Genomic DNA, 55,038 nt, shown 5'->3' with positions numbered 1-55,038 from the left:
GGCTCGATTCCCGGCGCGAAAGACGAATGACACCTCGCGAAGACCATGCCGCCGTAAGCGACGGCGGCCGGCACGAAGAAGCGATCCGCTCTTCCTGTCGCTCGATGAAGTAATGCGCGGAGTCTAGCGCCGAGCTTGCCGAGCCGAGTTTCGCCGGCGGTTACACGTGTTACTTCGCGTGACCGCCGAAACAGGCGACGACGGCGCGGCAGCCGGCCGGTTCTCGGCCGCCGTGCCGCGCCGCGTGCCGTTGATCCGTTACACAAAACGCGCGCGAATGCGCTGCGCGATCGATTCGAGCGTTGCCGCGTCGGCGATGTCGCGCGCATGCATCCGTAGCTCGGCGCCTTCCCAGCGCGGGATCACGTGGAAGTGCACGTGCGGGACCGTCTGGCCCGCCGCCGCGCCATTGAACTGGCCGATGAACACGCCGTCCGGCTCGAGCGCCGCGCGCACGGCTGCCGCGACGCGCTGCGTCATGCGGATGCCGGCCGCGGCCGCGTCGCCGGACAGCTCGAAGATCTGCGCGGCCGGCTCCTTCGGGATCACGAGCACGTGACCGTCGGCCTGCGGCATCAGATCCATGATCGCGAGGGTCGCGTCGTCTTCCGCGACCTTCACGCACGGCAGTTCGCCACGCAGGATTTTTGCGAACGGGTTGTTGTTGTCGTAGGACATGGCGGTTTCCGATAACGGTTGAACAGGGTGAGCATTCGATGCCGGACGATTATCGGCCTTCGGCGCTCGATATTTCAACTTGTCAGGTCGTGTCGCCATTGCAGCGAACAATCGATGCCGGCGCGCATGCAACGTGCACAGCCGGATGGAATAAGCAGCCGTCGCCATCCGTTTATTTCGAGCGCGGGTTCGCGCGGCAAGATCGCGACCCCGCGCCGGACACCCGTCGGCTGCGCTGGCCGGCAGCCGGGATGACTGCTCGCGTTCATCAACCGGAGTCATGCCATGGACCCTCTCCCCACTTGTCGTTCCCCCGCCCCGCCCGTCTTCGCCGCGCACCCGCCGGCATACGCGCGCGCCTCGCACGCGCTGGCGCGCACGTTATGCCGCGCGGCTTGCGCCGCCGGGCTGGCCGCCTTGTCGTCGACGTTCGCGTGGGCCGGCAGCAACGACATCATCCTGCCGCCTTCGTCGGTCACCGCATCGACCGTGCCGGCCAACGGCGATCTCAATCCGTACGGCATCGCGTTCGTGCCGCGCGGCGTGCCGACCTGGAGCCCGCTGAAACCGGGCGACGTCGTCGTGTCCAACTTCAACGCGGCGTCGAACCTGCAAGGCACCGGCACGACGATCGTGAAGCTGTCGCCCGGCAATACGCCGGCAACGTTCTTCCAGGGCCGCAATCTCGGCCTGACGACCGCGCTCGCGGTGCTGCGCAGCGGCTTCGTGCTGGCCGGCAACGTGCCGGCGCCGGACGGCAAGACCGTGGTCGCGCCGGGCTCGCTGCTCGTCATCAATCCGCAAGGCAATCTCGTCACGCAACTGGTCAGCGCCACACTGCTCGACGGGCCGTGGGACATGACCGTGATCGATCGCGGCCAGCGCGTGACCGCGTTCGTGTCGAACGTGCTGAACGGCACGGTCGCGCGGATCGAACTGGCGATCGGCAACGACGGCGTCACGATGCTGCCGAGCTCGCGCATCATCGCATCGGGCTACGTGAACCGGACCGATCCCAATGCACTCGTCGTCGGCCCGACCGGCCTCGCGTACGCCCCGAACGTCGACGTCCTGTATGTCGCGTCCACCGGCGACAACGCGGTGTTCGCGATCCAGAACGCCGCGTCGACGAACCGCAACGGCGGCGTCGGCCGGATGATCTACTTCGACACGAAGCACCTGCACGGCCCGCTCGCGCTGGCGCTCGCGCCGAACGGCCATCTCGTGACCGCGAACGGCGACGCGGTCAACGCCGACCCGCTGCATCCGAGCGAGATCGTCGAATTCACGGTGGACGGGCGCTTCGTCGCGCAGATGCAGGTCGATATCGTGCCGGGCGCGGCATTCGGCCTTGCATTCGGGCGAGGCAGCAAAGGCCAGCCGCAATTCGCGGCCGTCGACGACAACACGAATACCGCGACGGTCTGGACACTGCGTTCGGACAACGACAACACGCAATGACGCGCCGCGTGAACGGGCCGCGTGCGGCCCGTTCACGTAACCGATCGACACATACGATTCGCACACGCCGGGCAACATGCGCCCGATCGACGCCACCCGGCGTCGCCAGCACCCGCGATTGCCACCGCTTGCCCGAACCTGCGACACTGCCGGTTCATGGCCCGCCTGCAGACAACCAAGGACGCTCGCGCATGACGACACCCATCAAGACGTTGATCCGACGGGGCGCCGCCCTCGTGCTGCTGGCCGCGATCGGCTATGCCGGATACATGCTGTCGCGGCTTGCGCCGATCGCGACCGGCTATGCCGCGAAGGCGCTGTGCTCCGGCGTGTTCGTGTCGGGCCGCCCGGCCGCGTCCGTGATCGACGTCGACATCATGGCCGGCGTGCATCCGCTGCTGAAGCTGGTGCGTCCGTCGCTCGATCCCGACCATCATCGTGCGGTGGCGACCTTCGCCGGCTTCGCCGGGCGCGAAGCCGACTTCCGGCCCGGGCTCGGCTGCACGCTCGCACTCGGGCCGTCGTCTGCCACATTGCCGGCCGCGTTGCCCGTTCTCCCCGACCCGCCGCCCGCGCAACCCGCACCCGCCGCGCCGCCCGCCGGCATCGACACACACAAGCTGCAGACCGCGCTCGACCGCGCATTCGACGAACCCGATCCGGCGCGGCCGCGGCGCACGCGCGCGGTCGTCGTGATGTGGAGCGGCCAGGTGATCGCCGAACGTTATGCGCCCGGCTTCACGGCCGACACGCCGCTGCCCGGCTGGTCGATGACGAAGACCGTGACGGCCGCGCTGGTCGGCATGCTCGTCGCGCAGCACAAGCTGTCGCCCGACGCGTCGGCGCTGCTGCCCGAATGGCGCGGCAGCGGCGACCCGCGCGCGGCCGTCACGCTCGACGAGCTGCTGCGGATGACGAGCGGCCTGCAATTCAACGAGGACTACGACGACCCGCTGTCCGACGTCGCCGTGATGCTGTTCACGCAGCCCGATACCGCGCGGTTCGCGTCGGCGAAACCGCTCGCCGCGACACCCGGCACGCAGTGGTACTACTCGAGCGGCACGAGCGCGATCATCGCGCGCGTGATGCGCGAAGCGATGGGCGGCAGCGACGATGACTACCTCGCGTTTCCGCGCCGCGCGCTGTTCGCGCCGCTCGGGATGCGCAGCGCGGTGTTCGAGCCCGATGCGTCCGGCACGCTCGGCAGCTCGTCGTACATGTATGCGAGCGCGCGCGACTGGGCGCGCTTCGGGCAGCTTCTGCTGCAGGACGGCGAGTGGAACGGGCAGCGGCTGCTGCCGGCGGGCTGGGTGCGCTACCTGACGCGCGCGACGCCGCAGTCGCCGCGCCAGGAATTCGGCGCGCATCTGTGGGTCAAGGTGCCGGAGCCGTTCAACGATCGCGATCCGCATGCGAGCGCGATGCCGGCCGACGCGTTTCATGCGGTCGGCCATGAAGGCCAGTTCGTGAGCGTGGTGCCGAGCCGTCAGCTGGTGGTCGTGCGGCTCGGGCTGTCGCGGCCGGAATCCGCGTGGAATCACGACGCGTTTCTCGCGCGCGTGCTCGACGCGGTGCCGGCGCCCGGCGCTTGACGACAGGCCGGCGAGCCCGCTGGCCCATGCATGCCGCCGCGCCGCGCGCTACCTGCGATGCGTCACGGATTCGCGCTGCCGGCGTAGGTCTTGAAGCCTTCGCGCGTCGCAAGACGCTCGATATAGCGCGACACCGCCGGGAAATCCGGATGCTCGAACGGCGTGCCGAACCAGCGGTTCACCGACAGGCCGATCGGAATGTCCGCGAGCGTGAAGGTGCCGCCGGCCACGAACGCGCCGGTCGATTCGAGCTGCGCGTTCAGCACGCGCATGTGCTTCGTCCAGCCCGCGATCGACTGCGCGATGGCGTCCGGATCCTGATGATCGGGCGATTTCCGCACGAGGCCGAGGAACGCGCCGATCCACGAACGGTTCAGGTCCGCGCCCTGCCAGTCGATCCATTGATCGACCCGCGCACGCGCCCGCGGCTCGGCCGGATAGAGCGCATCGCCGCCATAGCGGTTCGCGAGGTAGCGGATGATCGTGTTCGATTCCCAGAGCACGAAATCATCGTCCTTGATGACGGGCACGAGCGCGTTCGGATTCAGCGCGAGATAGTCCGGATCGTTGGTCGTGCGAAAACCCGCGCCCCAGTCTTCCTGTTCGAACGGCAGGTTCAACTCGGTGCACAGCCACAGTACCTTGCGGACGTTGATGGACGGGATCTTGCCGAGGATGTGCAGCATGCAGTCTCCTTGTGAGGTCGGATGCGAGCGCTCGGGACGCACGACACGCCCCGAGCGCGTTCACGCCGATTTAAACACGACGGCGCGGGAAACGGCATGCCGTGCAGGCAAAATCGGCGTGCGGCCGATTCGTCAGGTCACGCAGCGCGTGCTCGGCGGTCGGGCACCGGAACACCGTCGCGGCGATCAGCGACATCCGCCATATCTGCCGCGCGCGCCGGTACCGGTGTCGCGCCGGCCCGGAAATGCAGCGCGATGCCGCGGCGATACGCATCGTCGAACGGTGCACCGGCAAGCCACGGAACGGCCACGCCGACGAACAAGTGCGCGATCGCCGCGGCGTGCAACCCGCTCGCTACGATGCGGCGCATGGTGTCGCACGAACGCCGGGGCGCAACGTTTTCGGCAGCGTTGCCGATGGCCGGCACCACTTCACCGGCGTTCATGCTCTGCACTCTTTTCTTTACCGAAAGCATCACGCATCGATCGGTCGACTTCTTTCAGGCACGACGCGCCTACATCGGCTTGAGCACCATCAGGAAGTAGACGGACAGCATCGCGAAGAACGCCGGATAACCGAGCAGTTCCCAGCGCTTCGCATAGCGCCAGTAGCGTTCCGGCAATGCGGCGTCGCCGTTCACGTGAGCGAGCTTCGCCATCGCGGCGAGTTCGACCTGCAGCCACACGACCGGCAGCCAGCACGCGCCCGCGACCGCGTACAGCACGATCGACGCGACGAGCCACGGCGTATGCCACGGCCAGCCGGCCGTATGCGCAAGCCACAGCCCGGATGCCGGCTGGAAGATCACGGCCGGCGTCGTGAACCACCAGTCCGCGCGCACCACGAGTCGCGACACGGCCGCGATCGCGGGCACCGACCGCGTGCGGTTCGCGAAGAACAGGTAGAACGCAGTGCCGAACCCCGTGCCGACCAGCAGCACCGAGGACAGGATATGCAGCGCCTTGACGACGAGATAGGTATTCATGCTTGTTCTTCTTCTGAAAACAGGATCAACAGGATCGCGAGAATCGGTACGTTCTTGAGCACCGGGCCGAACGGTTCGGCCAGCAGACCCGGCATCGTGACCGCGATGACGGCCGAATACGCGACGATCAGCGCGGCTTGCGCCGCCCACAGGCGGCGCGACGGTGCGGCAACGGTCGCGATGCCGAACGCGAAGTCCAGCGCGCTTGCCGAATAGAGCGCGACCAACGCAGGCAGCCCCGTCAGGTGCGCATGCGCGAGCAATGCGAGGCTCGCGTGCAGCGGATGGATGAACGCGCTTGCGATCGCCGTCCAGATCCATACGATCGCGAGCGCGCCCAGCAACAGCGGGCGCCGCCACATCGCGAGCGCGTCGCGACGCAGCGCGGCCGCGTCCGCGCCGATGAAGCGGTCGATGCCGCGCGGCGGCCGGCCGAGTACGGCCGTGGCGGCCGCCGGATCGCCGGTGTTGCCGCCGCGCAGCATCGTCCACGTGTCGCGGGTGAGCAGCGCACCCGGCAGCATGCCGAGCAGCGCGGCCGCCGCGCCGACCAGCGGGGCCGGCAGCGTCACACCGGCGGCCGGCGGAAACCCGAGCGCGGCGCGGTAGCGGGCCAGCATCTCGCGGTATTCGACTTCGTCGTTGCCGACCACGTCGATCACTTGGTTGCCGGCCGCCGGCGAATCAGACGACTGCGCGACCAGCCGCGCGACGAGTTCGGCGAGATCGTCTACATGCACGGGGCGCAGCCGCTGATGGCCGCCCGCCGGCAATGCATGCACGGGCAGGCTCGCGAGCATCCGGAAAAAACGCGCCGACGTGCCGGCCGCGCCGTAGACCAGCGCGGGACGCACGATCCGGGAGTCGATCGGCAGCGTCTGCAGGAAGCGGTCGGCTGCGTGCTTGCTCGCGAAGTACCGCGTATCGCCGCGCTCGACACCGAGCGCCGAGATCTGGATCACGCGCCGCACGCGCGCACGGCAGCACGCGGTGAAGAGCGCGCACGGCGCGGTGCGATGCACGGCATCGAGCGTCGCGCCGCGTCGATCGCCGAGGATGCCGACCGCATTGATCACGACGTCGACGCCTTCCAGCCGCGCCAGCCACGCTGCGGGATCGACGTCCTTCGCGAAGTCGATCGCGACGTCGCGCGGGCCGGCCGCATCGCGCACGCCGCGCAGCACGCGATGGCCGCCGGCTTCAAGCTGCGCGCACAGTGCCCGCCCGATGAAGCCGTTCGCGCCGCAGACGAGGACGGTCATGCTGCGTTCCCCGGTGCGGCCGCTCTGGCCGGCCGACGGCAAGACTACGTTCATTTCCATCCTCTATTTACAGTTATTTCTGTACAGACAGAAATAACAATTCCGAAAAAAGCGGGCTGCCTGCCCGCACTTCCGTTACCGCTTACTTCGACGGCTTGCGCCTGACCGTCTGGCTGATCTTCGCGCCGATGCCGAGCGCCTTCATCAGCGTGTCGGGCTTGAGCCGCAGCATCTCGTCCGACCAGGTCGTGAGCGTCTCGACGAACTGCAGCGTGTCGCGGATGCGCTGTTCGGTCTCGCGGCTCTCGTTGGCGATCTCCGGGCTCGTCAGGCAATCGCGCAGCACCGTGAGCGTCGGCTCGATCTCGCGCTGCCGCCGCCCTTCGACGATCAGCTTGAACAGTTCCCAGATGTCGGTCGACGTCTCGAAATGGTCGCGGCGGTCGCCCAGCACATGCACGACCTTCGCGAGTCGCCACGCCTGCAGCTCCTTCAGGCTCGTGCTGACGTTGGAGCGCGCGACGTTGAGCGTCTCGGCGATCTCGTCGGCCGCGACCGGCCGGCCGGCCAGGTAGAGCAGCGCGTGGATCTGCGAGACGGTTCGGTTGACGCCCCACCGCGAGCCCATTTCGCCCCAGTGGAGAATGAATCGTTCGGCAATCGGTGTGAGTTCCATGTCGGGAAATTTATTCATTTCAGTCATTTCTGTCAAGAGAGAAATAACCGGACGATCCGGCACCTTCCGGCCGCGCCCGCCCGCGATCGGCCGCTTCCTTTACAATGCGCGGGATTTTTCCGATTTCAGGCCGTTTCTGCCTTTCTGACAAGAGGTTCCCATGATCATCAAACCGCGCGTGCGTGGCTTCATCTGCGTGACGACTCATCCCGTCGGCTGCGAAGCCAACGTCAAGGAACAGATCGACTACGTGACTTCGCACGGCCCGATCGCCAACGGCCCGAAGAAGGTGCTCGTGATCGGCGCGTCGACCGGCTACGGCCTCGCCGCCCGGATCTCGGCCGCATTCGGCTCGGGCGCGGACACGCTCGGCGTGTTCTTCGAGCGCGCCGGCAGCGAATCGAAGCCCGGCACGGCCGGCTGGTACAACAGCGCCGCGTTCGAGAAATTCGCCGCCGAAAAGGGGCTCTATGCGCGCAGCATCAACGGCGACGCATTCTCCGACAAGGTCAAGCAGGTCACGATCGACACCATCAAGCAGGATCTCGGCAAGGTCGATCTCGTCGTCTACAGCCTCGCGGCACCGCGCCGCACGCACCCGAAGACGGGCGAAACGATCAGCTCGACGCTCAAGCCGATCGGCAAGCCGGTCACGTTCCGCGGCCTCGACACCGACAAGGAAGTGATCCGCGACGTCGCGCTCGAACCGGCGACGCAGGAAGAGATCGACGGCACCGTCGCCGTGATGGGCGGCGAGGACTGGCAGATGTGGATCGACGCGCTGGATGAAGCCGGCGTACTGGCCGACGGCGCGAAGACGACCGCGTTCACGTATCTCGGCGAGCAGATCACGCACGACATCTACTGGAACGGCTCGATCGGCGAAGCGAAGAAGGATCTCGACAAGAAGGTGCTGTCGATCCGCGAAAAGCTGGCCGCGCACGGCGGCGATGCACGCGTGTCGGTGCTGAAGGCCGTCGTCACGCAGGCCAGCTCGGCGATCCCGATGATGCCGCTGTACCTGTCGCTGCTGTTCAAGGTGATGAAGGAAACCGGCACGCACGAAGGCTGCATCGAGCAGGTGTACGGGCTCCTCAAGGACAGCCTGTACGGCACGACGCCGCACGTCGACGAGGAAGGCCGGCTGCGCGCGGACTACAAGGAACTCGATCCGCAGGTGCAGGCGAAGGTCGTCGCGCTGTGGGACCACGTGACGAACGAGAACCTGTACGAGCTGACCGACTTCGCCGGCTACAAGACCGACTTCCTGCGGCTGTTCGGCTTCGAGATCGCCGGCGTCGACTACGACGCGGACGTGAACCCGGACGTGAAGATCCCGGGCATCATCGACACCACGGCCTGACGGCCTAAGGGCCGAGCCCGCCGCGCGCGAACGCGGGCGGCGGGCAGTGCCTCCCGGCAGCGTCAACGCGGCGCCGGTTCCTCCAGATAGACGCCCGACGACAGCGTGGCTTTCACGTGCCGCGTGAATTCGTCGGTCGACACTTCCTCCGCACCCGCTTCGATCGCGTCGTAGGCTTGGCGCACGACGTCGTCCGGCGTGGCCTTCGGCACGTCGAGGCCGCGTGTCAGGTCGGTGTCGATGAAACCGGCATGCAGCCCGACGACCTGCGTGCGCTGCTCGCGCAGCGAATGGCGCAGCCCGTTGGTCAGCGCCCACGCGGCCGATTTCGACACGCCGTAGCCCGACAGGATCGGCCGGTTCACCCAGCTCGCGACCGACAGGATGTTCAGGATCGCGCCGCCGCCATGCCCGGCGAGGGTTCCCGCAAACGCCCGCGACATCGCCAGCATCCCGAACACGTTGGTTTCGAAGTGATCGCGCAGCGCGTCGGGCGCGCCTTCGTCCGTCAGGCTGCCAAGCCGCGCGATGCCTGCGTTGTTGATCAGCAGCGTGACGTCGCGCGCCGCGTCGGCCGCCGCGGCGACGGCCGCCGGATCGGTCACGTCGAGCTTCACGGGCACGACGCCCGGCAGCGTCACGGTGGCCGGATCGCGCGCCGCCGCATAGACCTTGCGCGCCCCTCTCGCGAGCGCCTGCTTCGCAAACTCGAGCCCGAGCCCGCGGTTTGCGCCCGTCACGAAAACGACTGCACCTTCGATCTTCATGATCGTTCCTTTCCTTTCGCATGATGAATCGCATGCGCGCCGGCTCGTCGCGCGCGTGAGATCCGGTGGAAAACGAGGCTGCCATTGCGTACCGAATCGCTGCGCCGCCGGAGGCAGACGGCGAGCCGTCCGCTGCCCGTCACCCTGCGGCGCCAAAGACCTTGACCGATTGCCATCCGTGTTCCGGCCGTGGCTTCGCACTGCCCGCCAAGTCGGCTACACTTGATATCAATGTCGATCACCATTGTCTTTGCGGTGCATTGTGTTCGCGCCGTCCGGGCATGTCAATTGTGATCGCCATTGTGTTTTTCAATCGATGCGATCGGCAGAATCGGGGAGGGATCGATGGGCGTGTCAAGACAGCAGGCTGCCGAGAACCGGAGCGCGATCGTCGCGGCCGCCGAGCGGCTGTTCCGCGCGCGCGGCGTCGACGCCGTGGGGCTGACGGAGCTGATGAAGGAAGCCGGCTTCACGCAGGGCGGCTTCTACAACCACTTCAAGTCGAAGGATGCGCTGGTCGCCGAGGTGATGGGAAAGGCGATGCAGGACCGCGAAGATTCGCCGAACGCCGGCAGTCTCGCCGCGCAGGTGGCGTCGTATCTGTCGGCGGCGCATCGCGACAATGTCGAGGCCGGGTGCCCGCTGTCCGGTTTCGCGGGCGACGCGCCGCGACTGACCGAGGCGGCGCGCGCATGCTACGCGCACGGCCTCGCCGCGTATCTCGACCGGCTGGAACGAATGGTGGCGACCGAAGGCGCGACGCCGGAACAGACGCGCCGCGACGCGCTCGCGGTCTTCAGCCAGATGGTCGGGGCGCTCGTGCTGTCGCGCGCGATCGCCGGCACCGATCCCGTGCTGGCCGACGAGATCCTCGAGGCGGGACGCGATACGCTCATCGACGGACGCGGCGGTCCTGCCGCGCCGGCGTAACGGCGCGCGCAGCGGCGAGCCACGCTTCGCCCGCTATTCGACCGCCCGCGCGGCATCCCATAGCGGCTGCCCGCCCAGCGCCACATACCACGCGTCAAAACGCGTGCGCCACGATTCGAACGGCTCCGTCAGCGGATGGCGCGGATCTTCGCTGAGCGAATACGCCATCCCTTCGATCAGCCAGCGCGGCTTGGTCACGACGGCCAGGTTGCCGAGCACTTCGGCCTGGCGGTGATGGATCAGTTCGTGCGCGAGAAAGTAGGTCTGCCAACCGCGCGGCGCGATGACCACGCCGAAATTCCCGAGCGTCAGCGCCGCGCGCTGGCCGAGGCCGAATGCGTCGGCGCACGCGCGCGTCGAGCAGAACACGACGCGCGGCGCGGCGCGGAACCCGCCGACGGCCGCCGCCGCGCGCGCATAGCCGTCGCGATAGAGCTGCTGTGCGTCGCCGAGCTTCGCGGCATCGTCCGTGCAGATGTCGGCGCGTGGGCAGGACACGCCGGGGATCAGTGCGGGCGCGACGATGCGCAGCGGCTTGACGAGCGCGTACGCGGCAATCGGCAGCGCGACGAGCAAGCCCGTGAGGGCGAGGGCGACGTGGGAGCGTTTCATCGAGGCGGAGGTTCCGTGGCGTTTTGTTGGAGTTCTACCTGCGCGAATATATCGGACCGGCACGGTTGCCGGCCCCGCTTCTCTTTCTGCGTGGCGTCCGGCCGGCTCTCATCGCGACCGGGGACACGCCCCGGCGCTCGCCGGCATCGGCATCGCCATCGTCACGGCCGGCATGGCCTTGCGCCTCGCCAGCCGGTGGCGAACCGGAGACAGACCCACGATCCGGCGACCGAACCGCACCGCGCACGGCTGAAACAGGCGACGCGCGTCACACGGCGTGCCCGGTGCGCGCGTCGCTGGCGCCTGTCCCCCACCGGCTCCAGCGAATGGCCCGCCACAGGATCGCGACGCTGCACGCGAACAGGATCGCCTCGACCAACACGGTATCGACATGCCAGTACCGCGTCAGCAGCACGACGGCGAGGTCGAACACGAAATGGATCGCGATCGCATACGCAAGCCAGCGCTTGGTGCCGCGCACGAATGCCTGCAGCACGATCAGCGACAACCCGACATGCGCGGCCAGCGCACTCGTGCGTTCGAGCAGCGCGAGAAACGGCGACGCGAGCGTCATGCCCGCGAACTGCGCCCCGATCAGCGACTGCACGCCCTCAGGCACGACGACGCCCGCGTGCGCGAGCAGGTAACCCGTGCCGAGCGCGAGAAACCCGACGCCGACCAGCAGCATCGCCTCCAGCCCGCCGTGCCCGAGCCCGAGCATCACGGCCGTCTGTGCTTCGTGCCGCTTCGGCAGCAGATACCGGAACGCGACCCAGCGCCCGCATTCCTCGAAGAGCCCGGCCGTCAATGCCGCGAACACCAGCATCGGCACATGCCAGCGCGGGTCGTGAGCGAGCCAGCGGTACAGCTGAACCTGCCACGACATGCGCAGCACCGGCTGGAACACGAAAAAGGTCAGCATGCCGTAGAAAAACACGCGCCACGGCACCTGCGTGCGGCATCGCCACGCGGCCGCGAGCACCGCAGGCGCAAGCAATGCGACGACACCGGCCGCGAGCGTGAGGAACAGGAGAACCGGGGCGACGGGGTGCATGGCGGATGCCGATGAGCGGCGCTAACGCGCACCGCTACGCGAGCTGCTTGTGGAAAAACGTCGTCGCGCAAAACGCGCCGTCGGGCATCAGCGCGTAGTTCGGCACGACGCCGACACGCTGCCAGCCTGCCCGCTCGTACAGCCGCTCGGCGTCGCCGCCCGTCACGGTGTCGAGCACGAGCACGGTCTTGCCGGCGTCGCGCGCGGCCGCGTCGGCCGCCGCCATCAGCCGCGCGGCGACGCCCTGCCGGCGCGCGTGCCGCGACACGAGCATCTTCGCGATGTCCGCGCGATGCGGCTGGTTCTCGGGCTGCGCGGTCACGACCTGCACGGTGCCCACGATCCGGCCGGCCGCATCCTCGGCGACGAGCAGGATGCGCTCGCCGCTCTCCACGCCGTCGGCCACGCGCGTCCAGAACGCGACGGCGGTCGGCCGCTCGATCGGCAACATGAAGCTGACGGACGCGCCGCCCTCGACGCAATCGATCAGCACGTCGGCCAGCGCGTCGACGCAGGCCCTCGCGTCGCGCGCGCCGACGCGGCGGACGGTAACAGGTTCGGTCATGCCATCTCCGGTGGTCAGCCAGGCCGCACAAGTTCGTCATGCGCCCGGATTGGAAAGAACGCCAGCCGGTGGTCGAGGCTTGCGCAACGGCGGCAGGCGTCCGGCAACGCGGCACAGGTCGGCGCGTGTTACCGCCCCATCATCCTACGCGACGAAAATGTCCGCTGCATCGCCTATACTTAGCCGCATGGCTAACTTTCAACCCGGCATCAGCGACGTCTTCCACGCCCTTGCCGACCCGACGCGCTGCGCGATCGTCAGCGCGCTCGGCCAGGGCGAGCGAACCGTCTCCGCGCTGGCCGCGCCGTTCGACATGGCGCTGCCGTCGTTCATGAAGCATGTCGCCGTGCTCGAGCGCAGCGGCCTCGTCCAGACCCGCAAAACCGGCCGCTCGCGCACCTGCGCGCTGGTCGGCAGCCGGCTGACCGAGGCCGAGGAATGGCTCGCCGCGCAGCGTGCGCTGTGGGAAGCGCGATCCGATCGTCTCGTCGAATTCGTCGAACGCCGTCACCAGGAGGAGCAAGATGTCAGCAAGCCACGTCGAACCCGCTGAAGCCCACGATCTCGTCATCACACGCACGCTGCACGCGCCGCGCCACGCGCTGTGGCGTGCGTGGACCGACCCCGAACTGTTGAAGGAATGGTGGTGCCCGAAGCCGTGGACCACCGAGGTGCGCGCGTTCGACCTGCGGCCGGGCGGCGCCTTCCATACGTTCATGCGCGGCCCCGATGGCGGCACGAGCGACAATCCCGGCTGCTTCCTCGAAATCGTGCCCGAAGCGCGCATCGCGTTCACGTCGATGCTCGCGGGCGGCTGGCGGCCGCAGGTGCCGTGGCTGGGCTTCACGGCAATCATTACGATGGCCGACGACGCCGCGGGCAGCCGCTACGAGGCGCGCGTGATGCATCCGGATGCCGCGACGCGCGAGCGCCACGAAGCGCTCGGCTTCTTCGAGGGCTGGAACACCTGCATTACGCAGCTCGACGCATTCGCGGCCACGCTGCGCTGAACGGCTGAACGGCTGAACGCGGGCGAGCGCGCGGTCATTGCATGCCGCCCCGCCCGCGCCTACGATTCCTGAAGGAAGCCTGACGACACGCCGGCATCCGGCGTGCACCGTCGCGCGCGCTCCGCGGGAGGCGACATGTTGCATACGCACACGCATTCGACCCGGGTCAGCCGGCACCTGAACGCACCGCGCGGACGTGTCTACCGCGCGCTGCTCGATCCGCACGCGGTCGAGCAATGGAAGGTGCCCGACGGCATGACGTGCCGCGTGCATGCGTACGACGCGCGCGAAGGCGGCGCGCTGCGCGTGTCGCTGAGCTACGACGCGCCGTCGGCGGACACCGGCAAGACCACCGCGCGCACCGATACCTACCACGGCCGCTTCGTCACGCTCGTGCCGGACCAGCAGATCGTCGAGATCGACGTGTTCGAGACCGACGATCCGATGCTGCGCGGCGCAATGACGATCACGATCACGCTGTCCGACGAAGCGGACGGCACGCGCGTGGACGCCGTGCACGACGGGATCCCGCCCGGCGTGCCGGTCGCCGACAACGAGACCGGCTGGCGCATGGCGCTGGCGAAGCTCGCGGCGCTGGTCGAGGCCGGGTGAGCACGCGCGGGCGCGCCGCGACACGCGTCAGCCGAGCCGGTAAGCGCGCGTGACCGTGCCGCGGAACAGCGCGTCGCGCTCGTCCGGGCTCGCATGCGCGGTCAGCCGCTTGAACGCGTTCCAGCCGTTCACGTACGAATACGAGCCCTTGTCGACCGGGAAATTGCTCTCGAACATGCAGCGCTCGGCGCCGAACGCTTCGATACAGGTCAGCATCCACGGCTTCCACGCGTCCGCGAGCTGCTCGGAAGACGGCGGCCGCGCGCCCTTTTCGAAATCGAAACCGTTGATGCGCATCCCGAGCCCGCCGACCTTCACGTACACGTTCGGCAGTTGCGCGAGCGTGCGCATCGACGCCGACCAGCGCTCGAACACCCCCGGCCGCTGGTCCGCATAGCTCGCGATCCGCACGACGCCGCCGCAGTGATTGACGACGATCCGCGTATCGGGGTTCGCCTTCGCGAGCTCGAACAGCTCGGGCAGTTGCGGAAAGAACAGCCACGCGTCATACGACAGCCCGAGCGGCGCGAGCTGCGCGACGCCGGCCCGGTACGCGGAATCGAGCAGCAGCCCGCGCGGCACCGCCGACAGCGGATTGGCGAGCGTCGGATCGGCATCCCACGTGGTCAGGTGCCGAACCCCGCGAAACCGCCCGCGCCCCGCTTCGAGATGCGCTTCCAGCACGTCGCGCACGCGTTCGCCGAGCCGCAGGTCCGCGTGGCCGACGATGCCTGTCGCGACGGCCGGACGGCCGTGCTGCAGCGGCTCGGTCACGCCGGCGACATAGGCCGTCTCGCCGGCCGGCTTCAGCTCGGCCGGGCCGGAATCGCGGTAGCGCGTCTGCGCCTGCATGTAGACGGACGCCTGGATGTTGTGGCCCGAGCGTGCGTCCTGCAGGTAGTCGTCGAGCATGTAGATCCAGCCCGGCCGTTCATAGAAATGATGATGCGCGTCGACGATCGGCAGGTCGGGATCGAGCGCGGGTTCGAGCGCCGACGCGAGCCAGTCGGGTCGGACCGCGAGATAGTTGCCTTGCGTCGTCATGCGGGAAGCTCCATCTTGAGCCGGTGCGTGCGTATCGGCGAACGCGGGCACCGCGAGCGACGCGGCGGCCGCGCCGAGCAGCCGGCGTCGCATGATCGAAATCGTCGTGTCCATGTCATTCGCTCCGGTCGAACGCATACAGCGACAGCGTGAGCAGCGTCGTGATCGCGAGGACAATGGCAAGACCCAGCATGCCGGCCGTGAAGGTACCGAAGCTGTCCTTCAGGTAGCCGACGAGATAAGGGCCCGCGAAGCCGCCGAGCGCGCCGATCGAGTTGATCAGCGCCAGCCCGCCGGCCGCTGCCTGGCCGGACAGGAAGCGCGACGGCAGCGTGTAGAAGATCGTGCGGCCGGCAATCGTGCCGATCAGCGCGAGCGTGATGCCGACGAGCGCGGGGCCGAGCGTCAGGAAATGCGTCGACACGCCGAGCGCCACCGCACCGATGAACAGCCCGATCGCGAGGTTCGCGACAGGGCCGCCGCGACGGTCCACACGTTTCGCCCACCACAGCAGCGCAATCGTCGCGAAGAAGTACGGCACCGCGGACAGCCAGCCCGTCTGCATCGTCGACATGCCGTGCGCCTTCAGCATCTGCGGCAGCCAGATGCCGATCCCGTACGAACCCATCGTGAAGCCGAACGAGATCAGCGCGAGCACGTACACGCGCACGTCGCGCAGCGCAACGCCGAATTGCTTCTTCCGTCCGGCGGACGCGCCTTCGCGCTCGAACGCGCGCTGCAGCGCGGTACGCTCGTCGTCCGACAGCCACGCGGCATCCGCCGGCGAATCGGACAGCAGCTTCAGCACGAGAAAACCGAGCGCGCACGCAGGCAGCCCTTCGACGATGAACATCCACTTCCAGCCGGCAAGCCCGAGCGCGCCATCGAGCTGCAGCAGCCACGTCGACAGCGGGCCGCCGATCAGCGACGACAGCGGCGTCGACACGGTGAACCATGCGAGCACGCGCGTGCGGTAGCTCGCCGGGAACCACACGGCGAGGAAGAAAATCACGCCCGGAAAGAACCCGGCCTCGCCGATGCCCAGCAGCAGCCGGATCGCGTAGAAGCTCGTCGGCCCGGTCGCGAGCGCGGTCGCGGCCGCCATCAGCCCCCACGTGATCATGATGCGGGCGAGCCAGCGGCGCGCGCCGAAGCGGTACAGCGCGAGATTGCTCGGCACCTCGAACACGCAGTAGCCCGCGAACATGATCCCCGCGCCCCAGCCGAACTGCGTCGCGGTCAGCCCGAGATCGCGGTTCATCGTGAGCGCCGCGAACCCGACGCTCGTGCGGTCGAGGTAATTGAAGAAGTAAGCCATCGCGAGCAGCGGGATGAACCGCCATGCGGCCTTGCGCACGGCCCGTTGCTCGACCGACGCATCGGTCTCGCGATCGGCGGCCAGCGCCGGGGAAGCGGATGTCATGGTTGTCTCCGTGGATGCAGCAATCCGCGCCCGCGCGTTGCGCGGCCGGGTGCCTTTGTTCGTTCGATGGATCGCGGCCGCGCTACGCGCTCGCCACTTCGTTCGGCGAAGGCGCGCCGCCCGGCCCGTCGCCGTGCGCTGCACCGTCCGCGACGTACTGTCCTGCGACGACGCCCGCTTCGATCAGCGCACGCGCGTCGTCCGGCGCATAGCCGAGCTCGCCGAGCAACGCGTGCGTGTCCTGGCCAAGTGCCGGCGGCGCCGAGCGCAGCCGCAGCCGCTCGCCCGCGAGCGTCAGCGGCAGCAGCGCGGTGCGCGTGTCGACCGGCCGGCCTGCACAGCTCGCGTCGGCCGGCAGCGTCACCGCTTCGAGGCCGCCGGTCGCCAGCAGATGCGGATCGTCGAACAGGTCCTGCGGCTTCGTGATCGGCGCATAGGGCAGGCCGATCGATTCGAAGATCGCGCCGATCTCCGCGGCCGAATGCGGCGTGAGCCGCGAGCGCAACTCCGGCAGCAGCCACTCGCGCGCCTGCACGCGCAGGTTGTTGGTCGCGAGGCGCGGATCGCCCTTCAGCGCCGCAAAGCCGAACGCATCGCAGAACAGCGCCCACTGCGTATCCGACACGACCGCGAGAAAGATCTGCTCGCCGTTCTTCACGGAGAACACGTCGTAGACTGCCCACGCGGAAATCCGGCTCGGCATCGGCGACGCGGCCTGCCCCGTCACCGCGAACTGCATCATGTGCTGCGCGACGAGGAACACGTTGTTCTCGAACAGCGAGCTCTGCACCTGCTGGCCGCGGCCGGTGCGCTCGCGCTGCGCGAGCGCGGCCATCGCGCCGATCGCGCCGAACATGCCGCCCATGATGTCGTTCACGCTCGAGCCCGCGCGCAGCGGCCGGCCCTCGGGGCCCGTCATGTAGGCCAGGCCGCCCATCATCTGCACGACTTCGTCGAGCGCCGTGCGATGCTCGTACGGCCCCGGCAGAAAGCCCTTGTGCGACACGTACACGATGCGCGGATTCAGCGAGGACAGCGCCGGATAACCGAGGCCGAGCCGGTCCATCGTGCCGCTCTTGAAGTTCTCGCTGAAGACGTCCGCCGTTCCGACGAGCCGCAGCACGATTTCCAGCCCGCGCGGATCCTTCACGTCGACCGCGAAGCTCTTCTTGTTGCGGTTGAACATCCCGAAGAAGCCTGCGCCTGAGCCGCGCAGCGCACGCGTGCTGTCGCCCGCGATCGGTTCGATCTTGATGACTTCCGCGCCGAGATCCGCGAGCAGCATGCCGCAGGTCGGGCCCATCACCATGTGCGTCATCTCGATCACGCGCACGCCTTGGTACGGCAGCGCCGCAGCAGGTAGCCGGCCGTTCATTGCGCGACTCCCGTCAGGCATCCTTCCGGTTGAGCGGCTGTCGGCACGCGGCCGTCCGCATAGCGGAAGCCCTTCGGCAACCCGGCGTCCGGCACGTGGCCGTACAGCGCCTCGGACGGCAGCGCGTCGTGCAGAATCGCGCGCGCGGCGAGCAGCGCGTCGACGTCGACGCCCGTGTCGACTCCCATCGATTCGAGCAGGAACACGAGATCCTCGGTGACGATGTTGCCGGTCGCGCCCGGCGCATACGGGCACCCGCCGAGGCCGCCCTGGCTCGCGTCGATCGTCGTCACGCCTGCGTCGAGCGCCGCGACGACGTTCGCGAGCCCCTGCCCGCGCGTGTTGTGGAAATGCGCACCGCCGGCCTTGTCGCCGACTTCGCGCCGCAGGCGCGCGAACAGCCGGCGTACCTGCGCCGGGTTCGCATAACCGCTCGTATCGGACAGCCCGATTTCGTCGACGCCGCACTCGGCCATCGCGATGGCCATCGCGATCGTCTCGTCGTCGCTGACGGCGCCCGCGATCGTGCAGCCGAACGCGACCGACACGCCCGCCTCGATCTGCACCGACGGAAACCGCGCGTCGCGCAGCGCGACGATCGCGCGCACCTCGTCGATCATCTGCGCGGGCGTCTTGCGGATGTTCGCCAGCGAATGCGCTTCCGTCACCGATACCGGCAGCGTCAGCTTGTGCACGCCCGCGTCGAATGCGCCCTCGGCGCCGCGCAGGTTCGGCGCGAGCGCGGCGACATGCAGCCCGGGAATCGCCAGCGCGTGCGCGACGACTTCGCGCACATCGGCCATCTGCGGCAACAGCGTGGCCGGCACGAACGACCCCACCTCGATCTCGCGCAGGCCGGCCGTGGCCAGCGCGGTGATCCAGCGCAGCTTGCCGGCCGTCGGCATCACGGTCCCGATGCTCTGCAGGCCATCGCGCGGCCCGACCTCGCTGACCAGCACCTTCGGATATTCGGAAACGCTCATTCGATACCTCATTGTTCTATCTGAAAGAACATAGTTCTGTTAGACGGAACTCTAGACGCGCATCGAATGAGCTGTAAGCGGGGTATACCCGTGAAATTGCGATTTTCTGGAACTTGAGTTCTGTCAGACAGAACGATATAGTCGACCGACCATCATCCGAAGGAAGCAGGCAGTGCCTACCACTCAAGCAGATCACGCCGGCGACGGGCCCGATTCGTCGACCGAGGAAGCCTCCAGCGGCGTCGCCGTGCTCGATCGCGCGTTCGCGATCCTCCGTGCATTCGGGCCGACCGACGACCGGTTGTCGCTCGCCGAGCTGTCGCGCCGCACCGGGCTGTACAAGAGCACGATCCTGCGTCTGCTCGCCGCGCTCGAACATGGCGGCTTCATGCGCAAGCTCGACGACGGCCAGTACGCGGTCGGGCACGAGCCGCTGCGGCTCGCCGCGCTGTACCAGCGTTCGTTCCGGGTCGGCCCGGTGGTCGAGCCGCTGCTCGAGACGCTGAGCCGCGAACTCGGGGAAACGGCGTCGTTCTATGTGCGCCAGGGCGACATGCGCTCGGTGCTCTACCGCGTCGAGCCCGCACGCGCGGTGCGCGTGTCGATTCGCGTCGGCGAGGAGTTTCCGGTTCGCCAGGGCGCGTCCGGGAAGGTGCTGATGGCGTTCACCGACACGCAGGACGCACGCTGGAACGACGTGCGCGAACGACTGTGGGCCGCATCGTACGGCGAGCGCGACCCCGAGACGGCGTCGGCGTCCGTGCCGGTGTTCGATGCTGCCGGCGCATGCGTCGGCGCGCTGACGGTGTCGGGCCCGAAATCGCGGCTCGCCGCCGCGCCGACGATGGCGGCGGCGCTCGCGATGCTGCTGCCGCTCGCGCAGAAGGCGACCGTTGCCCTCGGCGGCGCGGGCGCACGCTACGACGCAGCCGCCGTGCGCGATAGCCTCGCTCGGCTCGCGTCGGCAGCAGACGACGCCGCGGGGTCGTAGCCGGCAGCGCAGCGCAACGCAACGCAACGCAAAAGGCGACCGCGTGCGACACTGGCCGCCGATGCACGCATCGCACGCCGCCCGTGTGCGCACCATGCGTGCAACCGTCAACCGGCCATGCACAAGAGGGGCATCCGCCATGAACGCCGCGCGCACCACCACCTGGTATTTCGATTTCGTTTCGCCGTTCGCCTACCTGCAGCAGGAACAGTTCGACCGGTTGCCGCCCGCCGCGGCGTTCGAGCCGCGGCCGATCGTGCTCGGCGCGCTGCTCGCGCACTGGGGCCAGAAAGCGCCGGCGGAGATCGCGGCGAAACGCGTCTTCACCTATCGCCACGCGCAATACCGCGCGGACAAGCTCGGCATCCCGTTCCGGATGCCGCCGGCCCACCCGTTCAACCCGATCAAGCCGCTGCGCCTCGCGATCGCGATGGGCAGTTCGCTCGATGCGATCCAGCGGATCTTCCGGCATATCTGGCGCGACGGCCAAGACGTATCGACACCGGAAGGCTTCGCCGCGCTGTGCGAAGCCGTCGGCTTTCCGGAAGGCGTGACGGCCGTCGAAGCACAGCCGGTGAAGGACGCGCTGCGCGCGAACACCGATCGTGCGATCGCGCACGGCGTATTCGGCGTGCCGACTTTCGAACTCGACGGCGACCTGTTCTGGGGCGAGGATGCGACCGACATGTTCGCCGACTGCGCTACGTCCCGCGCGTGGCTCGACTCGCCCGAGGTGCGCCGCATCAGCGCGCTGCCCGAAGGAATCCGGCGCGGCTGACGGCGCAGCCCGCGCCCTCCGGGTCAGACTTCGCGCGCTTCGACGAGCCCCGGCACGGCCTCGCCCATCATCGCGACGAACTGCGCGACCGCGTTGCGCCGGCAAAACGGGCAGGCCCACCGGGCTTGCCCGCCTTTTCTTTTATTTTCGACCGGCGCATGCGTCATGCTGCGCGGCCTGACAGATTCGCACAGAGCGTAACCCGCATTCGTTCATCCGGCGCAAGGTCCGCACCGGCTTGCCAAACTGTCCAGCTCAACCAAATATTTTTCCGACGACCGCGTGCATCGACGCACAAACATCGGATGATTCGCCCCTCCCCCGCCGCTCGGCACGCTCCCATCCGGCCCCACTGCACAGCCCCGTTTTATCAGGGGATTCCCGGTATTTTTTCGGATTTTCTTCGAAATAACGGGTGACATACTTGCCCCCCGTTGCGCTCCGGTACGAGCGCGCTTCCAGATCCTGCCGGCCGCGCGCCGCGTGCTGCGCATCCGCCGGGGTCACAGAACATGAACAATTTCGACACCACGATCCAGATCTTCCTCACCCACGCGACGTTCGGCCCGCTGATGAATCACGCGATTCGCGTGATCGCCGGCCTGTACACGTTCAAAGGCTTCGTGCTCATTCCCGTGCTGTGCTGGCTGTGGTTCCAGCCGGGCCCGAACCGCGAGCGGCAACGCGAGCTGGTTATCGCAACGGTCGCGAGCGGGCTCATCGCGCTCGCGTTCGGCCGGCTGCTCGCGCAGGTGCTGCCGTTCCGCGTGCGGCCGATCTACAACCCCGACCTGCACCTGCACTTCCCGTCGGCCGGGCTGCGCGCGGCAACGCTGCAGGCGTGGAGTTCGTTTCCGAGCGATCACGCGATGCTGTGGATGGCGATCGCGACCGGCATCTTCATCATCGCGCGCCGCGCCGGCGTGTTCGCGCTGCTGTATTCCGTCGTGTTCATCTGCGTGCCGCGCGCGTATCTCGGCTTTCACTACCCGACCGACCTGATCGCCGGCGCCACGATCGGCATCGCGATCGCATGGCTGCTGACGCGCGACGCGGTCCGGTCGCGCTTCGCACCGCAGGTGCTGGGAATGATCCGGCGCTTCCCCGCGCCGGCCTATACGCTCGCGTTCCTGCTGTGCTTCGAGTTGATCACGCAGTTCGACGAACTGCTGACGCTCGCGCAGTCGGCCACGCAAACGATGTAACGGGCACGCGCCGCGATGCTGCCGCTGCTTTCTTTCCGTCGCCCCGGCACGCGCTGCCGGCCGTGCGCGGCGGCAGCACGCCGCGCGACGGCCGCGCAGATCAGTCGCGATCGGGCGCGCCGAGCGGAAAGAACGAGCGAAACGGCCGCGCCTCGTCGACCGCTCGCGCGAACGACGGCCGCGCAAGCAGACGCTTGCGGTACGCGATCACGTTCGCGAACGACGGATCGATCCGGTGCGTCCAGTCCGCGTAGAACAGGAACGGTGCCGCGCCGCAATCGGCGAGGCTGAAGCGGTCGCCCGCCGCCCATTCGCGATCGGCCATCTTCTTGTCCAGCCACGCATACGACGTTTCGAGCATCGCGCGCGCATCGGCGACACCGCGCGCATCGCGCTCGGCTTCCGGCCGCAGCGCGTCGTGCACGACCTTCTGCTGCGGCGTCGACACGTAGTTGTCGAAGAAGCGATCCATCATCCGCACCTCGAGCGCCGCGTGCGGATCGTCGGGCAGCAGGCGCACGGGGCCCGGATGGTTCAGGCCGAGATACTCGATGATGATCGACGCCTCGACCACGGTGCGGCCCGCGTCGACGAGCACCGGAAAACGCTTCAGCGGCCACAGCGCGGTCAGTTCCTGCATCGGCTTCGGATCGTTGTGCGCGAGCACGCGATACTCGAACGGCGTGCCGTTCTCGTACAGCGCGGTCAGCACTTTCTGGCAGTAGGACGAAAAGGGATGGGCATAAAGCGTCGGCATCATCGTGCGGTCTCTCAGGGTTTCGGCGCTGCGTCATGCGGCGCCACATGATCTCGGATACCTTGACGACGAACGGCGACCGGCCGTTTCGACATCGGTCCGGAAATTTTTTTGCGCGGCCTCGGCGCGCTACGACCGGCCGTCCATCACGACGCGCCCTTCGGCGCGCCAGCGCAGCATCCCGCCGCCGAGATTCGCGACCGCGTCGAAGCCGGCCTTCAGCAGGATCACGTTCGCCTGCGCGGATCGCCCGCCGGCCCGGCACACGGTCACGACCGGCCGGTCGCGCGCGATCTCGCCGGTGCGCGCGGCCAGTTCGCCGAGCGGAATCGGCGTCGCGCCGGGCAGGTGGCCGAGCGGGCCGGTGAATTCGTCCGGTTCGCGCACGTCGACGACCTGCACCGCCGGCAGATGATCCTCGAGCCACTGCGGATCGATTTCCCAGAAGCCGGCGAACGTATAGACGAGCGGCGCCCAGTCGGGCGCCGCCTGCGCATCGGGCGCGTTCGCGGCAACGCCGCACTGCAGGTTCGCCGGCACCGCGACGTCGATCTGGCGCGGGTGCGCGAGCCCGAGGTTGCGCATGTAGCCGGCGAAATCGTCTTCGCTGAGATCGCCGCCGAGACGCGGATTGAAGCGCCGCTCCTCGCCGACGCTCGTCACCGTGAGCCCGCGATAGTCGTGCGCCGGATACAGCAGGCACGCGGCCGGCAGCGTGAAGAGCCGGCCGTGCACCGCGCGATACAGCGCGCGCGGGTCGCCCTGCTGGAAGTCGGTGCGGCCCGTGCCGCGGATCAGCAGGCAGTCGCCGGTGAACGCCATCGATTCGTCGTCGAGCACGAGGCTGATGCAGCCGCTCGTGTGGCCGGGCGTCGCGCGCACGGTCAGGTAGCGCGAGCCGAATGCGCAGCGGTCGCCATCGTTCAGGTAGCGGTCGGCGCCCTGCGCGCCGCTCGCGGCCGAGATCGCGATCGCGCTGCCCGTGCGCTGCTTCAGCAGCCACGCGCCCGTCACGTGATCGGCATGCACGTGCGTGTCGACGGTCGCGACGAGCCGCAATCCGAGTTCATCGACGAGTGCCGCGTCGCGGCGCACCTGCTCGAACACCGGATCGATCAGCAGCGCTTCGCGCGATGCGCGGTCGGCGAGCAGATACGTGTATGTCGACGATTGCGGGTCGAAAAGTTGCCGGAAGATCATCGCGAAGTCGCTCCGTCGCCTGTTCAGGTTGGTGTTGTACGGCCCACGTGCCGTGCGTCGCCGACGCGCGTATGCGCGAGCACGAGTGCCGCCCCGTCCGTATGCCTGCCGCGCCGCATGATCCGTAAATTCACGGCTGCGTCTGCCGTGCATCGTCGCCCGGCACCGACGTCGGCATGATGACATCGTCGCCGGACAATCGGCATCGCACCTGCCGCGTTTCACACATTCATATAGCGTAGATCAAAATGCACGCGCCACCGGCGTCCCATGCACGGCAACCGATTCCGACGACGAATGGTGCGCGGCGGGACGATTCGCCGCGCCCGGACGGTGGCGCGCGCTGCCTTACACTCACAAAGCGCGGGATTGACTCCGGGCGATCAGAGCATTTTGCATTTTTGACGTCTGCGATTTTTACCTGCTGCCGGTCGTACGTGATCTTCCTCCAATCGACCGCACAATCCACTTCGATTTCTTGTTCTTTTTTTTCAAAAAAAATCCGGGTCATCCGATTTTGGCCGTTTCGACTCGAGCAGCTTATTCATTTCCACCAGTACCGGTAGTTCCGACGCTCAACCCGCCAAGACGACGCGACGCGAAGGAGGAGACGGGAGATCTCCCAGCAAACCGCGCAGATTTTCAGGTGCTCGCCGGTGCATCGATGCCCGACGCTACCGGCGTTTCGTCTGAGAAAATCGATGCTCGATATTATTTTGAGTGTTCGAAATTTCTCTATTCAACATATAAAAGTTTCGCAACGTGCATTGTGAACTGCGACCCCTTTAGTATTTAGCGCTCAAATGTAAAATGAAGTGACTCATCAATCAGTGCCCGACTCCAAGTCAGAACAATTCGGCACACTCCAGATGGCGGAATTCGCGCAAGGGTCGGACCGTTCTCACACCGATTTCTCGCTCGTTACGCTCTTTGCATTTCGTAACAAGTCGGGTTGATTCGTCGCGGCCTGCTGTTTTAAATTTCGCGGGTCGTCCGGCAGCATCCGGCAGTTGGGCGACGTTTCATTCTACAAATCGCGACATGCCGGATACCTGGGTGGCCAGCCATCCGACACTGCAAGTCTGCACGCTGTGCGGGCTTGATCAAGCGGTCGAACTCGCAATGGGTATCGATTCGACTACATGCATCCTGTTGGGACCCGACGCGCCGTAGTGGGCTCGCCGAGTTGTTCATGTCATGCCGAACTGGAGCCAGCTTGATCGTGGAATCCACGGTCGCATTTTTATATCTGCGTCGTACTCCTAACGTATCGCCGAAATTCACCCAGATTTGCGACGGTACAACTCAACTTTGCGCAACGCGCCGAAAAAGGACAGAAAATGGAATTCGTACGAATGGGAATCGTCTTTGTTCATCTCATAGCCTGCTGTGTCGCGATTGGCCTCGTGCTGACCAGCGACATTGCGATGGTCAGGCGACTGTTGGATTCTGACGCGCCTACCGATCTTGCCCAGGTCCACCTGCCCAGCCTGCAGCGCACCGTCACGTTGGCGCTGATGGTGCTTTGGATCACCGGCATCGCGATCATTGCGTTCGATATGCGGACTCAGGGTCTCGGGTATCTCGGCAATCCCAAGCTGCAGGCCAAGATTGGCATCGTCGCGTTGCTGACCTTCAACGGTATCGCTTTGCACTCCGCGGTCCTCCCGGCATTGCAGAAAGCGGGATCCTTGCTGAAGCTTTCCTTCGAACGGCGCATGGTTGCCATTTTCGCGGGCGTGATTTCCGCCGTCTCGTGGTTCTATGCGGCAATGCTTGGCGTCGGGCGCCCATTGAGCTGGAAGTATTCATTGATCCAAATCCTGGCGGCTTACCCGGCACTGGTCGCGAGTGGAATCGCCGCCATGTTGTTTATCACGGCAGTGGCGAAATCCAGGACGGCCGTTGAACGACGGAATACCGAAAACGTGGCGGCCTATTGATCGCCGACACCCGAGGGATGCGCACTGCTCGCAGCAGTGCGCATTCTGTCTTCGCACATTCCGCGCTTCGGCCAGCGTCGGATCCCGAATTTTCGGGTGCACGCGAGCGCTCGCCGGAGCCGGCGCGGCTGTTTCTCCCTGGACATCGAACAGGTACCGGCGACGCCACGCGCGCGATCGCGTACCTCGAACACGCCGACATGTTTAAATGCAGCACCCCGCTGCGCCGCTTGTCGAACAAGATCGACAAAGAGATCATGCGGGCAAGCCGAATGGGAAATCCGCGCGAGCACCTTGCGCCAGACCATCTGGCACAACATGCCGAATCGGTCGCGGTTTGGTCCCAAGGCATGACCGAGTTTCATTTCACAATTGATCGCCACGCGTCATAATCGGCCGCAACACCATGACTAGCAGGGCCTCATCGTTTTGAACATCACAATCTGTCTCGGTTCATCTGATACATGTCGCTGACGATCGATCCGAAGCAGGCCGCCGCGCTGCTGGCCGTCGCCGACACCGGCAGCTTCGAGCAGGCGGCCGTGCGCCTGCACGTGACCGCGTCCGCGGTCACGCAGCGGGTCCGCGCACTGGAGGCGAGCCTCGGCACGCCGCTCGTGCTGCGCACGCGGCCGTGCCGCCCGACGGTGGCCGGGCAGCGCGTGCTGCAGCACCTGCGGCGCGTCGCGCTGCTGCAGGCCGACCTGCAAAGCACGCTCGCGACCGAGCGCGAATCGCCGATCTCCGTGACGATCGCGCTGAATTCCGACAGCCTCGGCACGTGGTTCCTGCCCGCGCTGACGTCCGTGCTCGCGGGCGAGCGGATCCTGTTCGAGCTGATCGTCGAGGATCAGGACCACACGTTCGCGCTGCTCGAAAGCGGGATGGCGGTCGGCTGCGTGACGACCGAGCCGAAGCCGATGCGCGGCTGCGTCGCGACGCCGCTCGGTACGATGCGCTACCGCCTGCTCGCGGCCGCCGCGTTCGCGGCGCGCTGGTTTCCACGCGGACTGAACCGCACGAGCGCACGCAACGCGCCCGTCGTCGCGTATTCGCGGCGCGACACGCTGCAGTCGTCGTTTTTGAAGGAGAAGTTCGGATTGCCGGAAGGCGCGTACCCGTGCCATTACGTGCCGGGCACCCATTCGCACTTCGCGGCGGTGCGGCACGGACTCGGCTACGCGATGGTGCCGGAGCCGCTGATCGGCGCCGCGCCGCTCGACGCGCAGGGGCTCGTCGATCTCGCGCCCGCGCACCCGACCGACGTCACGCTGTATTGGCACGCGTGGACCGTGCAGTCGCCGACGATGGCGTCGCTGTCCGCGCGGGTGGTCGAAGCGGCGCGCCGGTTGCTCGCGCCGCTGCCGAAATGACATGAGCCGGTGACGGCCCGGCTCGCGGCAGTTACGCGCGCCGCTGCGAGAAATACGCGCCGACCGCGTCGACGAACGTATCGATGTCCGCGCGCGACACGTCGCAGTGGGTGACGAAGCGCGACGCGTACAGCATCTGCGTGAGGATCCCCCGCTCCTTGAGCCACGCCTCGAGCGGCGCGCAATCGGCTTCCGGGAATTGCGCGAACACCATGTTCGTCGCATGCGACAGCACCTTCACGGATTCGATCCGCGCGAGGCCTGCCGCAAGATGCGCGGCGTTCGCGTGATCGTCCGCGAGCCGCTCGACGTTATGGTCGAGCGCATACAGGCACGCCGCCGCGAGAATGCCCGACTGCCGCATCCCGCCGCCGAGCACCTTGCGCCAGCGCTGCGCGCGCTCGATCAGCGCACGGCTGCCGACCAGCACCGAGCCGACCGGTGCGCCGAGCCCTTTCGAGAAGCAGATCGATACGGTATCGAACGGCGCGCACAGCTCCGCGATCGGGCGGCCCGACGCGACGGCCGCGTTGCATACGCGCGCGCCGTCGAGGTGCGCGGACAGCCCGCGGCTGCGCGCGAACGCGACGGCTTCCTGCACATAGCCTTCCGGCAAGACCTGGCCGCCGATCGTGTTCTCGAGCGCGAGCAGGCGCGTGCGGGCAAAGTGATTGTCGATCGGCTTGATCGCCGCGGCGATCTTCGCGAGCGGCAGCGTGCCGTCCGGCGCGTTCTCGATCGGCTGCGGCTGGATGCTGCCCAGCACGGCCGCACCGCCGCCTTCGTACTTGTAGGTGTGCGCGAGCTGGCCGACGATGTACTCGTCGCCGCGCTCGCAATGGGACATCAGCGCGGCCAGGTTGCTCTGCGTGCCGCTCGGGAAGAACAGGCCGGCTTCCTTGCCGGCCCGCTCGGCCGAAACCGCCTGCAGGCGCAGCACGGTCGGGTCGTCGCCCCATACGTCGTCGCCGACTTCGGCGGCAGTCATCGCGGCCAGCATCGCCTGGCTCGGACGTGTCACGGTATCGCTGCGTAAATCGATCATCTTCGTGCCCTGAGTGAACGCGGACCGGAACCGATGCGCCCGGCCCTGCCGAAACGAGACTCAGAGTGTACGCAATTCACGCAGCGCGTGCCGACGGCCGCGCTGCCGCCCCCACCTGCCGCGCCCATCCCGCGCGGTCGCCCGCATTACGGGCTGACGCGTCGAAACGGATCGGCCGCGCACGGCGGCACGCCAGAGGTTCCGCACGGTGCGGGCGTGCGGATCGAATCGTTCCGATGACGCGACGCGCCATATTGCCGCACGTGCGTCAGACCGCCACGCCGCGGCCGCACGCGCCGCGAGCGGCCTTCTTGATACGAATCAACGATTTATCCCGAAATCGCGCGCGGCGGGCTGGACATCTGCGACGAGTTGGCGCATTTCGCGGTGCAACATCGCGGCCCATACTCCAGCCAACCCCGCCGCCTGTCGGCCGGGGTCCGCCGGCACCCGCCGGCGGGTATCGTCAGCTTCGGTCATCTGGTATGGACACCGCACTTTCGGCCCTCGATCTGGCCCGCCTGCAATTCGCGTTCACCGTCTCCTTTCACATCGTCTTTCCGGCGCTGAGCATCGGCCTCGCCAGCTTCATCGCCGTGCTCGAATATCGCTGGCTCAAGACCGGCAAGCAGTACTACAAGACCCTCTGTCTGTTCTGGTCGAAGATCTTCGCGGTCGCGTTCGGGATGGGCGTCGTCTCCGGCGTCGTGATGAGCTACCAGTTCGGCACCAACTGGTCGGGCTTCTCGAGCTTCGCCGGCGCCGTCACCGGGCCGCTGCTGATGTACGAAGTGATGACCGCGTTCTTCCTCGAGGCCGGCTTCCTCGGCATCATGCTGTTCGGCTGGAACCGCGTGAGCCCGCGCGCGCACTTCGGCGCGACGCTGATGGTCGCGGTCGGCACGCTGATCTCGACGTTCTGGATCCTCGCGTCGAACAGCTGGATGCAGACGCCGCAGGGCTTCGAGATCGTCGACGGCCGCGTCGTGCCGACCGACTGGTTCGCGATCATCTTCAACCCGTCGTTCCCGTACCGCCTGTTCCATATGGCGATCGCGGCGTTCATCGTCGCCGCGCTGGTCGTGGCCGCGACGGGCGCGTGGCACCTGCTGAAGGGCCGCCGCGACAAGGGCGTGAAGAAGATGTTCTCGATGGCGCTGTGGCTGCTGCTCGTGCTCGCGCCGCTGCAGGCCGTGATCGGCGACCAGCACGGCATCAACACGCTGAAGCACCAGCCCGCGAAGATCGCCGCGATCGAAGGGCTGTGGGAAACCGAGAAGGGCGGCACGCCGCTCAACCTGTTCGGCATTCCGGACATGCAGGCGGAAACGACCCGCTACGCGGTGAAGGTGCCGCACCTCGGCAGCCTGATCCTCACGCACAGCTGGGACGGCGAAATCCGCGGGCTGAAGGACTTCCCGCCCGAGGACCGCCCGAACTCGACCGTCGTGTTCTGGAGCTTCCGGATCATGGTGGGCCTCGGCTTCGCGATGATCGGCCTCGCCGCGCTCGCGTGGCTGCTGCGCCGCTGCGGCCGCCTGTATGAATCGAAGTGGTTCCAGCGCTTCGCGCTCGTGATGGGCCCGACCGGCTTCGTGTCGCTGCTCGCGGGCTGGGTGACGACCGAAGCGGGCCGCCAGCCGTGGGTCGTGTATGGCGTGATGCGCACCGCGCAGGCCGTGTCGCCGCTGTCGGTGCAGCAGGTCAGCCTGTCGATGATGACGTTCGTGATCGTGTACTTCCTCGTGTTCGGCACCGGCGTGTACTACATGCTGAAGCTGATGAAGGCCGGCCCCGCGCTGCCCGACGCGAAGCACGACGACACGCCCGACACGCGCCCCGATCACACCGCGCGCCGCCCGATGTCGGCCGTCGACGAGCTGATCGAGACCGTCTGAGCCCACCCCATCCGCAAACGAGAAAACCTATGGACGTCACCGTAATCTGGGCCGCGATCATCGCATTGGGGCTCTTCATGTACGTCGTGCTCGACGGCTTCGACCTCGGCATCGGCATCGTCTTCCCGTTCTTCCCGGACGAGAAGGAACGCGACCTGATGATGAACACGGTCGCGCCCGTGTGGGACGGCAACGAGACGTGGCTCGTGCTCGGCGGCGCCGGGCTGTTCGCGGTGTTCCCGATCGTCTATTCGACCGTGCTGTCGGCGCTGTACCTGCCGCTGATCTTCATGCTGGTCTGCCTGATCTTCCGCGGCGTGTCGTTCGAGATCCGCGCGAAGGCGCGGCGCACGAAGCAGCTGTGGGATCTCGCGTTCATCGGCGGCTCGGCCGGCGCGACGTTCTTCCAGGGGATCGCGCTCGGCGCGTTCCTGCAGGGCATCAACGTGAAGGACGGCGTGTTCGCGGGCGACGCGTTCGACTGGCTCACCCCGTTCAGCCTGCTGACGGGCCTCGGCCTGATCGTGACCTATGCGCTGCTCGGCTGCTGCTGGCTCGTCGCGAAGACGGAAGGCGACCTGCAGCGCCGGCTGCATCGCGTCGTGTGGCCGCTGACCGTCGTGCTGCTCGGCTTCATCGCCGTCATCAGCCTGTGGACGCCGCTGCAGGATCCGGCCATCGCGCAGCGCTGGTTCGATTCGGGGCTGTTCTGGCGCCTGCTGCCGGTGCCGTTCCTGGTCGCCGGGTGCGCGGTGTGGATGCGTCGCGCGGTGCGCGACCGGCACGACATGACGCCGTTCGTGCTCGCGCTGGCGCTCGTGCTGCTCGGCTATGTCGGCCTGCTCGTCACGCTGTTCCCGTATGCGATTCCGCAGACGATGACGATCTGGGAAGCGGCCGCGCCGCGTTCGAGCCAGACCTTCACGCTGGTCGGCGCAGCGGTTATCCTGCCGATCATCATCGCCTACACGACGATGGGTTACTGGGTATTCCGAGGGAAGGTGCGCCATGAAGACCAGCATTACTACCACCACTGATTCCGCCGATCGCCCGCCCGAGGCGCCCCGGCCGCGGATGCGCGGCTGGATGTGGTTCGTCGTGCTGTGGGCGGGCGGCGTGGCCGGCGCCGTCACGCTCGGCTATGCGTTCAAGATCTTCATGAACCTGACGCTGTTTGCGGTGAAGTGAAGCCGGAGCGCCGGCCGGGCGATCGCGCCACGCGCGCGGCCCGGGCGCGGCGCGCAGCGATCGCCCGATGGATGCGCGCCGCGCTGCCTCTTCCTCCGCGTGCGTTATTGCGGCGCCCGCCGCACGACGCCGAGCTTCAATCCCAGCATGCCGAATCTGCGGTTCATCGTCTGAACCGTCCCGTCGCTGCGGCCCTGCTCGATATCCTGGATCGTCTTCGTCGACACGCCGGCGAGCTTCGCCATCTCGGCGCTCGTCAGCCGCATCGTCTGCTTCAGATGACGCACCGATTCGCGCAGCGACCACTCGGGATGCGCGAGAACGTCGTCGATCGCTTGCCGCCGCCGCGCAAGCTGTTCGGGAAGCGACATCGCGTTATAGCGTTTGTCCATCGTGTCGCCTCCCGTCCGTCGAACACGGCCATCTCAGCAGAAATCTATACAAATTGTGCACGCGGCTGCGTGCAAATTATGTAGATATCTACCGAAACAGGAACCCTTGGCGTTGCACCTGGCGAGGAGAAACGCCCGGAATCGCAACGACGACCTACCGCCGCTCGCGCAGCGCCGCTTCGATCTTGCGATCGGTCTTGTACTGGCTCAGCGCATACACCGACCAGATCGCGGCCGGCAGCCAGCCGATGATCGTGAGTTGCAGGATCAGGCAGATCACGCCGGCGATCGGGCGGCCGATCGTGAAAAACTGGAACCACGGCAGCAAGAGAGCAAGCAGCAGACGCATCGAATTTTCCTTTTCCGCATCGTTGAAGAACAGCGTACGCGGCCAATATGGCGCGTTGCGCGCCCCATTTCAAGCCGGCGTACGCTGACCGCGCGCAGCCCGCAAGTAAGCCGTGGCTCCACGTCGGAGCGTCCGCATCGCCCCCCCCTTTCGCCCGACCGGCACGCCAGCCGCAAAAAAACGGCCCTCGCATCGCGCAAGGGCCGCAAGGGCTCGCCGGAGACGAACGGAGCCGCGTCAGAACGTATGCCGCATGCCGATCCGCACGAGCGTCTGCGTGTTGCCGGCGGACGAGATGCCGTTGCCGACGTCGCCGACTGACGCCGTCGCGGCGACGACGTTGCCGTACGGGTCGAGCGTCTTGCCGCTCGCCTTCTGGTAGCCGACGAGACCGTAGAGCGCGGTCCGCTTCGACAGGTAGTAGTACGACGCCAGGTTCAACTGGTGATACTTCGGCGCGGCTTCACCGCCGACCGAGCTGCCGCGCGTGAAGTCGTAGCCGGCCGCGACGCGCAGCGCCGGCGACACCTGCCACGACGCCGTACCGCCGACCGAGTTGTAGGTCGCGTTGCCCCGGAACGTCGAGAACGCGCCTGCCCGGTACTGCGTGTTGCTGTACGACAGGCCCAGCGTCACCGCGCCGATCTGGTAGGTCGACGCGGCCGCGACGATCTGCATGCTCTTCGACGACGCAAAACCCTCGTTGATCGACGACGCGAACGTGCCGTCGTACGAGCCGGTCCATGCGCCGCCGTTCGCGCCGAATGCGTTGGTCGCATACAGGTAGGCCGCGCCGAGCGCGAACGGCCCGTTCACGTACTGGCCGCCGACGCTCCACGTGTTCTGGTTCTTCGCGCTGCCTGCCTGGTTGCCGAAGCCGTACAGGCCGCCGAACGTGAAGCCGCCGAACGACGGGCTCACGTACTTGATCGAATTGTTCTCGCGCGACTGGTTGTCGATGTTGTCGAGATCGCCCGGATGCGCACCCATGCCGGTCAGGAACGAGCCGGGCCCGATCGAGCCGACGAAATCGACGATCGGATCGTACTGGCGGCCCATCGTCAGCGTACCGTAGCGCGTGCTCGACAGCCCCATCCACGCCTGGCGGCCGAACATCCGCCCGCCCTGGCCGAGCTGCCCGGTGCCGATGTTGAAGCCGCTCTCGAGCTGGAAGACGGCCGCGAGCCCGTCGCCGAGATCTTCCTTGCCCTTCAGCCCCCAGCGGCTGCCGGACCACGTACCGCTCGCGAAGCTGTAGCTCGACGCGCCGCGATACGCGACCGGCGAACCGAGCGACCCCTTGCTCGTCGCGACGCGCTGGTTGCTCGTGTACCCCAAACCCGCGTCGACGATCCCGTAGAGCGTGACGGTGCCTTGCGCATGCGCCGCCGTGCAGAGGCCGCCGGCAACGCAAAGCGCAAAAGTGATCTTCTTCATGTAGAGGATTCCTGTTTATTCAATCGATACCACCTGAAACGATGCATCCGGTTATCCGGAATGCCGATCTACGCCGAACCGGACAGCCACTGCGCGACCCGCGCGACGAGCAGGTCCGTTTCGTCGAAGTTCTCGACGCCCGCCACCTGCGGCGCGTCGCAAATCGTGAACACCGGCTTGCCCCATTGCAGCCCCAGCGCGATTTCGGACAGCGTGCCAAGGCCGCCGCCGACCGCGATCAGGCACAGCGACGCGCGAGCGATCAGCGCGTTGCGCGTGATGCCGAGCCCGGTGGGCAGCGCGACGCTCAGATACGGATTCGCGTGCTGCGCGTCGTCCTCGGGCAGCAGCCCGATCGCACAGCCGCCCGCCGCATGCGCGCCGCGCGCGGCGGCCTCCATCACGCCCTGCTTGCCGCCGCCGACGATCGCGACGCCCGCCGCCGCGAGCCCGTGCGCGATTCGCTCCGCGATGGCGAGCTGGGCGTCCGTCGCATCGCGCGGGCCGATCACGCCGACCGGCATCCGGTGCCGGTCGGCGCCGCGCTGCCGTTGCGCGAGTTGCTGCAGCGCATCGCGCGCCTGGTTCGACCATTCAATGACGTCGTTGCCGTGCAAGTCCTTCCCCCAATGCAAGAACACAAGTGCAGAGTGCCGTCAGCACGATCGACAGTACGGCGGCCTGCGAGAAATCGGTCTGTCCGTCGGACAGCTTCAGGTACATCAGCAGCGGCAGGATGTTGATCTGCGTGCCGGCCAGCGCGAGCGCCGTGCCGTACGTGCCGAGCGCGATCGCGCTGACGAGGCACCACGCCGACGCGATCGACGGCCACAGCTCGCGCCACGCGACGTCGAACCACGCGCGCCACGGCCGTGCGCCGAGCGTCAGCGCCGCCTCGAGCGGCCGCCTGTCGAGATTCGCGAGCGCCGGGTAGAGGATCAGCGCGACGCGCGGGATCAGGTAGTACGCGTACGCGAAAGCGAGCCCCGGCATCGTGTAGATCGCGCCGCCGACCACGGTCGGGTCCGCGCCGAGCGACGCCAGCAGCGTCGTCACGAAACCGGCGCGGCCGAACACGAGGATGAAGCCGTACGCGATCACGAGGCCGGAGAACGCAAGCGGCACGCCGAGCAGCGCGAGCGACCAGCGGCGGCGCGCCGGCGACTGCCCGGCCAGCACGAACGCGACCGGCACGCCGACCGCGACGGACAGCGTGCCGGCGCCGATCGCGAGCGCCAGCGAACGCACGATTGCGTCGGCGACGAGCGGATCGCCGAATACCGCGGAGAACGCACGACCGCCGCCGTCGAACGCGGCGCCGACGAGCGCGGCGAGCGGCAGCGCGAAGCACACCGCGAACAGCCCGGCCGCCGGCACCGCGCCGTAGCGGCGCAGGACGCCGCGCTGCATGGACGAGACCCGCATCCCGTTCCCCTTACTTGCCGAGCGTGGCCTGCGACCAGAGCTGGTCGACCTCGGCCTTGCGCGTCGCGGCCTTCGCGACGTCGAGCGGACGCACCTGCGGCGCATTCGGCAGCTTCGCGGCAACCTCCTGCGCGACCGGCGTGCCGGGTACGGCCGGGCGCACGTAGCCCTGCGCGAACAGCGCCTGGCCGACATCGCTCATCACGAGGTTGAGCCACAACTGCGCGGCGGCCGGGTTCGGGCCGTTCTTCACGAGACTCATCGCGTACGGCGCCGATACGCTGCCGTCCTGCGGAATCACGACGTCGGCCGCGTCGCCCATGCCGTCCGTGTACTTGGCCTTGAGCCCGTCGTTCTCGTAGCCGATCAGGATCGGAATCTCGCCCTTGACGAACTTCGCGTACGGCGTCGTCCCCTCGACGCGCAGCACGTTGCCCGCCTGCTTCAGCTTGCCGAAGAACTCCGCGCCCGGCTTCGGGTTGTCGACGCTGCCGCCGTTCGCATAGGCGGCGGCGAACACGGCGACCTGCCCCTGCCCGGTCGAGCGCGGGTCGAGATAGACGACCGCATTGCGATATTCGGGCTTCAGCAGGTCGGACCAGCGCTGCGGCACGTTCTTCACGAGCTTCCGGTTGACGAGCAGCGCGATGTTCAGCGAATGCACGGCGAACCAGCGGCCGTCGGCCGCGCGGAACACCGGCGGCAGCTTGTCGAAATTGACCGGCTTGAACGGCGCGACGACGTCCTTGGCCGTCGCATCGAGCGCCGACGCCGCGAAGTAGTACGCGGTGTCGGCCTGCGGGCGACGTCGCGACTTGTCGAGCGCGACGACCGTGGCCGCCGAGCCGATGTCGTTGTACGTGATCTCGACCTTCGGGTAGCGCTTGCGGAATTCGGCGAACAGCGATTTCCAGTTCGCCCATTCCGGGCCCGTGTCGAACGACACGACGAGCCCTTCGTCGGCGGCCTTCTCGTACAGCGCATCCTCGCCGGGATACAGCGGCGCGGCATGGGCCAGCGCCGGCGCGAGGGTCGCGAACGCGCAGAGCGCCAACAGGCGGCGGCGCGTCGCAAGAAGGAAGTGGCGGCGTGCAGACATCGTGATTCTCCGTTGAATGAATTGGGTCGCCCGCACTTACGCGGCGGGCAGCACGAGCAGGTGGCGCGGCTCGATCGACACGCAGCGCGCGGGCAGCTCGCGCCCTTCGCCGAGCAGCGCGTCGGTCGCGCCGGCCGGCACGAAGTCGAAGCGCTGCGTCGCGCCGAAATAGCGCACCTCGCCGACCCGGCCGTCGATGCGGTTCGCGACGTGTTCTGGCGGATCGGGCTGCAGGTGTTCCGGCCGGACCAGCACGTCGACCGGGTCGCCCGGCCGGTGCGCGCCCGTATCCGCGCACAGCGTGGTGAACCGCACGTCAACCGCGCCGTGCGCGAGCACGCGGCCGCGCAGCAGCGTCGAATGGCCGACGAAGCGGGCAACCTGCGCGGTCGCCGGACGCTCGTACAGGTCGCGCGGGGTGCCGGCCTGCAGCACGCGCCCGCTGTCGACGATCGCCACGCGATCGGCCATGCTGAGCGCCTCGTCCTGGTCGTGCGTGACGAGCAGCGTCGTCGCGCCGCACGCGCGCTGCAGCGCGCGGATCTCGTCGCGCAGCTGGTGGCGAATGCCGGCATCGAGCGCCGCGAGCGGCTCGTCGAGCAGCAGCAGCTTCGGTTCGATCACGAGCGCGCGGGCCAGCGCGACGCGCTGCTGCTGGCCACCGGACAACAGCGCCGTACTGCGGTCGGCCTGCGCCGCGAGGCCGACGCGTTCGAGCATCTCGAGCGCGCGGCGGCGGCGCAGTGCCGCCGTCATGCCGCGCATCTTCAGGCCATAGCCGACGTTGTCGACGACCGACAGGTTCGGAAACAGCGCGTAGTGCTGGAACACCATCCCGATCTCGCGCTGCCACACCGGCACGCCGGCCATGTCGCGGCCGACGATCGCGATGCGGCCGCGGTAGCCGTCGAGCAGCCCGGCGGCGAGGCGCAGCAGTGTCGATTTGCCGGAGCCGCTGCGGCCCATCACGGCGAGCAGTTCGCCCTGGGCCGCGGACAGCGTGACCGCGTCGACGCCGTGACGGGCGCCCGGATACTGAAAGCTGACGTTTTCGAAATCGAGACTCATGACGGTTTCACTTCAGGCGTTGCACGGTGAAGACGGATGCGAGCGTCGCGAGCACGGCGAGGACGAGCAGCACGACGGTCGCCGCACAGGCCATCCCCGACGCGCCGTAGAACGCTTGCAGCAGCACGATCGGATAGTTGCGATAGCGGAAGCCCGCGATCAGGTTCGAGATCTGGAATTCGCCGATCGACAGCGCGGCGACCATCACGAGGCCTGAAAACAGGCTATGCCGCAGGTTCGGCACCACGATCGTGAAGAACTGCCGCAGCGGCGTCGCGCCGAGCGTTGCCGCACACGCCTCGAGATGGGCGAGGCCCAGGTGGCGCAGGTCGCTCAGCAGTGTCTGCAGCAGATACGGCAGCGTCAGCACCGCGTGCGCGGCGATCATCAGCGGCAGCGTGCCGAGCCACGGCAGCGCATCGCCGCTGAAGATCGCGATGTAGCCGAACCCGAGCGTCAGCGCCGGCACCGCGATCGGCATCAGCATCACGACGCGCGCCGCGAAGCCGCGGCCGGCCAGTGCGCGGTGATGCAGCGCATACGCGAGCGGCAGCGCCAGCACGGCATTGATCGCACAACAGGCGAGCGCGACGACGAGGCTCACGCCGAATGCGCGGGTAAAGCTGCGATTCGAGGCCAGATCGGCGAACCAGTGCGACGTGATGCCGGACGGCAGCAGCGTGTTCGTCCACGACTGGCCGACCGAGCCGATCAGCAGCAGCGCGATCGGCAACGCGAGGTACAGCGCGAAGGCCGCGACGAATGCCTGCAGCAGCAGGCGTCCCGCCAACGCGCGCGGCCGTTTGTTACGACGAATCGGAATAGCTTCGGCAAGGGCCGGAGCGGATGGCGGATGCATGGCGAAACTCGCTGACGGATACGGAATGGGTCACGCAACGCCCGCCGGACAGGGCCGGCATGCATTGTCGTGACGGACGCAGTGTGCGGATCCGACATGGCATCGTCATGAAAAAAACGTACAACGCCCGCATCGATCTGTGCGCGCAAGGAATAGTTCGCCGTGAAGCACCTGTTTCCCAATATCGCGGAGCTGCACGCGTTCGCGAGTTCCGTGAAGTACCTGAACTTCTCGTATGCGGCCCGCGAACTCGGCCTGACGCCGAGCGCGGTCAGCCGGCAGATCGCGAATCTCGAGGCGCTGTTCGGCGTCAGATTGTTCGTGCGCGAGGGGCGCAATCTCGCGCTCACGCGGGCCGGACAGGTCTATCACGCGCGCGTGATCGGCCCGCTGCGCGAGATCGGCAACGCGTCGATCGAATTGCTGAGCGCGCGCGAGAACAGTGATCTGCTGACGATCGCGAGCGTGCCGACCTTCACGACGAAGTGGCTGGTGCCGCGGCTCGCGCGCTTTCTGGCCTGCGCGCCGGGCGTCACGCTGAGTTTTCGCCGCCATCTGGCTCACGGCGACGTGTTTCCGTTCGGACTCGACGCGGCGATCCGCTATGGCGACGGCGCTTGGGAAGGCGTGCGCTGCGATTACCTGGACGGCCGTACGTTCGTGCCGGTCTGTTCCCGTGAATTCGCGGCGCGGCATGCGCTGCGCACGCCGGCCGACGCGGCATCCGCGCCGCGGCTCGTGCACGAGCAGGCGGAGATCGCATGGTCCATGTGGGCGGAACGCCATCGCGCGGCACACATGAACGCGCTGTCGGGGCCGCGCTTCGAACAGTATTCGGTGCTGATCCAGGCCGCGCAGGCCGGGCTCGGGCTCGCGCTCGTGCCGCGTTTCCTGATCGTCGACACGCTCGCGACCGGCGTGCTCGTCGAACCGTTCGACGCCCCCGTCGACGTCGACGCGCAAGGGCACTACCTGTGCTACGCGCCGGAGCGCCTGGAGACGAGCGCTGCGTTGCGGCGCTTCAGGGAATGGATGCTCGACGAATGCGCGAGCGGATGAGCCTGTCCGGCATGGCCGGACAGGCTCGGGCGGCTGGAGCCGGGCAAGCCCGGGCGGCATGGCCGGACAGGCTCGGGTGGCTGGAGCCGGGCAAGCCCGGGCGGCATGGCCGGACAGGCTCGGGCGGCTGGAGCCGGGCAAGCCCGGGCGGCATGGCCGGACAGGCTCGGGAGACTGGAGCCGGGCAAGCCCGGGCGGCATGGCCGGACAGGCTCGGGCGGCACCGCAGTGCCGCGCCGCCCGCCCCGCTCAACGCCCGATACCGAGCCCCGGCAGCACGCGCGTGTTCTCGGCCACGACCGCATGCAGCAGGCGCGGATCGGCGCCGAGCAGCTCGAGGATCGTCGGCGCGACCTGCTTCGTGCCGACGAGATCGTTCACGGTACGCGCGCGATGGATGCCCGGATACGACACGAGCAGGCCGAGGTGGCTGTCGTCCGGCGCGTTGCCGCCGTGCTCCTCGTCCTTCTTCGTGCTCGACGTGTAGATCACGCCCGGATTCGGCTGGACGATGATGTCCGGCGTGCGGCCGTCGGCCGGATCGCCGAAGCGGTCGGCGAGCGCCGCGCCGTACAGGATGTACGCCTGCGAGCCGTCCGCGCAGATCCCCGGCGCGTTGCAGCCCAGGTTCGCCTTCAGCGTCTGCACGACGGCCGTGCGCTGGCTGCGGTCGCGCAGCCAGATCAGGCCGACGTCGTCGGTCTGCACGAAGCCCGTGCCGACCAGGCCCGACCCGTCGTTCAGGTTGCCCGTCGACGTGTTGTTCTGGCCGAAGTTGCCGTTCGGGTCGAGGTAGTTGTTCGCTTCGAGCAGCTTCGTCAGCGTATCGCCGTTCTTCACGAGCTTCGTGTGGTCGGTCGGCGACTGGCCATGCTTCGCCGTCACGATCACGGCCGTCGACGTGTACAGGTCGGCCTGCTTCAGCGCCGCGACGACATGGCCGATCGAGTTGTCGACATACGTGATCGCATTCGCGACCTGACCGTTCGGCGTGAAGTCCGCGTCGAGATACCCGCCGCCCTTCGCGACCGGCGACTTCTGCGCGACGCTGAGCGTCTGGAAGTCGGCGCCGAACAGCGTCGGCACCGGCGCGCTCTTCGTGCCCGTCGAATCGCGGCCTTCGATCTGGTTGATCAGCGCCTGCACGTGCAGGTTGTCGAAGCGCGCGGTGTGCGAGTAGACGTCCGTGTACTCGGTGTTCGTCGCCGGGTCGATCGAGTTGATCTCGGTGCGCATCAGATCGTCGACGCCGGTGCCCGACGGGCCGTTCAGCCAGTCGTAGCCCCACGCATGCTTGTCGGCCCACGCGGTGTGCGCATTCGGCACGCCGGCCTTCACGGCCTCGAACACCGTGTTGGTCTTCAGGTAGTTGTGCGGATAGACCGGCACGCACTGGCCGCCCACGCGCGCATGCGGGATCGCTTGCGGGTTGAACGCGCCGCCGCCGTCGAGGTGCACGAGCTTGCCGCCGTTGATCGCGTCGATGCCGGTCGTTTCGTCGAACACGACGTTCCAGCCCTGCTTGCCCGAGCACGTCGTGTCGCTCGGCGCATACAGGTTGCGGTCGTACGACACGTCGTAGAACAGGCCGGCCGTCTTCGGCGAGCCGCCCGTCACGAGCGCCGCGAGGCCCGGGAACGAATCAGACAGGCCAGGCGTGTACGCATTCGCGTACGTCACGCCGCTCTTGGCGAGCACCGCGATGTTCGGGCACGTGTTCGCGCCGATGCAGCGCGCGAGATCCTGCTCGTGCAGGCCGTCGACGCTGATCAGCAGCACGTGCTTCACGACGCGGCGCGCATGGCCGCCGTTCTCGCCCTGACTGTTGCCGTCCTGCTGCGCCGCGTACGCGCCCATGCTTGCGAGCGCCAGCGCGCCCGCCACCATCGCGGCCATCTTCCGCTGCTTACCGAAGAACGAAATCATCACCCCACCTCATCGATTGATGTTGAACTGCGTGACTTGCCATCAGGCGCGCAAAATATCGCCGGATCGTGCGGCGGTCGGATGAAGCGGGGCTTTCTGTTCTCTGTCAAACGTAACCAAACGCAAGTGACATGACGCGGTCGCAATGCGGTCCGTTCCGTGCGTCGGCGTGCGCTGCCGGATTTTTTTTCGGCTTGGCCCGCGACTATTGGCGTGTGATAAAGGGTTTTCCCTGACCCGGAGCACGACTATGTCGACCCTGGAAGCTCTCCGGTTCGTGCTGGACGATGCACGCACCCCCGAAATCATCCGCCATCACGTCGTCGACGCGCTGCAGTACGCGCTGCGCAACTACGGACAGGTATTCACTGCGAAGGAAGTCGAATGGCTGACGCAGTGGGACGACGCGCGTCTGCCGCTGGCCGCGAGGAAGGAACTGGACAAGCGCGAACCGGCAATCGTCGCGCGCTGAAAAAAAGCCGCCGCGCCCGGCTGGTGCGGGCGCGGCGGCAGCGGATGAAGCGACGGCTTACTGGAGCCCGAAGTCGACGCGGGTCGTCGCGCCCTTGTCCTCGATGCCCTTCGCATCGAGCTTCGGTGCAACGACGAACACGCGGCTCGAATCGATCTTTCCTTCGAGGTACTGGCGCACGGCCTGCGCGCGCTGCTGCGCGAGCGCACGCAGCGCGTTGTCGTCGGCCGGTGCGTGATCGGCCAGCGCCTGCTTCATGTCCGCATCGGGCAGCGTCTTCTGCAAGCCGACCAGGTTGCGCGGCTTCTTGAAGTCGGCGGCCTTGTACGCGCGCGTCAGGTACTTGGAATATTCGGCCTGCTCGACCTTCACCGACATCGGATCGATGCTCTCGCCCTGGCCGACCACGTCCCTCAGCTTCTGCTGGCGCACCAGCCGGTCGACGTACGCGTCGCGCAACCCCGGCGTGTCCTTCGCCGGATCGACGCGGCCGATCAGGTCGAGGCGGATCGACGGCTTCTCGGTCAGCATCTTCACGACGGTGTCGAGCTTCTGCTGCTGCGCATCGGTCAGCGCGTACGTACCCGGCGCGAACTCGACGTAGCCGAGATCCTCGCCGCCGCCGCCGAACGCATTCGCGAGCAGCGTGAACGGCGACGTGACGGCCTTCGCGATCAGGTTCAGCACCGCATGCCAGATCAGCCCGCCGATGCTGAACTCCGGATTCGACAGCGAACCCGACACCGGCAGGTTCACGTCGATCTGGCCGCGCGTGTTCTTCAGCAGCGAGATCGCGAGCTTCACCGGCAGCTTCGTCGCCGTGTCGTTTTCGACGTGGTCGCCGAACGTGAGCTGGTCGATGAAGATGTGGTTGTTCGCCGTCAACTGGTCGTTCGCGAGCTGGTAGTGCAGGTCGACGTTGAGCTTGCCCTTCGTGATCGGATAGCCGGCGTACTTCGCCGAATACGGCGTCAGGTTGGTCAGCTCGATGTCGTGCGCGGTCGCCGTGAGGTCGAGCGCGGGTTTCTCGATCAGCGGGTTTACCGAGCCCTTGATCGAGATCGGCCCGTTGCCCGCGAGGTTCGCGGCGACATCGACCGGCGCGGACGTCGTCGAATCCGTGCCGAACGCACCGACCGTCCCCTTGATCGCGACCAGGTTCGCCGTGTAGTTCGGCTTGATGAAGTTGTCGGTGTACGTGACGCGGCCGTCCTGCAGCACGAGCTGACCGAAGTGCATCCGCACCGGGTGCTGCGGCGGCTGCGCGGCCTTCACGACCGCCGGCGCGGACGCGGCCGATGCAGCCTGGGCCACGGCCGGCGCCGACGCGGCCTGCGGCGACAGCGGCACCGGCTCGCCCTTGCTTGCGTCGCGCGTGAGCGACTGCGCGGGGCCCGACTCCTTCGCGACGACGTCCTTCAGGTTCAGGCGCCCCTGCGCATCGAGCAGCACGCGGCCGTAGAAGTTCGAGAACGTCACGCGCGCGGCGTCGACGTCGGTGCCCTTCTCGTCGTAGTTCGCCTTCAGGTTCGACAGCGCGAGCGAGCGCCAGCCCGCGAACGGGTCGGACGTCGCCTTGTCGAGCATCCGCACGTCGACGAGCGCGACGTCGCCGCGATAGGTGGCGCGCGGCGTGTCCTTCACCTGCGCGAACGTCAGGTTGCCCTGCGCGTTGAGCAGCGCGCTCGCGATCGTCGCGTTCAGCACGCTGCCGAAATACGGCTCGAACGCAGCCGCGTCGAGGCGGTTGCCGTCGATCTTCAGGCCGAGCTTCAGCGGCTGCGCGGTCACGTCGCCCGCGACGTTCAGCGAGCCCTTGCGGTTCAGCGTCGCCTTCAGTTGCACCGGCAGCGGCTTGGTCATGTCGTCGCTGAATTTTTGCACCGACAGTTCCAGCGGCTTGATCGCCAGCTTCACCGGACGCGGCGTCGACAGGTCGGTGAAGTTCGCGGACGAATCCTTCACGTTCAGCGCGTCGATCCGGTAATGCCACGACGGCGCGGCGGCCTCGGCCTTGCGCGCGACCGTGCGCTGCGGCACCGATGCCTGCGCGGGTTCGGCCAGCGCCGCGAGGTCGATCTTGCCGTCCTTCAGGCGCTTCACGTCGAGCGCGAGCCCGCTCGCGTCGACGCTCGCGATCTCCGCGGTGCGCGCGGCGACGTCGACCTTCGTGATCTTCGCGCTCGCATCGGGCAGCACGATCGCGGGCGCCTTCGTGTCGGGCGTCGCGATCTTCAGCGATTTCAGGCTGACCGTGCTGTCGGCGACCTGCGCGGCGAGCGGCGTCTTGCCCCAGTCGGCCTGTGCGTTGACGGTCGCGCCGAGCGTGCCGTCGAGCACGCGCGCGCGCGTCGCCTCGCCGAGGTACGGCTGCAGCGCCGGCAGCGCGAGCGCGGCGACCGTCAGCTTCGTGCCGGCCTGCTTCGCCGCGAGATCGAATGCGCCTTCGGCCGTCACGTCGCCGCCGCGCGACAGCGACGTCGACAGCGTGTACTTCGCGGGCGTCTTGCCCTGCAGCGAGAAGCCGTCGAGCGTCGCGGCGAGCTTCGTCAGCGACAGCGCGGTCGGCTGCGCCGGCACGCGGTCGTCGACGTTGACCGTGCCGCCGTCGATCGCGAAATGACGGATCGTCAGGTCGAGCGGCGGCGCCTCCTTCGCGGCAGCGGTGGTTTCTGCCTTCGCGCCGCTGGCTGCCGCGGCGGCGATTCCAGAAGCGGCTGCGGCCCCGGACGCCGCCGGCTTGCCGGCTTCGGCCTTCGGTGCGGCGCCCGGTTGCGCTGCGAGCTTCTCGACGTTCAGCACGCCCTGCTTGTCGCGCGACAGGTCGACCACCGGCCGGTCGATCCGGATCTCGTCGAAGTGCATCGCATTGCGCAGCGGCTCGAGGCTGGCCGCCGCGACGTGCACGCCGCGCGCGGCGAACAGCGGCGCCGACGTATGGTCCGTCACCTTCGCGTCGTTCAGGTCGACGGTGCCCGATACACGCAGCGCGGGCTTCTCGCCGCTCATCACGAAATTGACCGCGAGGTTGCTGCTCAGCAAGCCGCTCGTCACGGCCACCGGCAGCTTCGCCGGCACGTACGAGATCAGCTTCGGCACGTCGAGACGGTCGAACTTCAGCGCGATCTCCGACTCGCGCGACTGCGCGAACGGCTTGGTCCTGCCGTCGATCGCGATCGGGCTGCCGTCGAAACGCATGCGCAGCTTCGGCTCGACGAAGATGTCGGTCTTCGACGCCAGCGTCGCGATATACGGAATGCCGAGCGTCCAGTTGTCGACGACGTGCTTTTCGTTCAGCAGGCGATCGTCGAAGTCGATCCGGCCGTCGTTCACCTGGATGTTCGACACCGAGAACTGCGTCGGCTTGCTTTCGGGTTTGGACGGCGTCGAGAACTTCTCGATCAGGTCGGTGAAGTTGAAGCGCTGCGCGTCGTAGCGGACGATGTGAAAGCGCGGCGAATCGACGCGGATTTCGTTGACGATCGGCGCGCCGCGGAACAGCGACGACCACGACGGCCTCACGACGAGCTTGCCGATGTCGATGAAGTCGCCCTGGCCGCCGCGCTCGCCCAGGCGGATGCCGTCGGCTTCGAGATTCAGCGTGTACGGGTTCAGCGCGATGCGCTGGATCCTGGCCGGCCGGTCGAGCTGCTTGCTCAGCTGCTGTTCGGCGACATGGCGGATCAGCGGCGGCGCCGCGAAGAACCCCAGCAGTCCGAATAAAACGAGGAAGATCAGTACGCCGATGCCGATACGCCGGGTCCGGCGCGAGCGTGCAACGCCGCCGAGGGCATGGAGGGTAGTCGAGGATACGGTTTCTTTGTCTGCGCTTGCCATGCTTGAATATCTCGGGAATGGATGCTGGGCCGCACCGGAAAGCCGGGCGGCCGTGCACGCTATCCCGAAAGTATAGGCTCAGGAGGTGGCGGTACGGAGGTCGGGCGCCGCCGCCGCGCCCGCGGGTCGGACAACGGCGGCGGTCAACCGTTCATTTCCGGACGACGACGGGCGGCATCCACGAGCCGTCGCTTGCCTGCGGCTTCGGCGCGTACAGGCGCAACGCGAGCGCGAAATCGGTGCGCGGCGCCGGCAGCCAGTTGCCCGCATACGCGCCGCCCGGCGACGCCGACACGACGATGTCGATCGAGCCGTCGTGGTTGCGGCGCAGCCGGTCGCGATCGCCGAGCGAGCGGCGCGCCGCGCCGACGTCGGGCAATGCGCCGTTCGTCGTGTAGGGCGTGAGCGTCCAGAACGCGCGCACCGGCGGCAGCGCGCCCGGCGCGAAATGCAGCACGTAGCGGTTCGCGCCGTTCAGCGGATGGCCGTCGCTGTCGACGCGCACGACCGCGAGCGTTTCGTCGTCGCGCGTCGCGGTGCCGAACTGCGTGTAGGCCGCGTATGCGCGCAGCGCGTAATCCTGGCCGTACTTGCCGGCCGTGTCGCCGATCCAGCTCCAGCCGTTCGCGTTCAGCAGGTTCGACGGCGGCGTCGCGAGCCGCGCGCGCGCCTCGGCGACACCCGCCGTCGCGGCCGCGAGGCGGTCGCCCGTCCACAGCACCGGGTAGCCGGCCGACACGCCGATGTCGCCGAGCAATTCCTGCGCGTGCGCGTCGTCGGCCGGCGGCGGGTTGTCCTGCAGCGCCTGCGCGAAGCGCGCGAAGAACGCCTTCGGGTCGAGCGCGGCCACCTGCTCGGCCGGCGTGCCGCCGCCCACCGCTTCGGACGGCGCGCTGCCCGCATGGACCGCAACCGACGCGCCGCGCGCGGCGCCTGTGTAAACGGACAGCGGCACCACGCGGATCGCACGCTGCAACTTCTTCACGTTCGTGAGATCGCGCCCGCCGCTCGTCTGCAGCCGCACTTCGAGCCACGCATTGCCCGACGGCACGTCGACGCGCTGCACGCCCTTCGGCAGCGTGCCCTGCCAGTCCTTCGCGGCAAAGGCAATCGTTTGCGATCGTGCGCCGCCGCGGGCCCCGCGTGCCGGCACGCCCGACGACGACCACAGCACGTTCGTCCACATGTCGAGCGCGCGCGCGTCCCAGTAGCGGCCGCGCGTGTCGGGCAGCGCGACGATCACGGGTTCGGCGCCGACGTCGAGCCAGCCGGTCGAGTCGAGCGTGTCGACGCCCGGCAGCGGCGGATTGACCGCGCCGACCGGCGGCAGCGCCTGCGCGTGGCGCAGCGTGTTGAGCGGCGCCTGCCCCGGCTGCGCGCCGTCGCCGCCCGTCGCCGCTTCCTTCGCGACGTCCATCAGCACGAGCGGATACGCATAGACATAGGAGTCGGCGACTTCCGCACGCATCCAGCCGGTTTTCCGCTGGATCGAATCGGGTTGCGACGCGCATCCCGCAAGCAACGCCGCCATGACCAGCGACGCGCACGCGCGCCGCGGAGAAACGGATTCTCGTAGGTTTTCAATCATCGATTACTGGCCGAATATCGTTCTTTTCAGTCAACGCCTTGTTCGACTCGCGAACGGCGAACGCAAGGCACCTCAGCTTGCCCGCATGACCGTCTCGCTACGGTGGGCGCTGGTATCAGGCCGGTATCATAGCGCCTAAGGGCATCCCCCAATATGCCGAATAGAGGGCGGAACGCTAGTTCCGCCGTCGCCGGGCAGCGCTCCGGCGTGTCGGGTCGATCCGGCACCGCGTCCAGACGACGCGTTGTATCGTCGCCGGCGCTTGACCTTCCCATCATGGGAATGTTGATACTGGGATCATTCGCGGCACGAACCGCGCTTTTGGGGAATCCGACATGACTGAACCACTTGCCTCCGCCGCGCTGCAAACGATCGAACTGAGCGTCGACGGCATGCATTGCGGCGGCTGCACGGGCCGCGTGCAGCGCGCGCTGGCCGCCGTGCCGGGCGTCGTCGATGCGGCGGTCGATCTCGACGCGCATACGGCGACGGTGATCGCGCAGGAATCGGTCGAACCCGGCCGGCTCGTCGACGCGGTCGGTGAGGCCGGCTACCGCGCGGCCGTGCGTGAAGCGGTACGTGAAGCGGCGGTCGAAGCCGTCGCGACCGCGCCTGCGGTGCGCGCGCTGCGCGACGAAACGCCGCCCGTTTCGGCGGCAGCGCTTCCTGCGGCCGCGACCACAATCGAACTCGAAATCGACGGGATGACCTGCGCGTCGTGCGTGTCGCGCGTCGAGAAGGCACTGGCGAAGGTGCCGGGCGTTACACGCGCGTCGGTCAACCTGGCGACCGAACGCGCCACGGTCGATGCCGCGGCCGACGTTTCCGCCGCGCAACTGGCGGACGCCGTGAAGCAGGCCGGCTATGGCGCGACGCCGGTCGCCGGCACCGCCGCCATCGCCGTCCGGTCGGCAGAATCCGCCGCCTCCGCCGATCTCGAACTCGACATCGGCGGCATGACCTGCGCATCTTGCGCCGGCCGCGTCGAAAAGGCGCTGGCCGCCGTGCCGGGCATCGCACGCGCATCGGTCAACCTTGCAACCGAGCGCGCGACGGTGCACGGCACCGGCGCACTCGACGCCGCCACGCTGATCGCGGCGGTCACGACGGCCGGCTACCGCGCATCGCTCGCCGCCGCGCCGTCAGCCGGTGCAACGTCCGGCGCAGACGCGCAATCGGCCAGCCCCGCGCAGGATCCCGACACCCGCAAGCGCCGCGAAGCGGTCCGCGAACGCAACCTGGTGATCTGGTCGGCGGTGCTGAGCGCGCCGCTCGTCGCGCCGATGCTCGTCGCGCCGTTCGGCATCGACCTGATGCTGCCCGGCTGGCTCCAGCTCGCGCTCGCGTCGATCGTGCAGTTCGGCTTCGGCGCGCGCTTCTACCGCGCGGCCTGGCATGCGGTGAAGGCGCGCGCCGGCAACATGGACCTGCTCGTCGCGCTCGGCACGTCGGCCGCGTACGGGCTGAGCCTGTGGATGCTGCTGCGCGATCCCGCGCATCCCGGCCACCTTTATTTCGAGGCGTCGGCCGTCATCGTCACGCTCGTGCGCTTCGGCAAATGGCTCGAATCGCGCGCGAAGCGCCAGACCACCGAGGCGATCCGCGCACTGAACGCGCTGCGTCCCGACCGTGCGCGCATCGTCGAGCACGGTGTCGAACGCGACGTGCCGCTGTCGCAGGTGCGCGTCGGCACGAACGTCAGTATCCGCCCCGGCGAACGCGTGCCGGTCGACGGCCGGATCGTGACGGGCCGCTCGCATATCGACGAATCGCTGATCACCGGCGAAAGCCTGCCCGTGCCGAAGGACGACGGCGACGCCGTCACGGCCGGCTCGATCAACGGCGAAGGCGCGCTCGTCGTCGAAACCACCGCGATCGGCGCGGAGACGACGCTCGCGCGCATCATCCGCCTCGTCGAATCCGCGCAGGCGGAGAAGGCGCCGATCCAGCGGCTCGTCGATCGCGTCAGCGAAGTGTTCGTACCGGCGATCCTCGGCATTGCGCTGCTGACGCTGGTCGGCTGGCTGATCGCCGGCGCCGGGACGGAAACCGCGATCCTCAACGCGGTTGCGGTGCTCGTCATCGCGTGCCCGTGCGCGCTCGGCCTCGCGACGCCCGCCGCGATCATGGCCGGCACGGGTGTCGCAGCCCGGCACGGCGTGCTGATCAAGGACGCGCAGGCGCTCGAACTCGCGCAGCGCGCTACCGTGATCGCGTTCGACAAGACCGGCACGCTGACCGAAGGCAAGCCGTCCGTGACGGCATTCGAAGCCGTCGGCATGCCGCGCAACGAAGCGCTCGCGCTCGCAGCGGCGGTGCAGCGCCAGAGCGACCATCCGCTCGCTCGCGCCGTGGTCGCCGTGCACGATGCGGACGTATCCGCGCGCGGTGCTGCAGCGCCGTCGGCCGTTGCAGCCGATGCGCGCGCGGTGGCCGGACGCGGCGTGGAAGCACGCGTCGGCGGACAGTTGCTCGCGCTCGGCAGCACGCGCTGGCGCGACGAACTCGGCCTGGCAGTGCCGCCGGCGCTCGACGCTCGCGCGGCGGATCTCGAACGCGCGGGCAACACGATCTCGTGGCTGATGCGCACCGATGCGCCGCGCGCGCTGCTCGCGCTGATCGCGTTCGGCGACACCGTAAAGCCGGGCGCGCGCGACGCGATCGCGGCGCTGTCGGCGCGCGGCGTCGCGAGCGTGCTCGTGACGGGCGACAACCGCGGCAGCGCGGCGGCCGTCGCGGCGTCGCTCGGCATCGGCGAAGTGCATGCGCAGGTGCTGCCCGACGACAAGGCGCGCGTCGTCGCCGAACTGAAGCGCACGCATGGCGGGATCGTCGCGATGGTCGGCGACGGGATCAACGATGCGCCCGCGCTCGCCGCGGCCGATGTCGGCATCGCGATGGCGACCGGCACGGACGTCGCGATGCACACGGCCGGCATCACGCTGATGCGCGGCGATCCGGCGCTCGTCGCCGACGCGATCGACATCTCCAAACGCACGTACCAGAAGATCCAGCAGAACCTGTTCTGGGCGTTCGTCTACAACCTGGTCGGCGTGCCGCTCGCGGCGCTCGGCTTGCTGAATCCGGTGATCGCGGGCGCGGCAATGGCGTTTTCCAGCGTCAGCGTCGTGACCAACGCACTGCTGCTGCGGAGATGGAAAGGGCGGGCGCGCTGACGCGCTCCGGTGACGCTGGCCGGACGGGCGTTCGGCGTTCGGTGAACAGGAAGGATCGGGAGGGTGGCCGGCGTTTGCCGTCAGCCGCGTGTCGAATCGGTCGCACGTGACGACGCAGCGCCTGCCAGCGGATTCAGCCCGGGATGACCGGCTTGATCAACGTCGTCGTGATCGGCACGAAGCCGCACGCACGATACAGCGCGCGGGCCGCCGTGTTGTGATTGAACACCGACAGGCCGATCTCGGTAATGCCGTACCGGCGCGCCTCGGCGTCGAGCGCATCGAGCGCGCGCGTGGCCCAGCCCTGGCGGCGCCGGGACGCGACGATGTCGAGGTCGTAGATGAACAGCGTGCGGTTCGGCCCTTCGGGCACGATCGCGTACCAGAGGTCGCCCACCGCGTCGCCGCTGGCGCCGTCGATGAGCACGACGAGTGTCTGGCCGGATGTCCGCAGGCCGTCCGGCAACAGCATGTCGAAACAGGCGCGCGCACGATCGGCCGCGTCTTCGACAGCATTCTGTCCGGATGAAACGAGATCGCGCGCGTAGCCGTCGATGGCTCGCGTGCGGTACGCGTGGAATTCGCCGGCCGTCATCGGCCGCATCTGCAGCATGGCCCGGTCGCCGTGAAGGGAATCGGACTTCCAGTGTAGCGGGACGGTCGCGCCGGCGCGCGGGGCAGCGGCAGAAAACAAGCGGGCAGGTGTAGCAGGCGCCGCGCCGAATCAGCGAATCAGCGAATCAGCGAATCAGCGAATCAGCGAATCAGCGAATCAGCGAATCAGCGAATCAGCGAATCAGCGAATCAGCGACGATACAGGACGATCGGCACGAGATGCGCACGACGCACGCGCTCGGCTTCGGCATGACGCGCAGCGTACGAGTAATCGGCATCGAGCGGCAGGTGCGGCGACACGAACAGGTCGTCGATCTTTTGCAGCAGGGCAAGGATGAAGCTCATGTGAGACTCCTGACAGTTGTGTCTAGGGTTTTCCCTTAGACGGACTCCATTCTAAGGGTTTTCCCTGAACTCTGCCAGTACGCCGCATCAGTTTGCCGCACGCGCGCCGCCACCGATCGCAGGCGCGGAACGGCGACACTTGCCCCGTCGGGCTTCCAGGATAGGGTCGGAACGATCAGCGCGTGCGGCGGGCACGCTTCGCGACGGCCGCGTCGCGGTTCGCATTGCGCTGAAGCCGGTCGACCTGCGACAGGAGCGCTTCGTGGTGCTCCTCGAGCGTCATCAACGTCGCCTGCTGCGTCGACAGGTCGGCCGCCAGGCGATCGATCCGCTGCTGCCTGGTGGCCGCGTCCTGCTTCAGGTGCGCGATCTGCCGCGTTTGCAGCATCAGCGCGACGAGCCCCGCCAGCACGACGACGGCCAGCGCCAGCAACAGGCGGTTGACGCGGCGCATCTCGCGATCGGCCGCGCGCGTCAAACCGTCCAAGTCGGCCTGCAGCGCGGCGAGCCGGTCGGTCAGCGGGCGCAGGTGCGTGTCAGGATCGAAGGCCGGCGCGGCCGGCTGCGTGCGTTCCGACGACGGCTTCGTCACGAAGGACGCGGCGGAAGCCACGGGCTGTGCGACTGGCGACGGCGCGGCGTTGGTCGGGGCAGCGTCACGGGAGGTCGCGGGAGTTGCTGGCTCGACCGGTTGTGCCGGCGTCTGCGGCTCGACCGTCGAAGCGGCGTCCGGCACCGCGTTCGATCCGATCGCGTCCGGCGCCTTGTCGACGCTCGTCGCAACCGGCGCGGATTGCACCGACGTCGCGTCGCTTGCGCCGGCAGCCGCCCGGCGTTTGCCGCCCGACGACGAGCGGCGTTCCTTCACTGCGTCGCCGGAAGAGCGCCCTTCGCGGGATTTGACGGTCGCGACGCCGGCCGCCGCTTCGACAGCAGCTTTCGCGACTTCGTCATCAGTCGCTTGCCGATCGGCCGTCTTCGCCACGGCACCATCTGCCGCTTGCAGCCCGGTTGCCGTCACGGTAGCGCCATCGGCCGCAGGCACATCGGCTGCCGTCGCTGCAACGCCAACGGCCGCACGCGCATCGGCCGCCTTCGCTGCAACGCCGTCGGCCGCAGGCACATCGATGACCTTCATTGAAACGCCATCAGCCACGGACATACCGTCCGCGTTCGTAGCATCCCCACCTTCCGGCGCAGAAACACCACCGGTCGCCGCCGCGACTTCCGGCTTCACCGCACCTTCAGCTTCCGCATGTCCCGCCGTACTCGCGGCCTCCGGCGCGCTGAACCCGTCCAGCGAGGCCTGCCGCCCGGCGGCCGCATCGTCCGCGACACCGGCCGCCGCTTCGGCTTCCGCAACCGCTTCGTCGCGTGCCGTGACCGGCACCCGCTCGCCCGGCTCGAGCACCGGATCGCCAAACAGGTCGAGCGTCAGTTCATCCCGCGACGCATCGCCGGCCGGCGCGCTGCCGGGCCGCGACGTCGCCCTCGCGGACGTGCTGCTCGCGGCAGCCGCCGAGCGCTGGCGGGAACGGGCCGACGAACGATTGAAACGGGAACGGGAACGAGACGTGGAAACGGATTCGGTCATGGAAATCGGATTGCGGGGCCCGCGAGCGCGGAACCGGAAGTCGAACGGAATCGGTGGCCGGCCATTGTCGCACGCCCCGCAACCGATGCAGCCTATTCGTCGCCCGACAACCCGTTCCCTTCTTCGAAACGCGTGACACCCTGCAGCGCGCGCAACTTATCGCAGATCGCCTGGTATTCGAGTTCCGACACCCGCGCGAGCGCGATGCGCACTTCGTCGTGCTCGCCCGTATCGTCGGCGCGCTGCACGATGAATTGCTTCACGCGCGCGCTGTCGGCGCCGAGCGCCGCGTGCAGCGAATCGAACGTCAGCGCGCCGCTCACGACCGTCAGCGCAAGCTGGCGCCGCTGGCGCACCGTGAAATAGCGCCGCTCCAGCGGCTTGATGCCGGCCAGGATGATCAGGATGATGATCGTCGCCGAAATCGACGCGACATAGAGCCCGCCGCCCACCGCGAGGCCGATCGCGGCAACCGACCACAGGCTCGCTGCCGTCGTCAGCCCGCGCACGATCTCGCCGCGCAACAGGATCGAGCCCGCGCCGAGGAAGCCGATGCCCGACACGACCTGCGCGGCGATCCGCGACGGATCGAGCACGATGTGCTCGCTGCTGCCGAGCACGTCGGCGAAACCGAATGCCGACACGATCATGATCAGCGTCGAGCCGACGCACACGAGCATGTGCGTGCGCAGGCCGGCCGCCCACGACAGGCGCTCGCGCTCGAAGCCGATGACGCTGCCGAGCGCCGCCGCGAGAACGAGCCGCATCACGAGTTCCAGGTTGCTGAGCATCCGATTTATCTCCTTTTTTTTGTGCCGGCCGCGCGGAATGTTTTATCCTTGGCCCCGGCCGCGCCGATCCGGGCCGCGCCGACACGTTCAGATCCAAGCGCTCAACCCCGTCATGTCCGTTTCCGACTCCGCTTCCGCCCAGGCCGCCCAGTTGCGCCACCATTTCGCGCACATCGTCTTGCCGATCTGGCGGGGTTCCGGGTTCGACCACACGTTGCGGCTGCCGTTCGAGGCCGTCGATCCGGCCGCTCACGCGCCGCTACCCGTCACCCGTTATCGCGCAATGGCCTGCGCGCGGCAATTGTTCGTGTTCGCGCAGGCCGGCGACACAGCACACGCGGCCACGCTGTTCGACGCGCTGTGCGGCCGCTTCCGCGACGCGCGCCACGGCGGCTGGATCTACAGCGTCGACGCGCAGGGCGCGCCGCTCGATTCCACCAAGGATCTCTATACGCACGCGTTCATCGTGTTCGCGTGCGCCGCATGGCATGCGGCGTCGGGCGACGCCGCCGCGCGCGCGGTGGCCGAGGAAACCGCCGCGCTGATCCAGGACCGCTTCGCGCCGCGCCATGGCGACGCGCTGCTCGATGCGGCGCGCCACGCCGATTTCTCGTCATCCGGCAGCGGCGCGCTGCAGAATCCGCTGATGCATCTGACCGAAGCGTGGCTCGCAGCCGCCGACGCGTTCGGCGACGCGGCGTTCGACGATGCGCTCGCACGCACCGCGCAGGCCGTCGAGCGCACGTTCGTCGACGCGGCGACCGGCTGCGTCGCCGAACTGCCGCTCGGGGCGGCCGACAACCGTTTCGAACCCGGCCATCAGTTCGAATGGTTCTATCTGGTCGATGCGGCCGGCGCACGGCTCGCGCAGACCGGGCTCCCCGACACGCTGTCGCGCGCGTTCATGTTCGCGGAGCAATACGGTGTCGATGCGCAGACGGGTGGCGTCTGCGCGGCGCTCGACGCGCAAGGCGTATGCATCGACGGCACGCAGCGGATCTGGGCGCAGACCGAGTACCTGCGCGCGCTCGCGACGCACGGCGGCACGCCGGCGTCCGCGCCGCTCGCGCAGCAAATCGGGCGTTTCGCCGCGCGCTTCCTGCATCCGCGCGGCTGGTTCGAGTGCAAGACGGCGGACGGGCAGGTGTCGCGCGCCGACATGCCGTCAACGACGCCCTACCATCTCGCGACCGCCTACGCGGCGCTGCCGGCCGGTTCGTAACCCGCGTCGGCGAACGACGGCGCCGCGCGTTCGCCACGTGCGGCGCGCGCATCGCCGAGTTCGAACACCGACACCGCCTGCATCAGGTGCGCGGTCTGGTCGTTCAGCGACGCGGCCGCCGCCGCGACTTGCTCCACCAGCGCCGCGTTCTGCTGCGTCAGTTGATCCATCTGCGTGACGGCCTGGTTCACCTGCTCGATCCCGACGCTCTGCTCGACCGACGCGGCCGTGATCTCGGACATCGTCTGCACGACGCGCGTGATCGACGTCGACACCGTCCGCATTGCTTCGCCGGCGCGTTCGACGAGCTCCGCGCCGCCGTTGATC

General features: G+C 68.0%; 54 protein-coding genes (1 of these 54 only partly in view). 20 read left to right on the top strand and 34 right to left on the bottom strand.

Features of this window, described 5'->3' with window-relative positions; all coding sequences use genetic code 11:
- Positions 1–258: 258 nt before the first annotated feature.
- Positions 259–678 (bottom strand): HIT family protein, encoded by a 420-nt coding sequence (locus ACPUER_RS08820; protein ID WP_072440179.1) that lies wholly within the window; start codon positions 676–678, stop codon positions 259–261.
- A gap of 285 nt (positions 679–963) precedes the next feature.
- Here ACPUER_RS08820 and ACPUER_RS08815 point away from each other — a divergent pair, with 285 nt between their 5' ends.
- Together ACPUER_RS08815 and ACPUER_RS08810 are read left to right on the top strand one after the other, a co-directional pair.
- Entirely contained in the window at positions 964–2,139 is a 1,176-nt protein-coding gene (locus tag ACPUER_RS08815; RefSeq protein ID WP_425130874.1) for a hypothetical protein, read from the top strand.
- Between the two features lie 191 nt (positions 2,140–2,330).
- Entirely contained in the window at positions 2,331–3,731 is a 1,401-nt protein-coding gene (locus ACPUER_RS08810; protein ID WP_425130873.1) for a serine hydrolase domain-containing protein, read from the top strand.
- A 62-nt stretch (positions 3,732–3,793) separates the two neighbouring features.
- On the opposite strand, the gene ACPUER_RS08805 is transcribed toward ACPUER_RS08810, so the two are convergent.
- From ACPUER_RS08805 to ACPUER_RS08785, 5 genes are all read right to left on the bottom strand, one after another.
- Positions 3,794–4,417, bottom strand: coding sequence for a glutathione S-transferase family protein (locus ACPUER_RS08805; protein WP_175960033.1), 624 nt, complete (start codon positions 4,415–4,417; stop codon positions 3,794–3,796).
- 137 nt (positions 4,418–4,554) lie between these two features.
- Complete coding sequence (locus ACPUER_RS08800; protein ID WP_175960032.1) at positions 4,555–4,863, bottom strand: hypothetical protein; 309 nt, start codon at positions 4,861–4,863, stop codon at positions 4,555–4,557.
- Between the two features lie 69 nt (positions 4,864–4,932).
- Positions 4,933–5,403, bottom strand: coding sequence for a DUF2269 family protein (locus ACPUER_RS08795; RefSeq protein ID WP_175960031.1), 471 nt, complete (start codon positions 5,401–5,403; stop codon positions 4,933–4,935).
- Positions 5,400–6,719 (bottom strand): SDR family oxidoreductase, encoded by a 1,320-nt coding sequence (locus tag ACPUER_RS08790; protein WP_425130872.1) that lies wholly within the window; start codon positions 6,717–6,719, stop codon positions 5,400–5,402. Before ACPUER_RS08790 ends, ACPUER_RS08795 begins: the two co-directional genes overlap by 4 nt.
- An 88-nt stretch (positions 6,720–6,807) precedes the next feature.
- The gene (locus ACPUER_RS08785) at positions 6,808–7,341 is read right to left on the bottom strand and encodes a GbsR/MarR family transcriptional regulator (RefSeq protein ID WP_011548968.1); all 534 of its coding nucleotides are present in this window, start codon (positions 7,339–7,341) and stop codon (positions 6,808–6,810) included.
- Between the two features lie 160 nt (positions 7,342–7,501).
- Between ACPUER_RS08785 and fabV the strand changes: the two genes are divergently transcribed.
- Positions 7,502–8,704, top strand: a complete 1,203-nt coding sequence (gene fabV, locus ACPUER_RS08780; RefSeq protein ID WP_425130871.1) for an enoyl-ACP reductase FabV — start codon at positions 7,502–7,504, stop codon at positions 8,702–8,704.
- 62 nt (positions 8,705–8,766) lie between these two features.
- Here the strand turns inward: fabV and ACPUER_RS08775 are convergent, their stop codons facing one another.
- Positions 8,767–9,471 carry an SDR family oxidoreductase gene (locus ACPUER_RS08775; RefSeq protein WP_425130870.1) on the bottom strand — a complete coding sequence of 235 codons (705 nt, stop codon included), beginning with the start codon at positions 9,469–9,471 and terminating at the stop codon, positions 8,767–8,769.
- A 345-nt stretch (positions 9,472–9,816) separates the two neighbouring features.
- Between ACPUER_RS08775 and ACPUER_RS08770 the strand changes: the two genes are divergently transcribed.
- Positions 9,817–10,401 carry a TetR/AcrR family transcriptional regulator gene (locus ACPUER_RS08770; RefSeq protein WP_425130869.1) on the top strand — a complete coding sequence of 195 codons (585 nt, stop codon included), beginning with the start codon at positions 9,817–9,819 and terminating at the stop codon, positions 10,399–10,401.
- 33 nt (positions 10,402–10,434) lie between these two features.
- On the opposite strand, the gene ACPUER_RS08765 is transcribed toward ACPUER_RS08770, so the two are convergent.
- The 3 genes from ACPUER_RS08765 to ACPUER_RS08755 form a co-directional block, all read right to left on the bottom strand.
- Positions 10,435–11,013 carry a hypothetical protein gene (locus ACPUER_RS08765; protein ID WP_310136650.1) on the bottom strand — a complete coding sequence of 193 codons (579 nt, stop codon included), beginning with the start codon at positions 11,011–11,013 and terminating at the stop codon, positions 10,435–10,437.
- A gap of 268 nt (positions 11,014–11,281) precedes the next feature.
- Positions 11,282–12,067, bottom strand: coding sequence for a YhfC family intramembrane metalloprotease (locus ACPUER_RS08760; protein WP_425130868.1), 786 nt, complete (start codon positions 12,065–12,067; stop codon positions 11,282–11,284).
- A gap of 34 nt (positions 12,068–12,101) precedes the next feature.
- Entirely contained in the window at positions 12,102–12,632 is a 531-nt protein-coding gene (locus ACPUER_RS08755) for a GNAT family N-acetyltransferase (protein WP_175960026.1), read from the bottom strand.
- Positions 12,633–12,819: 187 nt separating this feature from the next.
- Between ACPUER_RS08755 and ACPUER_RS08750 the strand changes: the two genes are divergently transcribed.
- The 3 genes from ACPUER_RS08750 to ACPUER_RS08740 all read left to right on the top strand — a co-directional run bounded on the left by ACPUER_RS08750 (position 12,820) and on the right by ACPUER_RS08740 (position 14,254).
- Positions 12,820–13,185: an ArsR/SmtB family transcription factor gene (locus tag ACPUER_RS08750; protein ID WP_072440154.1), complete on the top strand. Its 366-nt coding sequence runs from the start codon at positions 12,820–12,822 to the stop codon at positions 13,183–13,185.
- A complete protein-coding gene (locus ACPUER_RS08745; RefSeq protein WP_175960025.1) occupies positions 13,157–13,642 on the top strand; it encodes an SRPBCC family protein in 486 nt (161 codons plus the stop codon). Before ACPUER_RS08750 ends, ACPUER_RS08745 begins: the two co-directional genes overlap by 29 nt.
- Before the next feature lie 135 nt (positions 13,643–13,777).
- Positions 13,778–14,254, top strand: a complete 477-nt coding sequence (locus tag ACPUER_RS08740; protein ID WP_034181826.1) for an SRPBCC family protein — start codon at positions 13,778–13,780, stop codon at positions 14,252–14,254.
- 27 nt (positions 14,255–14,281) lie between these two features.
- Here ACPUER_RS08740 and ACPUER_RS08735 read toward each other — a convergent pair whose 3' ends face one another.
- The 4 genes from ACPUER_RS08735 to ACPUER_RS08720 all read right to left on the bottom strand — a co-directional run bounded on the left by ACPUER_RS08735 (position 14,282) and on the right by ACPUER_RS08720 (position 19,079).
- Positions 14,282–15,412 (bottom strand): amidohydrolase family protein, encoded by a 1,131-nt coding sequence (locus ACPUER_RS08735; RefSeq protein WP_425130867.1) that lies wholly within the window; start codon positions 15,410–15,412, stop codon positions 14,282–14,284.
- A gap of 1 nt (position 15,413) precedes the next feature.
- A complete protein-coding gene (locus ACPUER_RS08730) occupies positions 15,414–16,721 on the bottom strand; it encodes an MFS transporter (RefSeq protein WP_310136654.1) in 1,308 nt (435 codons plus the stop codon).
- Between the two features lie 82 nt (positions 16,722–16,803).
- Complete coding sequence (locus tag ACPUER_RS08725) at positions 16,804–18,096, bottom strand: CaiB/BaiF CoA transferase family protein (RefSeq protein WP_425130866.1); 1,293 nt, start codon at positions 18,094–18,096, stop codon at positions 16,804–16,806.
- Positions 18,093–19,079 (bottom strand): hydroxymethylglutaryl-CoA lyase, encoded by a 987-nt coding sequence (locus tag ACPUER_RS08720; protein WP_425130865.1) that lies wholly within the window; start codon positions 19,077–19,079, stop codon positions 18,093–18,095. Before ACPUER_RS08720 ends, ACPUER_RS08725 begins: the two co-directional genes overlap by 4 nt.
- Positions 19,080–19,251: 172 nt before the next feature.
- Here ACPUER_RS08720 and ACPUER_RS08715 point away from each other — a divergent pair, with 172 nt between their 5' ends.
- Both ACPUER_RS08715 and ACPUER_RS08710 read left to right on the top strand, forming a co-directional pair.
- A complete protein-coding gene (locus tag ACPUER_RS08715) occupies positions 19,252–20,070 on the top strand; it encodes an IclR family transcriptional regulator (protein WP_175960020.1) in 819 nt (272 codons plus the stop codon).
- A 139-nt stretch (positions 20,071–20,209) separates the two neighbouring features.
- Positions 20,210–20,848: a 2-hydroxychromene-2-carboxylate isomerase gene (locus ACPUER_RS08710; protein ID WP_425130864.1), complete on the top strand. Its 639-nt coding sequence runs from the start codon at positions 20,210–20,212 to the stop codon at positions 20,846–20,848.
- 23 nt (positions 20,849–20,871) lie between these two features.
- Here ACPUER_RS08710 and ACPUER_RS08705 read toward each other — a convergent pair whose 3' ends face one another.
- A complete protein-coding gene (locus ACPUER_RS08705; RefSeq protein ID WP_425130863.1) occupies positions 20,872–21,015 on the bottom strand; it encodes a hypothetical protein in 144 nt (47 codons plus the stop codon).
- A gap of 345 nt (positions 21,016–21,360) precedes the next feature.
- Here ACPUER_RS08705 and ACPUER_RS08700 point away from each other — a divergent pair, with 345 nt between their 5' ends.
- Positions 21,361–22,053, top strand: coding sequence for a phosphatase PAP2 family protein (locus ACPUER_RS08700; RefSeq protein ID WP_425130862.1), 693 nt, complete (start codon positions 21,361–21,363; stop codon positions 22,051–22,053).
- Between the two features lie 100 nt (positions 22,054–22,153).
- Here ACPUER_RS08700 and ACPUER_RS08695 read toward each other — a convergent pair whose 3' ends face one another.
- The gene (locus ACPUER_RS08695; protein WP_425130861.1) at positions 22,154–22,813 is read right to left on the bottom strand and encodes a glutathione S-transferase family protein; all 660 of its coding nucleotides are present in this window, start codon (positions 22,811–22,813) and stop codon (positions 22,154–22,156) included.
- A gap of 126 nt (positions 22,814–22,939) precedes the next feature.
- Complete coding sequence (locus ACPUER_RS08690; RefSeq protein WP_175960016.1) at positions 22,940–24,010, bottom strand: MBL fold metallo-hydrolase; 1,071 nt, start codon at positions 24,008–24,010, stop codon at positions 22,940–22,942.
- A gap of 1,340 nt (positions 24,011–25,350) precedes the next feature.
- Here ACPUER_RS08690 and ACPUER_RS08685 point away from each other — a divergent pair.
- The 3 genes from ACPUER_RS08685 (at position 25,351) to ACPUER_RS08675 (ending at position 27,326) form a co-directional block, all read left to right on the top strand.
- Positions 25,351–25,953: a hypothetical protein gene (locus tag ACPUER_RS08685; RefSeq protein WP_175960014.1), complete on the top strand. Its 603-nt coding sequence runs from the start codon at positions 25,351–25,353 to the stop codon at positions 25,951–25,953.
- Positions 25,950–26,345 (top strand): hypothetical protein, encoded by a 396-nt coding sequence (locus ACPUER_RS08680; RefSeq protein WP_175960013.1) that lies wholly within the window; start codon positions 25,950–25,952, stop codon positions 26,343–26,345. Before ACPUER_RS08685 ends, ACPUER_RS08680 begins: the two co-directional genes overlap by 4 nt.
- A 72-nt stretch (positions 26,346–26,417) precedes the next feature.
- On the top strand, positions 26,418–27,326 hold the full coding sequence (locus tag ACPUER_RS08675; protein ID WP_175960012.1) for an HTH-type transcriptional regulator ArgP: 909 nt from the start codon (positions 26,418–26,420) through the stop codon (positions 27,324–27,326).
- Between the two features lie 31 nt (positions 27,327–27,357).
- Here ACPUER_RS08675 and ltaE read toward each other — a convergent pair whose 3' ends face one another.
- Positions 27,358–28,371 (bottom strand): low-specificity L-threonine aldolase, encoded by a 1,014-nt coding sequence (ltaE, locus tag ACPUER_RS08670; RefSeq protein ID WP_425130860.1) that lies wholly within the window; start codon positions 28,369–28,371, stop codon positions 27,358–27,360.
- A gap of 485 nt (positions 28,372–28,856) precedes the next feature.
- Here ltaE and ACPUER_RS08665 point away from each other — a divergent pair, with 485 nt between their 5' ends.
- Genes ACPUER_RS08665 through ACPUER_RS08655 form a run of 3 tightly spaced genes read left to right on the top strand, consistent with a single transcriptional unit; the run spans position 28,857 to position 31,457 of the window.
- On the top strand, positions 28,857–30,269 hold the full coding sequence (locus tag ACPUER_RS08665) for a cytochrome ubiquinol oxidase subunit I (protein WP_425130859.1): 1,413 nt from the start codon (positions 28,857–28,859) through the stop codon (positions 30,267–30,269).
- A gap of 29 nt (positions 30,270–30,298) precedes the next feature.
- On the top strand, positions 30,299–31,306 hold the full coding sequence (gene cydB, locus ACPUER_RS08660) for a cytochrome d ubiquinol oxidase subunit II (protein WP_175031550.1): 1,008 nt from the start codon (positions 30,299–30,301) through the stop codon (positions 31,304–31,306).
- Positions 31,278–31,457 (top strand): hypothetical protein, encoded by a 180-nt coding sequence (locus ACPUER_RS08655; RefSeq protein ID WP_174383389.1) that lies wholly within the window; start codon positions 31,278–31,280, stop codon positions 31,455–31,457. The genes cydB and ACPUER_RS08655 overlap by 29 nt, the downstream gene beginning before the upstream one ends.
- Before the next feature lie 104 nt (positions 31,458–31,561).
- Here ACPUER_RS08655 and ACPUER_RS08650 read toward each other — a convergent pair whose 3' ends face one another.
- From ACPUER_RS08650 to ACPUER_RS08615, 8 genes are all read right to left on the bottom strand, one after another.
- The gene (locus ACPUER_RS08650; protein ID WP_175960008.1) at positions 31,562–31,849 is read right to left on the bottom strand and encodes a helix-turn-helix domain-containing protein; all 288 of its coding nucleotides are present in this window, start codon (positions 31,847–31,849) and stop codon (positions 31,562–31,564) included.
- A gap of 154 nt (positions 31,850–32,003) precedes the next feature.
- A complete protein-coding gene (locus tag ACPUER_RS08645; RefSeq protein WP_044848494.1) occupies positions 32,004–32,198 on the bottom strand; it encodes a YqaE/Pmp3 family membrane protein in 195 nt (64 codons plus the stop codon).
- Between the two features lie 237 nt (positions 32,199–32,435).
- The gene (locus ACPUER_RS08640; RefSeq protein ID WP_175960006.1) at positions 32,436–33,635 is read right to left on the bottom strand and encodes a porin; all 1,200 of its coding nucleotides are present in this window, start codon (positions 33,633–33,635) and stop codon (positions 32,436–32,438) included.
- Positions 33,636–33,703: 68 nt separating this feature from the next.
- Positions 33,704–34,159, bottom strand: coding sequence for a TIGR00725 family protein (locus tag ACPUER_RS08635; protein WP_425130875.1), 456 nt, complete (start codon positions 34,157–34,159; stop codon positions 33,704–33,706).
- 70 nt (positions 34,160–34,229) lie between these two features.
- Positions 34,230–35,060 (bottom strand): ABC transporter permease, encoded by an 831-nt coding sequence (locus tag ACPUER_RS08630; protein ID WP_175960004.1) that lies wholly within the window; start codon positions 35,058–35,060, stop codon positions 34,230–34,232.
- A 10-nt stretch (positions 35,061–35,070) separates the two neighbouring features.
- A complete protein-coding gene (locus ACPUER_RS08625) occupies positions 35,071–36,159 on the bottom strand; it encodes an extracellular solute-binding protein (RefSeq protein WP_204422065.1) in 1,089 nt (362 codons plus the stop codon).
- Between the two features lie 36 nt (positions 36,160–36,195).
- On the bottom strand, positions 36,196–37,227 hold the full coding sequence (locus ACPUER_RS08620) for an ABC transporter ATP-binding protein (RefSeq protein ID WP_175960003.1): 1,032 nt from the start codon (positions 37,225–37,227) through the stop codon (positions 36,196–36,198).
- A gap of 7 nt (positions 37,228–37,234) precedes the next feature.
- Positions 37,235–38,086, bottom strand: coding sequence for an ABC transporter permease (locus ACPUER_RS08615; RefSeq protein ID WP_175960002.1), 852 nt, complete (start codon positions 38,084–38,086; stop codon positions 37,235–37,237).
- A 162-nt stretch (positions 38,087–38,248) separates the two neighbouring features.
- Between ACPUER_RS08615 and ACPUER_RS08610 the strand changes: the two genes are divergently transcribed.
- Positions 38,249–39,145 (top strand): LysR family transcriptional regulator, encoded by an 897-nt coding sequence (locus ACPUER_RS08610; protein ID WP_425130858.1) that lies wholly within the window; start codon positions 38,249–38,251, stop codon positions 39,143–39,145.
- Positions 39,146–39,394: 249 nt separating this feature from the next.
- Here ACPUER_RS08610 and ACPUER_RS08605 read toward each other — a convergent pair whose 3' ends face one another.
- Complete coding sequence (locus ACPUER_RS08605) at positions 39,395–41,071, bottom strand: alkaline phosphatase family protein (protein WP_425130857.1); 1,677 nt, start codon at positions 41,069–41,071, stop codon at positions 39,395–39,397.
- A gap of 250 nt (positions 41,072–41,321) precedes the next feature.
- Here ACPUER_RS08605 and ACPUER_RS08600 point away from each other — a divergent pair, with 250 nt between their 5' ends.
- Positions 41,322–41,543, top strand: a complete 222-nt coding sequence (locus ACPUER_RS08600; RefSeq protein WP_034181647.1) for a hypothetical protein — start codon at positions 41,322–41,324, stop codon at positions 41,541–41,543.
- 57 nt (positions 41,544–41,600) lie between these two features.
- Here ACPUER_RS08600 and ACPUER_RS08595 read toward each other — a convergent pair whose 3' ends face one another.
- Together ACPUER_RS08595 and ACPUER_RS08590 are read right to left on the bottom strand one after the other, a co-directional pair.
- Positions 41,601–45,380, bottom strand: coding sequence for a DUF748 domain-containing protein (locus tag ACPUER_RS08595; protein WP_425130856.1), 3,780 nt, complete (start codon positions 45,378–45,380; stop codon positions 41,601–41,603).
- Between the two features lie 151 nt (positions 45,381–45,531).
- Positions 45,532–46,968 (bottom strand): DUF1254 domain-containing protein, encoded by a 1,437-nt coding sequence (locus ACPUER_RS08590; RefSeq protein WP_425130855.1) that lies wholly within the window; start codon positions 46,966–46,968, stop codon positions 45,532–45,534.
- A 335-nt stretch (positions 46,969–47,303) separates the two neighbouring features.
- Here ACPUER_RS08590 and ACPUER_RS08585 point away from each other — a divergent pair, with 335 nt between their 5' ends.
- Positions 47,304–50,144 (top strand): heavy metal translocating P-type ATPase, encoded by a 2,841-nt coding sequence (locus ACPUER_RS08585; RefSeq protein ID WP_425130854.1) that lies wholly within the window; start codon positions 47,304–47,306, stop codon positions 50,142–50,144.
- 133 nt (positions 50,145–50,277) lie between these two features.
- Here the strand turns inward: ACPUER_RS08585 and ACPUER_RS08580 are convergent, their stop codons facing one another.
- From ACPUER_RS08580 to ACPUER_RS08565, 4 genes are all read right to left on the bottom strand, one after another.
- Positions 50,278–50,757: a GNAT family N-acetyltransferase gene (locus ACPUER_RS08580; protein ID WP_175959996.1), complete on the bottom strand. Its 480-nt coding sequence runs from the start codon at positions 50,755–50,757 to the stop codon at positions 50,278–50,280.
- Between the two features lie 191 nt (positions 50,758–50,948).
- The gene (locus ACPUER_RS08575; protein WP_175959995.1) at positions 50,949–51,104 is read right to left on the bottom strand and encodes a hypothetical protein; all 156 of its coding nucleotides are present in this window, start codon (positions 51,102–51,104) and stop codon (positions 50,949–50,951) included.
- Between the two features lie 175 nt (positions 51,105–51,279).
- The gene (locus ACPUER_RS08570) at positions 51,280–52,698 is read right to left on the bottom strand and encodes a flagellar hook-length control protein FliK (RefSeq protein WP_425130853.1); all 1,419 of its coding nucleotides are present in this window, start codon (positions 52,696–52,698) and stop codon (positions 51,280–51,282) included.
- A 92-nt stretch (positions 52,699–52,790) separates the two neighbouring features.
- Positions 52,791–53,489, bottom strand: coding sequence for an MgtC/SapB family protein (locus ACPUER_RS08565; protein WP_425130852.1), 699 nt, complete (start codon positions 53,487–53,489; stop codon positions 52,791–52,793).
- Between the two features lie 112 nt (positions 53,490–53,601).
- Here ACPUER_RS08565 and ACPUER_RS08560 point away from each other — a divergent pair, with 112 nt between their 5' ends.
- The gene (locus tag ACPUER_RS08560; RefSeq protein WP_425130851.1) at positions 53,602–54,711 is read left to right on the top strand and encodes an AGE family epimerase/isomerase; all 1,110 of its coding nucleotides are present in this window, start codon (positions 53,602–53,604) and stop codon (positions 54,709–54,711) included.
- On the opposite strand, the gene ACPUER_RS08555 is transcribed toward ACPUER_RS08560, so the two are convergent.
- On the bottom strand, positions 54,684–55,038 hold the final stretch of the coding sequence (locus ACPUER_RS08555; RefSeq protein WP_425130850.1) for a methyl-accepting chemotaxis protein. The gene runs 1,265 nt beyond the window's last position; 355 of the gene's 1,620 nt are visible here — the last part of the coding sequence; its start codon lies beyond the right edge, outside the window; its stop codon occupies positions 54,684–54,686. The genes ACPUER_RS08560 and ACPUER_RS08555 overlap by 28 nt on opposite strands.

Source organism: Burkholderia sp. DN3021 (genome assembly GCF_049805555.1).
In the GTDB taxonomy this organism is placed as follows: Bacteria; Pseudomonadota; Gammaproteobacteria; order Burkholderiales; family Burkholderiaceae; genus Burkholderia; species Burkholderia pyrrocinia_C.
The sequence above is the reverse complement of the archived record's forward strand: the minus strand, read 5'-3'. Positions and strand labels throughout refer to the sequence as shown.

What these genes read in the sequence shown, in the direction of transcription:
- ACPUER_RS08820 (WP_072440179.1), bottom strand. Translation starts at nt 678, where the DNA reads ATGTCCTACGACAACAACAACCCGTTCGCAAAAATCCTGCGTGGCGAA.
- ACPUER_RS08570 (WP_425130853.1), bottom strand. Translation starts at nt 52,698, where the DNA reads ATGACCGAATCCGTTTCCACGTCTCGTTCCCGTTCCCGTTTCAATCGT.
- ACPUER_RS08740 (WP_034181826.1), top strand. Translation starts at nt 13,778, where the DNA reads ATGTTGCATACGCACACGCATTCGACCCGGGTCAGCCGGCACCTGAAC.
- ltaE (WP_425130860.1), bottom strand. Translation starts at nt 28,371, where the DNA reads ATGATCGATTTACGCAGCGATACCGTGACACGTCCGAGCCAGGCGATG.
- ACPUER_RS08560 (WP_425130851.1), top strand. Translation starts at nt 53,602, where the DNA reads ATGTCCGTTTCCGACTCCGCTTCCGCCCAGGCCGCCCAGTTGCGCCAC.
- ACPUER_RS08595 (WP_425130856.1), bottom strand. Translation starts at nt 45,380, where the DNA reads ATGGCAAGCGCAGACAAAGAAACCGTATCCTCGACTACCCTCCATGCC.
- ACPUER_RS08590 (WP_425130855.1), bottom strand. Translation starts at nt 46,968, where the DNA reads ATGATTGAAAACCTACGAGAATCCGTTTCTCCGCGGCGCGCGTGCGCG.
- ACPUER_RS08770 (WP_425130869.1), top strand. Translation starts at nt 9,817, where the DNA reads ATGGGCGTGTCAAGACAGCAGGCTGCCGAGAACCGGAGCGCGATCGTC.
- ACPUER_RS08665 (WP_425130859.1), top strand. Translation starts at nt 28,857, where the DNA reads ATGGACACCGCACTTTCGGCCCTCGATCTGGCCCGCCTGCAATTCGCG.
- ACPUER_RS08810 (WP_425130873.1), top strand. Translation starts at nt 2,331, where the DNA reads ATGACGACACCCATCAAGACGTTGATCCGACGGGGCGCCGCCCTCGTG.
- ACPUER_RS08695 (WP_425130861.1), bottom strand. Translation starts at nt 22,813, where the DNA reads ATGATGCCGACGCTTTATGCCCATCCCTTTTCGTCCTACTGCCAGAAA.
- ACPUER_RS08600 (WP_034181647.1), top strand. Translation starts at nt 41,322, where the DNA reads ATGTCGACCCTGGAAGCTCTCCGGTTCGTGCTGGACGATGCACGCACC.
- ACPUER_RS08645 (WP_044848494.1), bottom strand. Translation starts at nt 32,198, where the DNA reads ATGCGTCTGCTGCTTGCTCTCTTGCTGCCGTGGTTCCAGTTTTTCACG.
- ACPUER_RS08655 (WP_174383389.1), top strand. Translation starts at nt 31,278, where the DNA reads ATGAAGACCAGCATTACTACCACCACTGATTCCGCCGATCGCCCGCCC.
- ACPUER_RS08675 (WP_175960012.1), top strand. Translation starts at nt 26,418, where the DNA reads ATGTCGCTGACGATCGATCCGAAGCAGGCCGCCGCGCTGCTGGCCGTC.
- cydB (WP_175031550.1), top strand. Translation starts at nt 30,299, where the DNA reads ATGGACGTCACCGTAATCTGGGCCGCGATCATCGCATTGGGGCTCTTC.
- ACPUER_RS08750 (WP_072440154.1), top strand. Translation starts at nt 12,820, where the DNA reads ATGGCTAACTTTCAACCCGGCATCAGCGACGTCTTCCACGCCCTTGCC.
- ACPUER_RS08585 (WP_425130854.1), top strand. Translation starts at nt 47,304, where the DNA reads ATGACTGAACCACTTGCCTCCGCCGCGCTGCAAACGATCGAACTGAGC.
- ACPUER_RS08725 (WP_425130866.1), bottom strand. Translation starts at nt 18,096, where the DNA reads ATGAACGGCCGGCTACCTGCTGCGGCGCTGCCGTACCAAGGCGTGCGC.
- ACPUER_RS08580 (WP_175959996.1), bottom strand. Translation starts at nt 50,757, where the DNA reads ATGCTGCAGATGCGGCCGATGACGGCCGGCGAATTCCACGCGTACCGC.
- ACPUER_RS08565 (WP_425130852.1), bottom strand. Translation starts at nt 53,489, where the DNA reads ATGCTCAGCAACCTGGAACTCGTGATGCGGCTCGTTCTCGCGGCGGCG.
- ACPUER_RS08615 (WP_175960002.1), bottom strand. Translation starts at nt 38,086, where the DNA reads ATGCATCCGCCATCCGCTCCGGCCCTTGCCGAAGCTATTCCGATTCGT.
- ACPUER_RS08650 (WP_175960008.1), bottom strand. Translation starts at nt 31,849, where the DNA reads ATGGACAAACGCTATAACGCGATGTCGCTTCCCGAACAGCTTGCGCGG.
- ACPUER_RS08685 (WP_175960014.1), top strand. Translation starts at nt 25,351, where the DNA reads ATGGAATTCGTACGAATGGGAATCGTCTTTGTTCATCTCATAGCCTGC.
- ACPUER_RS08605 (WP_425130857.1), bottom strand. Translation starts at nt 41,071, where the DNA reads ATGATTTCGTTCTTCGGTAAGCAGCGGAAGATGGCCGCGATGGTGGCG.
- ACPUER_RS08775 (WP_425130870.1), bottom strand. Translation starts at nt 9,471, where the DNA reads ATGAAGATCGAAGGTGCAGTCGTTTTCGTGACGGGCGCAAACCGCGGG.
- ACPUER_RS08790 (WP_425130872.1), bottom strand. Translation starts at nt 6,719, where the DNA reads ATGAACGTAGTCTTGCCGTCGGCCGGCCAGAGCGGCCGCACCGGGGAA.
- ACPUER_RS08575 (WP_175959995.1), bottom strand. Translation starts at nt 51,104, where the DNA reads ATGAGCTTCATCCTTGCCCTGCTGCAAAAGATCGACGACCTGTTCGTG.
- ACPUER_RS08720 (WP_425130865.1), bottom strand. Translation starts at nt 19,079, where the DNA reads ATGAGCGTTTCCGAATATCCGAAGGTGCTGGTCAGCGAGGTCGGGCCG.
- ACPUER_RS08640 (WP_175960006.1), bottom strand. Translation starts at nt 33,635, where the DNA reads ATGAAGAAGATCACTTTTGCGCTTTGCGTTGCCGGCGGCCTCTGCACG.
- ACPUER_RS08745 (WP_175960025.1), top strand. Translation starts at nt 13,157, where the DNA reads ATGTCAGCAAGCCACGTCGAACCCGCTGAAGCCCACGATCTCGTCATC.
- ACPUER_RS08635 (WP_425130875.1), bottom strand. Translation starts at nt 34,159, where the DNA reads ATGCCGGTCGGCGTGATCGGCCCGCGCGATGCGACGGACGCCCAGCTC.
- ACPUER_RS08630 (WP_175960004.1), bottom strand. Translation starts at nt 35,060, where the DNA reads ATGCGGGTCTCGTCCATGCAGCGCGGCGTCCTGCGCCGCTACGGCGCG.
- ACPUER_RS08765 (WP_310136650.1), bottom strand. Translation starts at nt 11,013, where the DNA reads ATGAAACGCTCCCACGTCGCCCTCGCCCTCACGGGCTTGCTCGTCGCG.
- ACPUER_RS08785 (WP_011548968.1), bottom strand. Translation starts at nt 7,341, where the DNA reads ATGGAACTCACACCGATTGCCGAACGATTCATTCTCCACTGGGGCGAA.
- ACPUER_RS08800 (WP_175960032.1), bottom strand. Translation starts at nt 4,863, where the DNA reads ATGAACGCCGGTGAAGTGGTGCCGGCCATCGGCAACGCTGCCGAAAAC.
- ACPUER_RS08795 (WP_175960031.1), bottom strand. Translation starts at nt 5,403, where the DNA reads ATGAATACCTATCTCGTCGTCAAGGCGCTGCATATCCTGTCCTCGGTG.
- ACPUER_RS08700 (WP_425130862.1), top strand. Translation starts at nt 21,361, where the DNA reads ATGAACAATTTCGACACCACGATCCAGATCTTCCTCACCCACGCGACG.
- ACPUER_RS08805 (WP_175960033.1), bottom strand. Translation starts at nt 4,417, where the DNA reads ATGCTGCACATCCTCGGCAAGATCCCGTCCATCAACGTCCGCAAGGTA.
- fabV (WP_425130871.1), top strand. Translation starts at nt 7,502, where the DNA reads ATGATCATCAAACCGCGCGTGCGTGGCTTCATCTGCGTGACGACTCAT.
- ACPUER_RS08705 (WP_425130863.1), bottom strand. Translation starts at nt 21,015, where the DNA reads ATGACGCATGCGCCGGTCGAAAATAAAAGAAAAGGCGGGCAAGCCCGG.
- ACPUER_RS08730 (WP_310136654.1), bottom strand. Translation starts at nt 16,721, where the DNA reads ATGACATCCGCTTCCCCGGCGCTGGCCGCCGATCGCGAGACCGATGCG.
- ACPUER_RS08815 (WP_425130874.1), top strand. Translation starts at nt 964, where the DNA reads ATGGACCCTCTCCCCACTTGTCGTTCCCCCGCCCCGCCCGTCTTCGCC.
- ACPUER_RS08755 (WP_175960026.1), bottom strand. Translation starts at nt 12,632, where the DNA reads ATGACCGAACCTGTTACCGTCCGCCGCGTCGGCGCGCGCGACGCGAGG.
- ACPUER_RS08625 (WP_204422065.1), bottom strand. Translation starts at nt 36,159, where the DNA reads ATGTCTGCACGCCGCCACTTCCTTCTTGCGACGCGCCGCCGCCTGTTG.
- ACPUER_RS08760 (WP_425130868.1), bottom strand. Translation starts at nt 12,067, where the DNA reads ATGCACCCCGTCGCCCCGGTTCTCCTGTTCCTCACGCTCGCGGCCGGT.
- ACPUER_RS08710 (WP_425130864.1), top strand. Translation starts at nt 20,210, where the DNA reads ATGAACGCCGCGCGCACCACCACCTGGTATTTCGATTTCGTTTCGCCG.
- ACPUER_RS08690 (WP_175960016.1), bottom strand. Translation starts at nt 24,010, where the DNA reads ATGATCTTCCGGCAACTTTTCGACCCGCAATCGTCGACATACACGTAT.
- ACPUER_RS08620 (WP_175960003.1), bottom strand. Translation starts at nt 37,227, where the DNA reads ATGAGTCTCGATTTCGAAAACGTCAGCTTTCAGTATCCGGGCGCCCGT.
- ACPUER_RS08735 (WP_425130867.1), bottom strand. Translation starts at nt 15,412, where the DNA reads ATGGACACGACGATTTCGATCATGCGACGCCGGCTGCTCGGCGCGGCC.